The following is a 56275-nucleotide window of genomic DNA, read 5'->3' on the forward strand; positions in this document are numbered from 1 at the left end:
AGCACATGTTGAGATCCGAGAACCTGATCGCGGTCGGCCTGATGGGCCTGTCCGGTTATTTCATGCTCCATGCCACGGCCCTGCCGATCGGCTGGGTCGAGGGCAGCGGCCCCGGCGGCGGCGCGTTTCCGTTCTGGCTGTCGGCGATCATGCTGGCGGCCGCCACGGGCATCCTGGTGCGCAACCTGCGCAGCCCCCGCGACGCGGACGCAGCCCCCTTCTTCGACCCCGAGACCGTGCGCGCGGTCGCAAGCGTCTGCGTGGTGCTGCTCATCACCATCGCGCTGATGCCGGTCGTGGGCGCCTATGTCGCGCTGCCGCTGATGTTGTTGTGGTATCTGCGCATCTTCGGCGGCCATGGCTGGCGCGTGGTGGTGCCGCTGGTCACGATCACGCCGGTGGCGCTGTTCTTCTTCTTCGAGGTCACGCTGCGGATCCTGCTGCCAAAGGGCATCACCGAGCCGCTGTTCTTCCCGCTTTACGCCGCCTTCTTCTGACAACCGGAGCCTAACATGGACGTTCTCGCCCTACTGGCGGACGGTTTCGCCACATCCCTCTCGCCGCTCAACCTGCTGATCGTCGTCCTTGGCGTCACCGCGGGGCTGTTCATCGGCGCGATGCCCGGCCTCGGTTCGGTCAACGGGGTCGCGATCGTGCTGCCGCTGACCTTCATCGTGCCGCCCGCATCCGCCATCATCCTGCTTGCGGCCATTTACTACGGCGCGATGTACGGAGGTGCTGTCAGTTCGATCCTGCTGGGGATCCCCGGCGCGTCGACCGCCGTGGCCACCACCTTCGACGGGCGGCCCATGGCGCAGCAGGGACGCGCGGGGCTTGCGCTGATCGCGGCCGCCGTCGCATCCTTCGTGGGCGGGACCATCTCGGTCGTGCTGTTCACGCTTTTCGCGTCCCCCCTAGCGGATCTGGCGCTGGCCTTCGGCCCGGCCGAGGAATTCGCCCTTGTGCTGCTTGCATTCACCACGTTCGTGGGGCTGGGCGGCGACGACGTGCTCAAGACCGTCGTGATGATCTGCCTCGGGCTGGTGCTGGCCACCGTTGGGCTCGACCTGATCTCGGGCCAGCCGCGGCTGGTCTTCGGCGACCTGCCCGGCTTTTATTCCGGGATCAGCTTCCTCGTGCTCGCCATCGGCGTATATGGCATCGGCGAGGTGCTGCACACGATCGAGACGTCCAAGACCGCGCCGATGGTCACGCCCGCGAAGCTGACCTTCCGTGAACTGGGCGCCGGCCTGCGCGAGATGAACCGCCTGTGGAAGAGCATGAGCATCGGCTCGTTCCTGGGCTTCTTCGTGGGCATGTTGCCTGCGGCGGGCGCGACGCCTGCCTCGCTGATGGCCTACGGGATCGCGCGCAGCACCTCGAAGCGGCCCGAGACTTTCGGCAAGGGCAACATCGAGGGGGTGGCCGCGCCCGAGACGGCGAACAACGCCGCCTCTACGGGATCGCTGCTGCCGATGCTGACGCTGGGCATCCCCGGCTCTCCCACCACGGCGCTGCTGCTGGGCGGGATGGTGATGTGGGGGCTGACCCCCGGCCCGATGCTGTTCATCGAGCAGCCGGATTTCGTCTGGGGGCTGATCTCTTCGCTCTACACCGCGAATGTGGCGGCGGTGGTGATCAACCTGGCGCTGATCCCGCTCTTCGTCTGGGCGCTGCGCATGCCCTTCACCGTGCTCTGCGCCATGGTGCTGGTGCTGTGCATCGTGGGCGGCTTCGCGCCCAGCCAGAAGATGCACGACGTGTGGCTGATCGCGGGTTTCGGCATCGCGGGCTACATCCTGCGCAAGGCCGACTACCCGCTGGCGCCGCTGGTTCTGGCGCTGGTGCTGGGGCCGCTGATGGAAACCAGCTTCCGCCAGACCATGATCGCCGAGCAGGGCAATCTTCTGGCCTTTGTGCAGCGTCCGCTGTCGGGCAGCTTCATCGCCGTGGCGGCGCTGTTCTTCCTGCTGCCGCTGCTGAAACACCTGCGCCGCCCGGCGCGGCGGCTGGAACCGGCGGAATAACGCCCGGCTTCCTGCGATGAAGAAAGCCCCGGCCATGTGCCGGGGCTTTCGCGTTCAGCCGGGGCTGAGCCCGCGCAGGCGTTCCGATCGGCGTCGCAGCAGTTCCACTACCGTCAGAAGGCAGATCGACACCGCCACAAGGATCGTGGCGACCGCCAGGATGGTCGGGCTGATCTGCTCGCGCAGGCCGGTGAACATCTGCCAGGGCAGCGTCTTCTGGCCGGCAGAGCCGACGAAGAGCACGACCACCACCTCGTCGAAGGAGGTGATGAAGGCGAACAGCCCGCCCGAGATGACGCCCGGCAGGATCAGCGGCATCTGCACCTTGAAGAAGGTGCGCACGGGCCCCGCGCCCAGGTTGGCGGCGGCGCGCGTCAGCGACTTGTCGAAGCCCACCAGCGTCGCGGTCACGGTGATGATGACAAAGGGCACCCCCAGCGCGGCATGCGCCAGCACCACGCCGAAATAGCTGCCCTGAAGCCCGATGCGGGAATAGAAGAAGTACATCCCCGCCGCCGAGATGATCAGCGGCACGATCATCGGCGAGATCAGCACCGCCATGATCGCCCTGCGGAACGGAACATGGCTTTGCGACAGCCCCACCGCGGCAAGCGTTCCCAGCCCCACCGACAGCAGCGTCGCGGCCGGCGCGATCTTCAGCGAGTTCGACAGCGCAAGCTGCCAGTCCGTGTTCGTGAAGAAGTCCTGGTAGTGTTTCAGCGAATAGCCGGCGGGATCGAGCGCCAGCATCGCCGGGGTGAAGGTGAAGAAATCCTCGGCGTTGAAGCTGAGCGGGATGATCACCAGGATCGGCGCGATCAGGAAGAAGAAGATCAGGCCGCAGATCGCGAAATACGTGTAGTGCCAGATCTTCTGACCCGTGGTGGCATAGCCGGGCAGTTTCATGTCCTTGTCCCCCTCTCAGCCCAGCGACACGTTGTCGATTCCGACAAGCCGGTCGTAGATCCAGTAAAGCGCGAGAACGACCACCAGCAGGATGCTGCCCAGTGCCGCCGCCAGTCCCCAGTTGAGCGAGCTGGAGATGTGATACGCGATCCGGTTCGAGATGAAGGTACCGCTGGTGCCGCCCACCAGTTCCGGCGTGATGTAGTAGCCGATCGACAGGATGAACACCAGGATGCAGCCCGCGCCGATCCCCGGCACCGATTGCGGGAAGTAGACCCGCCAGAAGGCGGTCCAGTTCGTGGCCCCCAGCGACTTGGCCGCGCGCACATAGGATGGCGGGATCGTCTTCATCACCGAATAGAGCGGCAGGATCATGAAGGGCAGCAGGATATGCGTCATAGCGACGATGGTGCCGAACTGGTTGTTGATCATCTGCAACCGCGCATCGTCGGCGACCAGCCCCATCCAGACCAGCGTGTCGTTGATGACGCCCTGCTGCTGGAGAAGTACCTTCCAGGACGATGTCCGCACCAGAAGCGACGTCCAGAACGGCAGCAGCACCAGGATCAGCAGCACATTCGCCTGGCGCATGGGCAGGCTGGCCAGCAGATAGGCGATGGGATAGCCCAGCAGCACGCAGCTTCCCATGATGACGAGCGACATGAAGAGCGTGCGCTCGAAGAGAAGGACGTAGATGCTTTCGTCCTGCGGCTTCGCCTCGACGCCCGAGGGGGTCAGCTGAAGATCCGCGGCGGCCATGAAATAGCCCGGCGTGTAGGCCGGCGAAAAGGCCTTGATCGTGCCCCAGATTTCGGGGTCGGCCCAGTCCTCGTCGGACTCGAGGAACTGGTCGCGGATCGAGACCTGCTCGAAGCCGGGCACCGCGCGGGCGGCCTCCACCACCATCGGACCCAGCGGCTCGACGGCCGACGCATCGGTGGCGGACAGGTCGCGATAAAGCATGGCATGGAGGAAATCCGCAGGCTCCTCTTCGGTTACGTCGTCGCCGTCCTCGGCCAGGATGCGCAGCCAGCCCTGCCAGGCCGACGCGGTTTCGGGCAGAAGCGCCGCCGTCTCGTCCTGCCGCATCAGCGCGATCCAGGTCGCCGGCGTCTCCCATGCGGGGTCCAGCGCGATCAGCTGGTCGGCGTAGATGTCGGTATCGAAGCGCCCCACGTCGCGGCCCGTCCGGCGGAACAGGGACGAGATGCCGGTCTGCTCGTAGTTCAGCCGGCTGCCCAGCCGGGTGTGGATGCGCAGCTCCTCGGCCACGGAAAGATCGACGTAGAAGGCGGCGAACACGTCCTCCGAAGGCGGCTCCCCGCTTTCGTAGTTCCAGTCCTGCAAGGCCACGGTGGTGCGCGGCAGCGTGTCCGGCACGATCTGGTTCTCGACCGAGCGGAACAGCATGTCCGCGATCGGCGCGACAAAGGTCAGCAACACGAAAAGCAGCAATGGCGCGATCAGTGCCAGCGCCCGCAGCTTCTGGGCGCGGAGCGCACGCCGAAGGCTTTTCTTCAGCGGCGTGCCGTCGGCGGCCAGCATCTCGCCCGGCGCGGCGTCATCGCTCGCGGTGTGGTCGTGCCGGGACTGCGATGTCCCCAGGGTCGCGTCGGTCATGGATGGTCTCTCCCTGCCTCTGCCGGTTGCAGGAAGGGGCCTGCGCGGCCCCTTCCCTCTTTCTGGTCAAGGCCTCAGCGCGCCAGCCAGGACTGGAACTTGGCGTCGATGTCGTCGCGGTAGTCCGCCCACCATTCGTAGTTCTGCACGAAGGCGTTCGACGCGTTGGCCGGGTTGGTCGGCATGTGCGGCGCCATCTCGATGCCCAGTTCGGCATGGGTCGAGACCAGCGGCGCCGAGGATGCACGGGCCGGGCCGTAGGAGATGTACTTGGCCTGATCGGCCAGGCGCTGCGTGTCGGTCGCGAAATACAGGAAGTCCTGCACGCGGGCCAGACGCTCTTCGGGCAGACCCTCGGGGATGATCCAGCCGTCGATGTCATAGACCTGGGTATCCCAGAGCATCTCGATCGGCTGGTCCTGCTCGACGATGGCCGAGAAGAAGCGGCCGTTGTAGGACGAGCCGATCACCGCCTCGCCGTCGGCCATGGCCTGGATCGCCTCGGCGGCCGAGCTCCACCAGATCGTGTCGTCCTTGATCGTGTCGAGCTTGGCCAGCGCGCGGTCCTGCCCCTCGGAGGTCTCGAGCAGGTCGTAGACATCCTCGAAGGCCACCCCGTCGCAGATCAGCGCCCATTCCATGTTGTTGATCGGCCGGCGCTCCAGCGTGCGGGTGCCGGGGAAGTTCTCGGTGTCGAACAGCGCGCAGATGTCCTCGGGCTCGCGGCCTTCCCACTCCGACACGTCGGTGCGGTAGGCGTTGGTGATCGAATAGGCGATCTGCGGGATGAAGCACTCGCTGACGATCATGTCGCCGAAATCCTCGGAGGCCGGCGTGCCGTCGGGCGCGGGGGCAAGGATCTCGTCGTGATCCACCTCCATCGCGAGGCCCTCGTCGCAAAGGCGCATGGCGTCCGCGGCGGTCACGTCGACCAGATCCCAGGTCAGGTTGCCCGCCTCTTCCATCGCGCGCAGCTTTGCGACCGCCTCGGGCGAGCTTTCGTCCCAGACGATCGAGACCTGGGGGTTGTCCTCGAGATAGGGCTCGACATAGGCGTTCTGCTGGCTGGACTGGTAGGCCCCGCCCCAGGACACGAAGGTCAGGTCATCGGCCATGTGGCCGTCTGCCACCGCGGCACCGGCCAAGCCGATGGCGCCTGCGGTGGACAGAAGAAGGGTTCTGGTCCTCATCACGATATCACTCCTTGTTGTGGTTCGCCTGCTTTCCCGGTGTCCCGCGGACAGGACACGACAGTCCACGCGTGGTCAGGCGTCCAGCGCGCGGCAATCCTGCGGCAGCCAGCCGATCTCGATGGTCTCGCCGGGCTTCAGCCGGCGCTGATCGGGGGCGTTTCGCGTCTTGATGATGAAATTGTCGTTGCCCGCAACCTTCAGCCGGGTGCGGAAGATGTCGCCCATGTAGATGAACTCGAGCACCTCGGCCTTGAGCGTGTGCGCGTCGGACGACAGACGTTCGCGGTTGTACTCGACCCGCTCGGGCCGGATCGAGACGCGGGTCCGCTCGCCCACTTCCGAGACGTTCACGGGGATCGTGTCGATGATCTCGCCATCATCCAGCCGGACGGTCGCGATCCCGTTCGAAAGCTCGGCGATGGTGCCTTCCATGGTGTTGTTCTCGCCGATGAACTGCGCGACGAAGCTGTTCTCGGGCGCCTCGTACAGCTGGTCGGGCGGGGCAAGCTGCTGGATCCGCCCGTCGTTGAACACGGCCACGCGGTCCGACATGGTCAGCGCCTCGGTCTGGTCGTGCGTCACATAGACCACGGTGATCCCAAGGCGTTCATGCAGGTGCTTGATCTCGAACTGCATGTGCTCGCGCAGCTGCTTGTCGAGCGCGCCCAGCGGCTCGTCCATCAGCACCAGTTCCGGCTCGAAGACCAGCGCGCGGGCAAGGGCGATGCGCTGCTGCTGGCCGCCCGAAAGCTGCGCCGGACGGCGGCCGCCGAATTCGCCCATCTGCACCATGTCGAGCGCGCGAAGAACCTTCTGCTCGCGCTCGGCCTTGCCCAGCTTCCGCACTTCCAGCGGAAAGGCCAGGTTCTCGGCCACGGTCATGTGCGGAAAGAGGGCGTAGTTCTGGAACACCATCCCGATGCCGCGCTTGTGGGGGGGGATGTTGTTGATCTCGCGCCCGCCGAGCCGGATCTGGCCATTGGTCGCCGTCTCGAAACCGGCCAGCATCATAAGGCAGGTCGTCTTGCCCGAGCCCGACGGCCCCAACATCGTCAGGAACTCGCCTTTCGGCATCGACAGGTTCAGATCCTTTACGACAAGCGTCTCGCCATCGTAGCTTTTCTGGACACGATCAAATTCCACCATCGCCGCGGATGATGCCATGCGCCTCTCCTGTTGTTTCTGCGAAAACTGTGATTTTCGCTGTTGGAGAGAGGGTAAACACCTCGTCCGGAGAATGGAACCCGAAAATTCAAAGCGCTTTCAATAATCCATAAACCCCTGTGCGCATTTCAATTTTCACGATTCTGGCGACAATCAGATGGGAGTCAGTCCTCCTGCTTCTTCAAGGAATGAGACGATTTCGGAAACAGATCGCCCCGATCTGAGCTCGGCAAAGACCACCGGCCGCGCCCCGCGCTGCGCCGCCGCATCCCGGGCCATGACATCGGTGGACACGCCGACATGGGGCGCGAGATCGGTCTTGTTCACGATCAAGAGGTCAGAGCGGGTGATCCCCGGCCCACCCTTGCGCGGGATCTCCTCTCCCATCGCGACATCGATCATGTAAAGCGTCAGGTCCGCCAGTTCCGGGCTGAAGGTGGCGGCCAGGTTGTCGCCGCCCGACTCGATGAAGATGACATCCAGGTCCGGGAACCGCGCCGTCAGATCGGCCACCGCCGCAAGGTTGATCGACGCATCCTCGCGGATCGCGGTATGCGGGCAGCCGCCGGTTTCCACCCCCACGATCCGGTCCGAGGGCAGCGCCTGGCTGCGCACCAGCGCGTCCGCATCCTCGCGGGTGTAGATGTCGTTGGTGATGACCGCGACCGAATAACGCTCGCGCATCGCCTTGCACAGCCGGTCGGTCAGGGTCGTCTTGCCGGCGCCCACCGGGCCGCCGATGCCCACGCGCAGCGGGCCGTTGGGTCGGGTCATGGATCAGCTCCTGAAGATGCGGGTGGGAAGGGTCTCGTGCCCGATCGCGGCCAGATCGGCGCCGGGCACGCAGCTGCCGATATCGTCGAGCGTGGCCTGGCCTGCCTCGGCCGCGACCGCGTCGATGGTCCCGAACAGGCCGGCAAGCACGCGCTGCCCCTCGGTCTGGCCCAGCGGCACGAAGCGCACGGCGACCGACACCAGGTTCGCGGCAAAGCCATGCAGGTAGAGCCGCAGCAGCGGGTCGAGCGCCAGCCCCGCCCGCGCGCCCGCCCGCCCCACGGCAGCCGGATAGGGCAAGGGATCGGCGCCCGTCCCCTGCACCGCGTCCGAGGTCAGGGCAAAGGCGCGGCCCATGCCCGTGGTTTCCAGCGCCCGCTCCTCGGAGGGTGCGAGCGCGAGCGCCAGGTCGGCAAGCTCGGTGATATCGCCCTCGGGCGCGCGCCATGCATGGGCCAGCAGGATCGCATCGGTCCGCCCGGCACCGAACCGCAGCACCGCCGCGATCCAGGCCGAAAGCTGCGCGCCGTCGGTGACGGTGCCGCTTGCGATCTCGTACTCCAGCCCGTGCGAATAGGCGAAGGCACCCACCGGATAGGCGGGCGAGAACCAGGCGAAAAGCTGGTGCAGCCCGTCAGTGGTCATGGTCGTGGGGGTGCTGATGGGGGTGCCCGTGGTCATGGTGGTGGTCATGCCCGTGCCCGTGGTGGTGCCCGTGGTCGTGACCCTGGGTCCGCCCCTCGCCATAGGCGCCGCCCTCGGGCGTGAACGGCCCCCGCAGGCGCGTGACGGTGCAGCCCAGCCCTTCGAGCATGTGGGCGATCACATGGTCCCAGCGCAGCACCAGCCGGTCGGCATGGATTGCGCAGGGCAGATGCCGGTTGCCGACATGCCAGGCGGTGCGGATCAGGTGGTGCGGGTCAAGCGCGCGGGCTTCCATCAGGTCTTCGTCGGCTGCGCGCACGCCGATCACGCGGCCGTCTTCCAGCGCGATGCCTTGGCCTGCCCCGAGTTCGGCCGCCTTGGGAAGATCGAGAAGGAAACGGGTACCCGCATCCCCGGTCATCGCCATGCGGCGGCGGAAGCGGTCGTCATGAGACAGGGTGACGGTATCGCAATGCCCGTCGTCGCTGTCGAGGACATGGGTGCCGCGGATCATGCCGCGGCCCCATTGTGCAGTGCGGTGGCTTCAGCGCCGCCGCGGGTCCGGCTCAGGCGCGCCGGCCGAACAGGTGGGTGACGATGTCCTCGCGCTTCAGGCCGATCTGGGCCAGTTCGGCGTCGGTCATCGACACGAGGCGCTGCGCCTCGCGGGCCTGGGCGGCAGCGTGCTGCAGGCTGCTCAGGATTTCCACCGGGTAGGCCAGCGCCTTGAGCAGGCTGTGGCCGATACCGCGGAAGTCGGGCTTGCCCTGGGATGCTTGCGGGTTGGCGTAGTTGCTCTGCATGGTCGGTCTCGCTTTCCTGTCGTTCAGCGTCAATGTCTTGACCGCCATATGGTCCGTTGTGCAGCTGCGAACAACGGAGGATCGTGCAATTCCGCGTTGCACTGCATGCAAGGGTATTCATGCCACCACCTCAGAACAGGAAATAGCGCTGCGCCATCGGCAGCACCTCGGCCGGGGCGCAGGTGAGCAACTCGCCATCGGCGCGCACCTCATAGGTTTCGGGGTCCACCTCGATGCGCGGCGTGGTCGCGTTCAGCTTCATCGCCGCCTTGCCGATGCCGCCGCGGGTATTCTCGACCGGGGCCGTCGCCTTGCGCAGGCCCAGCCTTTCGCCGATGCCCGCCGCATGGGCCGCCCCCGACACGAACGATACCGACCCCATCTCGAGCGCGCGGCCCAGAGCGCCGAACATGGGGCGCGAATGAACCGGCTGCGGCGTCGGGATCGAGGCGTTGGGATCGCCCATCTGCGCCAGCGCGATGGTGCCGCCCACCAGCACCAGCTCGGGCTTGACCCCGAAGAAGGCCGGCGACCACAGCACCAGGTCGGCGCGCTTGCCCACCTCGATCGAGCCGATATGCCGCGAGATGCCGTGCGCGATGGCCGGATTGATCGTGTATTTCGCGATGTAGCGCTTCACGCGGAAATTGTCGTTCTCGCCGGTCTCCTCGGACAGGCGCCCGCGCTGGCGCTTCATCTTGTCGGCGGTCTGCCAGGTGCGGATGATCACCTCGCCCACGCGGCCCATCGCCTGTGAATCGCTCGCGATGATCGAAAAGGCGCCCATGTCGTGCAGGATGTCCTCGGCGGCGATGGTCTCGCGCCGGATCCGGCTTTCGGCAAAGGCCACATCCTCGGGGATCGACTTGTCGAGGTGGTGGCAGACCATCAGCATGTCGAGATGCTCTTCGATGGTGTTCACCGTGTAGGGCCGCGTCGGGTTGGTGGAGGACGGGATCACGTTGCCCTCGCCACAGACCTTGATGATGTCGGGCGCATGGCCGCCGCCCGCGCCCTCGGTGTGGAAGGCGTGGATCGTGCGGCCCTTCAGCGCGCGGATCGTGTTCTCGACGAAGCCGCTTTCGTTCAGCGTGTCGGTGTGGATCATCACCTGCACGTCCATGTCGTCCGCGACGCCCAGGCAGCAGTCGATGGCGGCGGGGGTGGTGCCCCAATCCTCGTGCAGCTTGAGCGCGCAGGCGCCCCCCTCGACCTGCTCGACCAGCGCGCGGGGGGTGGCCGCGTTGCCCTTGCCCGCCAGCCCGAAATTGATCGGCAGACCGTCCAGCGCCTGGAGCATCCGCCCGATATGCCACGGCCCCGGGGTGCAGGTGGTGGCAAGCGTCCCGTGCGCGGGTCCGGTGCCGCCGCCCAGCATGGTCGTCAGGCCCGAATGCAGCGCATCCTCGACCTGCTGGGGGCAGATGAAGTGGATATGGCTGTCGAAGCCCCCCGCCGTCAGGATCCGGCCCTCGCCGGCGATCACCTCGGTCCCGGGCCCCACGATGATGTCGACGCCGGGCTGGGTATCGGGGTTGCCGGCCTTGCCGATGGCATGGATGCGGCCGTCGCGCAGGCCGACATCGGCCTTGTAGATGCCGGTCCAGTCCACGATCAGCGCATTGGTGACGACGGTGTCCACCGCCCCCTCGGCGCGGCTGGCCTGGGACTGGCCCATCCCGTCGCGGATCACCTTGCCACCGCCGAATTTCACCTCTTCCCCATAGGTTGTGAGGTCTTTTTCAACTTCTATGAACAGCTCTGTATCTGCCAGACGCACCCGGTCCCCGGTCGTGGGCCCGTACATGTCGGCATAGGCGGCGCGGGACATTCTTGTGGGCATTCGCACTATCTCCTGCACATCTTCTTCGAGCGGGCGTCGAAATTGACGTAACCGCGCCGGGCGAGTATTTTTCTACCGCCGGAATTAAAGAAAAAATCCCTCGTTTCGGCCCTGCACCGGCGGCCAACCGAAGAAACGAAGGGGGGGACAAAAGGATCGTTCAGATGAAAAGCATCGTCGCCGGGGGACTGGTCGCCCTTGGCATCTCGGTCGTTCCGGCCCAAGCCGATGCCCTGCTGGAGCGCGGCGAATACCTTGTGCGCGGCATCGCCGGTTGCGGCAACTGCCACACCCCCATGGGGCCGGACGGCTTCGTGATGGAACAGGAACTCGGCGGCCGCCTGGTCGAGGACGGCCCCGCCTTCACTGCCTATGCGCCCAATATCACGCCCGCCGGCCGCATAGCCGGATGGAGCGATGCGGAACTGGCCCGCGCCATCCGCGAAGGGATCCGCCCCGACGGCACCCTCATCGGCCCGCCGATGCCGTTTGCCATGTATCGCGGCCTGTCCGATGACGACCTGTCGGCCATCATAGCCTTCCTGCGCACCATGACCCCGGTCGAGGGCGAGACGCCCCCCTCCGAATACCGCATTCCGCTGCCCCCCGCATACGGCCCGCCCGTCGAAAGCGTGGCCGCGGTGCCCGCGGGCGTGACGGTTGAGTATGGCGCCTATCTTGCCGGTCCCGTCGCGCATTGCATGGAGTGCCATACGCCGATGGGTCCGCAGGGCCCGATGCTGGAGACCGACCTCGGCCGCGGCGGCTTCGAGTTCCACGGCCCCTGGGGCGTGTCGATCGCCGCGAACCTGACCAGCCATGAGGACGGCCTGGCGGACTATACCGACGCGCAGATCGCGGACATGATCACACGGGGCGTGCGCCCGGACGGCAGCCCGATGCTGCCGCCGATGCCCTATGGCTATCTCGCGCGGATGTCGGCGGACGACCTGTCGGCGATCATCCTCTACCTGCGCAGCCTGCCGCCGCTGGCGGACGCAGGGTAGGACCGGATCGGGGGCGCGGTGGCCTGTCACAGCGCCCCCATCACCGCCTGGTTGAAACCATAGACCTTGCGCGCGCCCGCATAGGGGATCAGCCGCACATCGCGGGTCTGGCCGGGCTCGAAACGCACGGCCGTGCCCGACGCGATGTCGAGCCGCATCCCCCGCGCCGCCTGACGGTCGAAATCGAGCGCGGCATTGGCCTCGGCGAAATGGTAGTGGCTGCCGACCTGCGCCGGCCGGTCGCCGGTGTTGGACACGCTCAGCGTGATCGCGGGCCGGCCGGCATTCAGTTCCAGGTCGCCCTCGGCGGGCAGGATTTCCCCGGGGATCATCGGCTTACTTCCGCCGCGCAAGGGCCCAGGCCACCACGCCCCCGGCAAGGAAGGCCGCGACCGCGATCCACAGCGTCTCGACGCCGTGGGGATGGGGATGCGCGACCGCGCCGCCATGGGCAAGGGCGGCACCGGGGAGCAAGCCGGCAAGCAAAGCAAGACGTTTCATTTCGGTATACCTTTCAATGGGTTCAGCGGATCGGGTGATGCACGGTCACAAGCTTGGTGCCGTCGGGGAACGTCGCCTCGACCTGCACCTCGGGGATCATCTCGGGCACGCCCTCCATGCATTGGGCGCGGCTCACGACACTTGCGCCCGCCGCCATCAGCTCGGCCACGCTGCGCCCGTCGCGCGCGCCCTCGACGACGTGATCGGTGATCAGCGCGATCGCCTCGGGGTGGTTCAGCTTCACGCCGCGGGCCAGCCGGTTGCGGGCTACCATCGCGGCCATGGAAACCAGCAGCTTGTCCTTTTCGCGCGGGGTCAGGTTCATCGGCTCACATCCTCACATGGTCCAGACCCGCGGTGGCGGGGTATCGCGGAAGCGGGTCAGAAAATCGATCAGCGCCACGCGCAGCGGCTGGGCCGTGGGGGCAAGCCAGCGCAGCACCAGCCGGCCATCCCAGGCGCTGGCGCCCATCCGCACGCCGGGCGTGGCGGGCCAGGCGCGCACGGATTCCAGCCTGTCGGCGGCATCCGCCCCCAGGTAGACGGCCGTTGCCATCGCGCGGGCATCGCCAAGCGCGGCCGGGCTGTCGCGCAAGGAGGGCAGTGGCGGCGCAAGGCGCAGCGCCTCGGCATGGATCAGCCGCCCGTCACGCCGGATGCGCCAGTCGTCGCGGAAGTTCAGCGCCGCGGGCATCTCGCCCATGGCGGCCCGCCCCAGCACGACCGACTCGAGCACCAGCGCCGTCGCGTCCCCCTCCAGATCCAGATCCAGCCTGCGCGACAGCGCCGATCCCTCGAAAAGGATCGTCTCCTGCGGCAACCAGTCGAGCCGCGCGCCCGGCCCCACCCGCAGCGCCACATCGACGCGCGCGGTATCCGATGCCGCGCGATAGGCCCGCTCGGCGGTCTGGGTCGCCAGGGTCGCCCGCGCGCCGGCGCCAAGCGTCGCCTCGTAGCGGAACCGGTCGCCCCCGGTCAGCCCGCCCGCGGTATTGATGAGAACCGCCACAGGTTCCGTGCCGTAGACCCGCGGCAGCATCGCCTTGGCCGAACCCTGCTGGTACAGGTCGCAAAGCCGCGTCGCGCCACGATCCAGGAAAAACCCGACCCGCACGGCCCCGCGGGCGCGCTGCTGGACTGGATCGGACATGGGGCGCATCAGCATCGGACACCGGCATCAGCTTTCGGATTGCCCCGATCAGTGGCAAGTGCCGCCCGGCCGGTCCAAGGGAAAGCATCCAACGAGCCCTGGAAAGCACCGGAAAGCGGCATTTGCCGATGCCGCGCACAGCATTTGCCGAATTTTGCGGCAGTTTGCGAGAGACCGCTCAGCCCTCGGCAAGCAGGCCGCCGATGCGGGCGACCTCGGTGGCGACCCGTGACGCATCGCCCGCCGACTCGACATTCAGCCGCACCAGCGCCTCGGTGTTGGATCGCCGCAGGTTGAAGCGCCAGTCAGCGAATTCCAGGCTCAGCCCGTCGCTGTCGTCGCGGTGGAGCGCCTGCGCCGCGTAGGCGGCCTCGACCCGCGCCACGGCGGCTGCGGGATCAGCCAGGCGGAAATTCCGCTCGCCCGACACGGGGAACGCCGCGATCCGGTCCGCGACCAGCGCGCCCAGCCCCTGCCCCGTGGCTGAAACTTCCTCGGCCAGCTTCAGCCAGGGGATCATGCCGCTGTCGCAGAACATGAAGTCGCGGAAATAGTGATGGGCCGACATCTCGCCGCCATAGGCCGCGTTCCGTGCCCGCATCACGGCCTTCATGTAGCTGTGCCCGGTGCGCGCCATCACGCCCTGCCCGCCGGCTTCGGCCAGGACCGCGCGGGTGTTCAGCACCGCGCGCGGGTCATAGACGATGCGCGCGCCCGGTTCCCTGCGCAGCACCGCGCGGGCCAGCAGCCCCACCAGGTAGACCCCGTCCACGAAGGCGCCGGCCTGGTCGAAGAAGAAGCAGCGGTCGAAATCCCCGTCCCAGGCGACGCCGAAATCGGCGCCGGCCGCGCGCACGGCATCGCCCGTGGGGGGCTGGTTCTCGGGCAGAAGCGGGTTCGGCACGCCATGCGGGAAATCGGCATCCGGTTCGTGGTGCATGCGGGTGAAACGCAGGGGCGCCCCCGCAGCCGCAATCGCCTCGGCGATCGCATCGAAGGTGGGGCCGGCGGCACCATTGCCGGCATTGACAAGGATGTGCAGCGGCGCCAGCCGCGCGGGGTCCACGAAGGACAGGATGCGGGCCACATAGGCGTCCCGCGGCGCCACCTGCCGCCGCCTGCCCCGCGCCGACCGGGGGCGCAGATCGCCCCCCTCGGCCAGCGCCTGCACGCGGGCAAGCCCGTCCTCGCGGCTGACCGGCCGCGCGCCGCGGCGCACGAGTTTCAGCCCGTTGTCGCCCTTGGGATTGTGCGAGGCGGTCACCATCAGCCCACCCCCCGCACCCAGGTGGTCGGTGGCGAAATAGACCTCCTCGGTGCCGCAGAGCCCGATGTCGAGCGCGTCCGACCCGCCATCGGCAAGCCCCTCGGCCAGCGCGTCGAGCAGCATCGGAGAGCTTTCGCGCATGTCCCGCCCGATCACCACCGGCGCGCCCTCGGCCACCTCTCGCGCAAAGGCGTGCCCCACCCGGCGCATCAGGGCGGCGTCGATGCCCTCGCCCACGCGGCCGCGCAGGTCATAGGCCTTGAACGGGGATGGGGGCATGCTGGCTCTCCGCTGCGTGTCGGGTGGTTGTGGGGGCGCGTGCGGCCCAAGTCAACGGCGGGGCCTCAGCCCTGCCAGACCGCGCGCGCCCCCACCACCGGCAGGTCGCTGCGCCCCTCGTCCAGTGCCCGCGCGGCCAGCCGGGCGACCGCGGGCGCGACACGGTCGGCCGCCTCTCGCGGCGTGTCGCCACCAAGCGCGCAGGCCAGAAGAAGCGCCGCGGTGAAATCGCCCGCCCCATGCAGATGCAGCGGCGCGCGCGGCGCAAGGCAGGCGTGGCTGCCGCCTGCATCGCAGGCCAGGATCCCGATCTGGTGCGGCGTCGGCCCGGGGACCGATGTGGCATGGACCACGTCAGGCCCCAACCCCCGCAGCCGCTGCGCGAAAAGCGCCGCCCCTTCCACGTCCACGGGCGCGGGCGCGCCGATCAGCCAGCCCAGCTCGTCAAGGTTCGGCGTGGCGATGTCGGCCAGCGGCAGCAGCCGGTCGCGGTAGATGCCGATCATCGCCTCGGGCAGGTAGAGCCGCCCGGCATCGCCCAGCACCGGATCGCAGAGATAGACCGCGTCGGGCCTTGCCCGCTTGACCGCCGCGACCAGGTCGGCGACCGCCAGCGCCGCCTCGGGCGTGCCGAGATAGCCGGTCAGCACCGCATCGACCCGCGACAGCGCTCCCGCCGCCCCCAGCCCGCGGGCAAGCGCGGCAATCTCCTCGCCCGGCAGGCGGCGGCCCTCGACGCCCGCCGTCGCGGCATGGCCGCTGAGGATCACGGTCGGCAGCGGCCAGACCTCGACCCCTTCGGCGGCCAGGACGAAGGCCGCGGCCCCCTGGCCGACGGCGCCCGAGACGACCAGCGACTGGACCGACAGGCAGACCGGCATCGCGGCCGGGCCCGGCTCAGGCGGCCTCGACCTTGTCCTTGAACTTCTCGAAGAAGCTGGCCGACAGCTTTTTCGCGGTGCCCTGGATCAGGCGGCTGCCCAGCTGCGCCAGCTTGCCGCCGATCTCGGCCTTGGCGGTGTAGCGCAGGATCGTCGCATCGCCATCGGCCTCAAGCACGACATCCGCGCCGCCCTTGGCGAAACCGGCGGCCCCGCCCGAACCCTCGCCCGAAAGCGAGAAATGCTCCGGCGGGTTGTCGGGGTTGAGCGTGACCTTGCCGCCGAAGCGCGCCTTCACCGGCCCCACCTTCAGCACGACCCTGGCCTCCAGTTCGGTGTCGGAATGCTTGGTCAACTCCTCGCAGCCGGGAATGCACTCCTTCAGGATCTCCGGATCGTTCAGCGCGGCGTAGACCTTTTCGCGCGGGGCTTCGATCCGGATTTCATCGTTGAGTTCCATGCTTGGCCTTCCTCCTGCTGCGGGGGCCATGATACCGGCCGCCTTCCGAACATCACCTCACCGCTTCCCGCCCCGAGGTCAAGTGCGCCGTGCGCCCGCGCCCGCGCTTTCCCGTTGCACATAAGCTGCCGCTTCGCTAACCCGCGCGCAACCGCACCCACCGGGAGACCGCCATGAGCTTCGACCGCCGCATCAAGATAGCCCCCTCGATCCTGTCTGCCGATTTCGCCGATTTCGGCCGCGAGTGCCGCGCGATCGAGGATCAGGGCTGCGACTGGGTCCATGTGGACGTGATGGACGGGCATTTCGTGCCGAACCTGACCTTCGGCCCGGCCATGTGCAAGGCGATCCGCCCCCATGTCCGCACGGTGATGGACGTGCACCTGATGATCGCCCCCGTCGACCCCTATATCGAGGCCTTTGCGGACGCGGGCGCCGACATCCTGACCGCCCATGTCGAGGCGGGGCCGCATATCCACCGCACCCTTCAGGCGATCCGCGCGGCGGGCGTGCGGCCCGGCATCGCGCTGAACCCCGGCACCCCCGCCGAGGCGCTGCGCCCGGTGCTCGACATGGTGGACCTGGTCTGCGTGATGACGGTCAATCCCGGCTTCGGCGGGCAGAAATTCATCGCCAGCCAGATCGAGAAGGTGCGCGAGATCCGCGCCATGATCGGCGACCGCCCCATCCATATCGAGATCGACGGCGGCGTGACGCCCGAAACCGCGCCGCTGGTCGCAGCCGCGGGTGCCGACGTGCTGGTCGCGGGCTCGGCCGTCTTCAAGGGCGGCTCGGTCGCCGACCCTGCGCCCTACGGGGCCAACATCGCGGCGATCCGCAAGGCAGCGGAGGCCGCGGCATGAGCGCGATCGTCTTCGATCTCGACGGCACGCTGATCGACAGCGCGCCCGACATCCGGGCGGCGGCGAACGCGATGCTGTCGGAACTGGGCGCCGAGGATCTGGACCTGCCCATGCTGCGCAGCTTCATCGGCAACGGCACGCTCAAGCTGGTGGAACGCGCGCTGACCGCGCGGGCTCTGCCCACGGATGAGGGGTTCCTGCACGACGCCCATCACCGCTTTACCGCGCATTACAACGCCTCGCCCGCCGCGCTGACGGTGCTCTATCCCGGGGTCGAGGCGGCGCTGGCCGCACTTCTCGATGCGGGCCATGTGCTGGGCATCTGCACCAACAAGCCCGAGGCGCCCGCGCGCGCGATCCTGAAGCATTTCGGCATGGCGGATCTGTTCCCGGTGGTGGTGGGGGGCGACAGCCTGCCGGTGCGCAAGCCCGATCCCGCGCCGCTGCGCACGGCCTATGCGGCACTCGGGGCGGCGCCGATGCTCTATGTGGGCGACAGCGAGGTGGATGCCGACACGGCGGCCGCCGCCGGCCTGCCCTTCGCGCTTTTCACCGAAGGCTACCGCAAGAGCCCCGTCGCGGCGCTGCGCCACGACTTCGCCTTCGACCATTTCGACGCCCTGCCCGCCCATGTGGCGGCACTGCGCGCGGCCTGACCCCTCAGGCCGCGAACAGCGGCAGCGCAACCCCCAGAGCCCAGCCAAGGATCAGCCCCTGGCCCAGCCCCGCGGCCAGCGGGCCGCCCGCGCGCCCCGTCCAGCGGCCCAGGGGGCCGAAGACCAGGAAGAACAGCAGCACCACCGGGGCCGCCATGAACAGCGCGAAAAGCTGCCCGGGGTTCAGCGCGACGGCCACGCCCAGCGACAGGATCAGCGCGAGCCGCCCCGCAAGGTGCAGCGCCATCCCGGCCCCGCGCAGGAGCGCGTCGCCCAGCATGACCGGAACGGCGCCGAGGGCAAGCAGCAGGATGGGCAGGATCCGGCCCTCATGCGGCATGAAGCTTGCCCCGTAACGGTCTAGTGCAAAACCGAAAACCGCGATCCCCCAAAGGGCAGGGGCGAGCCCCGTGAGCACCGCCCGCGACGACATCCCGAGCCCCGCACCCCGCAGCAGCGCCACCTGCATCAGCCCCAGCAGGGCCAGATGCAGCGCCAGATGCGCCACGCCCTGCACCGGCAATAGCGGCGAGCCGACCGGCCACAGGACCAGCGGCGCGACCATCGCAGGCAGGAAGGCCGCCATTGCGCCACGGGCCCGCGGGATTGGCGCGGGCTTCGCCACAGCCGGCAAGAGACCCAGCACCGGCCGCGCCAGCAGCAGGATGCCCGCAAGCAGCAGCAGCAGCCACGGGCCCGGCGCGGTGACGGGTTCCGCGGTCGCGCGCCCGAACGCGGCATCCAGCCAGTCCCGCGCCTCGCGCAGCGCCGTGGGGCTGTGCAGGACACCCACATGCTCGACCCAGGGGGCCACCACCGCGCGCCGGATCACGCCCGGGCCCTGGGCCGTCTCGCCCTCGGTGGCGCTGGGATCGACCTGCCGCAGCGAAGCGAGCGCCGCCTGCCGCAGATGCGGCTCGCCCTGCCCCGAGATCAGCAGAAGCCGCGCGGGCGCCTGCCCCGTGATCGCCTCGGAGTAGGCGGAGACCGCGACCACCGCCTCGACCAGCGGATCGGCCAGCGCCGTGCGGATCACGATGTCCGAGGCCATGGAATGCCCGACCAGCGCCGTGCGCGTCTCGCCCGTCAGCGCCCGCGCCGCCCGCACGACCGCCTGCGTCTCGGCCACCAGCCTTGCGGTGGTGCCCTCGATCACGGTCACGTCCCCCGACATCGGGACCGGGTTGCGGCCATGCCCCTCGAAATCGAAACCCACCACGCGGTAGCCCGATTTCGCCAGCGTCAGCGCATAGCCCTCCATCATCTGGCGCGAGCCGGCAAAGCCATGGGCCACCACGACCAGCGGCCCGTCGGCGCCCGGCATTTCGTAAAGCGTGGCGGGCGTGGTTCCCGCCGCAAGGGCGCTGCGCGTCACGCCCGCGCGCCCCGCCTCGAGTTGCCACAGCGACACGAGGATCGCGGCAACCGCAACAAGCGCAAGGCCGATCCGGGTCACGAACATGTTCCTCTCGCCTTCCTGCGCCATCATGCATAGGTCTCGGTCAGACAAGCACATAGCGGAGCCGACCGTCATGCACAGCCCCCTTCCCCTGACCCGCGACCTGGTTCTCGTGGGTGGCGGTCATGCCCATGCGCTGGTGCTGCGCCGCTGGGGCATGGCACGGGTGCCCGGTGTGCGGCTGACGGTGGTGAACCCGGACCCGACCGCGCCCTATACCGGGATGCTTCCGGGCCATGTCGCGGGCCACTACCCGCGCGCGGCGCTGGAAATCGACATCGTGAAGCTGACTCGCTTCGCGGGGGGGCGGCTGATCCTCGACCGCGCCACGGGCATCGACCGCGACGCGCGGCGCGTGCATCTCGCGGGGCGCCCGCCCATCCGATATGACGTGCTGTCGCTCGATATCGGCATCACCTCGGACATGCCGGGGCTGAAGGGTTTTGCCGAACACGGGGTCGCGGCCAAGCCGCTGCAACGCTTCGCCGACCGCTGGGCCGCCTTCCAGCAAAAGGTCGGGGCGGGCAGGCTTGCCCCGCGCATCGCGGTGATCGGCGGCGGCGTGGCGGGGGCCGAGCTTGCGATGGCGATGGCGCACCGGCTGAAGACCCTCGGCCATGCCGCGCAGGTGACGGTGCTGGAGGCCGGCGACACCCCGCTGCGCGGCGTGGGCCCGCGCGCGGCATCCCGCGTGCTGGGCCGGCTGAAGGACATGGGCATCACCCTGCGCCCTGGCGCCCTGGCCGTCGAGGTGACGGCCGACGGCGTCATCCTGGAGAACGGCGAGACGATCCCAGCCGCACTTGTCGTCGGCGCGGCTGGCGCCCGGCCCCATGACTGGCTGGCGGACACCGGCCTCGAATTGCACGAGGGCTACATAAGCGTGGGCGCGACCCTGCGCAGCCTGTCGGACCCCACGATCCATGCCGCGGGCGATTGCGCGCATCTCTCGCATGCCCCGCGCCCCAAGGCCGGCGTCTACGCGGTGCGCGCGGCGCCGGTGCTGCATCACAACCTGCTGGCCGACCTGACCGGGCGCCAGCGCCGCGAATTCCACCCCCAACGCGATTTCCTGCGGCTGATCTCGCTGGGTGGCAAGGATGCCGTGGCCGACCGCTCGGGGCTGAGCGTCGCGGGCCCGGCGATCTGGCGGCTCAAGGACCGGATCGACCGCGCCTTCATGCGCAAGCTGGACGATCTGCCAGCGATGCGGCGCCCGCCCCTGCCGAAGCTGGTCGCAAGGGGCGTGCGCAAGGAACTCGCGGCCGATCAGGCCCCCTGCGCGGGCTGCGGTGCCAAGGTGGGCGGGGCGCAGATCTCGGCGGTGCTGGCGGCCCTGCCACATCGCACGCGCACCGATATCGAGACCGGCGCCGGCGACGATGCCGCCGTGCTGCGCTTCGGCGACACGCGGGCGGTGCTGTCCACCGACCATCTGCGCGCCTTTACCGAGGATCCCTGGATCATGGGGCGCGTCGCCGCGATCCACGCGCTGGGCGATGTCTGGGCGATGGGGGCAGCGCCTCAGGCCGCGCTGGCAACGCTGGTGCTGCCGCACATGCGCGAGGGCATGCAGGCCGCGACCCTGGCCGAGATCATGGACGCCGCGACCCATGTCTTCACCGCTGCCGGGGCAGAGATCGTGGGCGGGCACACGACGCTCGGGGCGGAACTGACCGTAGGCTTCACCGTAACCGGCATAGCGCCCGCGCGGCCGATCCTGTTGTCGGGCGCGCGCCCCGGCGACCGGCTGATCCTGACCAAGCCGATCGGCACCGGCACGATCCTTGCCGGCGACATGATGCTCAAGGCGCAGGGGCCGGACGTTGCCGCCGCCTGGGCATCGATGTGCCGCCCGCAGGGGGACGCCGCGGCGATCCTGAAGGACGCGCATGCGATGACCGACGTGACCGGCTTCGGGCTTGCGGGGCACCTGCTGGCGATGCTGGACGCGTCCGGGGTGGCCGCGCGCCTGGACCTTGGGGCCGTGCCGGTGCTGCCGGGGGCCGAGGCGCTGGCGGCGAAGGGGGTCCGCTCGACGCTCTATCCCGCCAACGCGGCGGCGGCCTCGCGGATGTTCTGGACCGAGGGGCCGAAGGCGGCGCTGCTGTTCGATCCGCAGACGGCGGGCGGGCTGCTGGCGGCGGTGCCCGCCGACAGGGCCGCGGATATCCTGGGACAGCTGGTCGAGGCGGGCTACGAGGCCGCCCGGATCGGCGAGATCGTCGAAGGCGCCCCGTTCCTTGATGTGACGGGGGCCTGATCCCTCAGCGCGGGACCGCTGCCACTTCTGGCAGCGCCGCCTCGATCCGGTCGAGTGCCGCGTCCATCGCGCCCTCGGCCAGGCTGTCGAGCGCCACATCCACCCCGGGACCGCCGCGGGCGCGCGATTTCGTGTAGCGCGGGTCGTAGTGTTCGACGACCAGCGCCTCGGCCAGCGCGCCGAACTGCCCCGATGCGGCCAGCGCCTGCCAGTGATCGACCTTCTCGGTGCCCTGGATCGGGCGAAGTGCCGCGAGCACGGGCATCAGCGCCGCCGGATCCGCGATCAGATCGGCATAGGCCCGCAGAAGATAGGCGACCCGCTCGGGCACCGGGGCCGACAGGCGGATCCGCGGCGCCGCGCGCATCGCCGACCACAGGCTGGGCGGGATCTGCACCTCGCCGATCTTGCTCGACTCGGCCTCCATCACCACGGGGCGGCCTGGGTCCATCCCCGCCAGCACCATCGCAAGCCGCCCCTCGAACGCCTTCTGCGAGGGCTGGCCTCCCGGCATCGCGCCGAAGACCGAGCCGCGATGCGCGGCAAGTCGTTCCAGGTCCACCACCTGGTGGCCGCGGGTCCGAAGCCCCTCGAGGAGTTCGGTCTTGGCGGTGCCGGTATTCCCGTCGAGCAGGATGACCAGGTGCGGCAGCGCCGCGTCATGCATCGCCTCCGCCACCAGCCGCCGGTAGCTGCGATAGCCCCCCTCCAGCACCGTGACGCGCCAGCCCACCTGCCGCAGGATGGTCGCGAACGACCCGGACCGCTGCCCGCCGCGCCAGCAATAGACCAGCGGATGCCAGCCGCCCGACTTGTCGGCCAGCGGCCCCTCCAGGTGGGTGGCGGCGTTGCGCGCGACCAGCGCCGCGCCGATCTTGCGCGCCTCGAACCGGTCGACGCGGGTGTAGGTGGTGCCGACGCGCGCCCGCTCCTCGTCGTTCAGCACCGGAAGGCTGATGGCGCCAGGCAGGTGATCCTCGGCGTATTCCGCGGGCGCGCGCACGTCGATGATGTCGTCGAACGCGTGCGCGGCCAGGTCATCGAGAGAGGTCAGCGTCAGGATCATGCGCGCTTCTAGCCTGCCGCCCGACCCGCCTCAAGCCGGCTTCAGTTGTTGTAGAGGAAGGCCAGCGTCAGAACGATCCCCATGACCGAGATCAGCACCTTCAGCGGGAAGGGCGGGATCAGCTTCAGAAGCAGCGCACCGGCATAGCCGCCGACGATGCCGCCCGCCGCAACCAGCACCGCCGCACGCCAGTCCACCAGCCCCGACAGGGTCAGCGGCAGGACGGCCGTGGTAGAGGCGACGGTGGCAAGCAGGTTCTTGTGGGCGTTCGCCGCCCTGATGTCGGTCATGCCCGACACCAGCAGCGCCGCGACCAGCATGAAACCCACGCCAGCCCCGAAAAAGCCGCCATAAGCGCCGCAGACGAACAGCAGCACCAGCCCCGGCAACGCGCCCGCCACCGGAAGGCTGCGCACCCAGCGGCCGAGGCGTTCGCCGAACAGGATCGTGCCGACGGCAATGGCCAGGAAGAACGGCACCAGCGAGACGAAGACCTGCTCGCCCACGCTGATCAGCGCATAGACGCCCAGAAGCGCCCCCACGATGACCATGGCCATGTGGCCCAAGAGGATCTTGCGGTCGCGCGGCAGGCTGGCGCGCTGGACCCAGACCGCCGGCATCTGCGCGGGCCAGAGCGCCACGATCGACGTCGCGTTCGCCGCCACCGGCGGAAGGCCAGCCGCCAGAAGCATCGGGAACACGAACAGCTTCGCGCCGCCCGCGGCGGTGTTCACGGCGCCACCCACGACGCCGGCCAGAAGGAATGTCAGGATTTCTGTCATCTCGCCACCGGAGCGGACATTGCCCCGCCCCCGGTCGCCCGAGGGTGTCGCCGCCTGCCCGATCCGTCCTTTCTTGCTCTTGCGGCCCGCTCTCCCCGGACCGTGGCTGCGGGCTATACGAGGCGCGGGCGGCCTGCAAGGGCACAGCCGTGGAAAGCCGCGCCTGTTGCCACATATGCACCGGCTGCACGAAAGACACGCACGAGCGGAAGGCGGACAGCATGGATCAGGCAGGGCCACGGGTGGCGATCATCGGCGCGGGGATTGCGGGGCTGTCCTGCGCGGCACGGTTGCGCGCGGCGGGGATCTGGCCGGTCGTGTTCGAGAAAAGCCGCGGCATCGGCGGGCGCACCGCCACGCGCCGGGCCCAGGCGCTGCGCTTCGATCACGGCGCGCAATACGTCACCGCCAAGGGGCCGGGCTTCGCCATGTATCTCGGCCGGGCGATCACCGCCGGGCACGCCTCGCGCTGGGGGGCGCCGGCGCTTGGCCGCCATGTCGGCCTGCCGGGGATGAGCGGGCTCGCGCAGCCCCTGGCGGACGGGGTGGAGATCCGGTTCGGAACCGAGATCCGGGCCGCCCGGCATGGCCCCGACGGCTGGACCCTGTCCACGGACGACGGGCCGCTCGCGGATCGCTTCGACCGGCTTGTCTGCACCTGCCCCGCACCGCAGGCGCTGCGCCTGTTCCCCGACCTGGGCGGGGCGCTGGCGCATGTGGAAATGGCGCCCTGCTGGGCGCTGATGCTGGCGCTCGACACCCCGATGCCCCATCTGCCCGATGCGGAGAAGCTGTCCGAGGGCCCGCTGTCCTTCGTAGCGCGCAACGCGTCCAAGCCCGCGCGGGATCCAGGGCCCGAGACCTGGGTGATCCATGCCAGCCCCGACTGGAGCCGGGCGCATCTTGAGCTGGAGAAGGAGACGGTGCGCGACCTGCTGGCCCAGGCCTTCGCCGCCCATGCGGGGCAGGCCCCGGCAATCGCCCATGCCACGGCGCATCGCTGGCGTTTCGCGATGGTCACGCGGCCCCTGGGACAGCCATTCCTTTCGGCGCGGGACGGCCACCTGCTGCTGGGCGGCGACTGGGCGCTGGGGCCCCGGGTCGAGGCCGCCTTCGACAGCGGCCACGCCATGGCCAAGGCGCTGATCGGCTGAAGGAACCGGCCCCGCGCGCTGCGGGGCCGGCAATGTCGTCAGCCGTCGTAGCAGCCCGCGACCCGCGCGCGGGCGCTGACCAGCGCCAGCACCGTGTCGATGGTGGGCGTCGGGACATCGACGATCCGGCCGAGTTCCGCCACCGCCGTCACCAGCGCGTCGATCTCCATCGGGCGGCCCCGTTCCAGATCCTGCAACATCGAGGTCTTGTGCGCGCCGACCGCCGCGGCCCCGTCGATGCGCTTGTCCACGTCGATGGCAAAGCGCGCGCCCAGCCGTTCGGCGAGCGTCTGCGCCTCGACCATCATGGCACGCGCGACCGCCCGCAGGTCCGGCCGGGTGGCCAGCACGTCCAGCGTCTCGCCGGTGAGCGCGCTCATCGGGTTGAAGGCCAGGTTGCCCCAGAGCTTGATCCAGATCTCGTCGCGGATGCGCGGGCGGATCGGCGCCTTGAAGCCCGCCGCCCGCAATGCCTCGGACAGCGCCGCCGCACGTTCGGATTTCGAGCCGTCCGGCTCTCCCAGCGTGAAGCGGTCGCCGTCGATCAGGCGCACGACGCCCGGCTCGTCCACCTCGGCGGCCGGGTAGACCACGCAGCCAAGCGCCTTTTCCGGCGGAAGCCCCCGGCTGACCACGCCGCCGGGATCGACCGCCTCGACCCGGCGCCCGGCCCATTCCCCCTCGAGCCCGTGGAAATACCAGTAGGGCACGCCGTTCATGCCCGTCACGATGGTGGTGTCGGGCCCGATCAGCGGCGCGATCCTGTCCACCACCGGCGGGACCGAATGGGCCTTGAGCGTGATGATGACGTAATCCTGCGGACCCAGATCGGCGGCGTTGTCGGACGCCTTGATCCGCGCCACCTCTTCCTGCCCGTCGGCCAGCAGCTTCAGGCCGTTCTCGCGGATGGCGGCCAGATGCGGGCCGCGCGCCACCACCGACACGTCATGCCCGGTATTGGCCAGCCTCACCGCCATGTAACCGCCGATGGCGCCGGCCCCGAAAACACAGATCCTCATGCCGTCAGCCCCAGTTTCTCGGCCAGGCCGATGCGTTGCAACTTGCCGGTGGCCCCTTTCGGAATTTCGTCGAGGATCAGCACCTTGCGCGGCACCTTGAACGCGGCAAGCGAACGGCCGGCGAAGTCGCGGATCTCGCGCTCGTCCGCCGACATGCCCTCGCGCAGCACGATCGCGGCGGCCACCTCCTCGCCCAGCTTGTCATGCGGCATGGCAAAGGTGACGACCTGCGCCACGGCCGGATGCTCCATCAGCACGTCATCCACCTCGCGCGGGGAGACCTTTTCGCCGCCGCGGTTGATGATCTCCTTCAGCCGCCCGCGGATCGACAGGTAGCCGTCCGCGTCCAGCTCGCCCTGGTCGCCGGTGCGGAACCAGCCATCGGTCCAGTTCTCGGCATTGGCCTTGGGGTTGTTCTGGTAGCCAGGCGTCACGTTCTCGCCGCGAATGACGATCTCGCCCACATGGCCCCGCGGCAGGATGCTGCCATCCTCGCCCATGATGCCGACCTCGGGGCCCGCGGCCACGCCCACGGTGCCGGGCTTGCGCTGGCCGGGGGGCAGCAGGTTCGACGCCATCTGGTGCGCGGCCTCGGTCATGCCGTAAGCCTCGATCACCGGGCAGCGGAAGGTTTCCTCCAGCGCGGTGAAGACCGGCACCGGCAACGAGGCCGAGGACGAGCGCACGAAGCGCAGGTTTGCCGCCCTGACCGCCTCTTCGTTGCGCGGGGCGCGCGACAGGATCGCCTGGTGCATGGTCGGCACGGCGGTGTACCAGCTGGGCCGCACCTCCGTAAGCCAGCCGAAGAACTTCAGCGCGTCGAAGCCGGGCGTGCAGGTGATCGCAGCCCCTGCATGGACCGAGGACAGCACCGCCGCGATCAGCCCGTGGATGTGGAAAAGCGGCATCACGTTCAGGCAGCGGTCGGCGGGCGTCAGCGCCAGCGTCGCGGCGATGTTGCGGGCCGAGGCGCAGATATTGGCGCTGGTCAGCGGCACGATCTTGGGCCGCGAGGTGGTGCCCGACGTGTGCAGCACCAGCGCCACGTCCCCCTCGGCGTTGCCCTGCGCGTCCGCCTCGGGAAGTGCGTCGCCGCCCGGATCGGCCAGGGTGAAATCGCCGGCCGCGGCACCTGCGACCACCTCGACCATGCGCACGCCAAGCGCCTCGGCCGCGGCTCGGGCGGGCGTGTCCACGCCGCGCATGACGATCAGGAGCTTCGCGTCCAGATCCTCCATGTAAAAGCGGAACTCGTCCTGCGTGTAGGCGGGGTTCAGCGGGGCGGCCGTCGCCTGGGTCGCCACGGCCATGAAGCAGGATGCCATCTCGGGCCCGTTCGGCAGCACGATAGCCACAGCCTTGCCCGGGCCCACGCCCGCGCCCGCAAGCTGGCGCGCTGTCCGGTCGGCCAGCGCGGCAAGCCCCGCATAATCGAGATCGCTGCGGCCGGGCGCGCCGAGCACGGGGCCGGCATGCCGCGCCAGAAGCGCGCGCACCGTCCTTGGGGCATCTGTGGTCATGGGATCCTCCGCTGTTGTGTTGTTGGTATCGTCGAGAACTCGAATATGGCCGCATCGCCGGTCATCGCCGACTGGACCGCCGCCAGATGCGCCCGCATCGCGGCCGCGGCCCCCGGCGCGTCGCGGCGCGCGATGGCATCGACCAGGGCGCGGTGCTGGTCGGTATAGGCGCGCTGCCGCTCGGGGTTCAGCGTGCTCGAACGCAGCGCGCCCCATTCGCCCTGCCGGCGGATCACGTTCGTCGTTTCCAGCACGCCGGTCAGCAGCGGGTTGCGGCTTGCCTGCGCCAGGCGCGCGTGGAACCGGCTGTCCAGATCCTCCCACGCCTCCCAGTCGCGGGCGGCGGCGCCCTCCTCGATCAGGGCGCGCAGCCGGGCGATGTCCTGAACCGTGCCGCGAAGTGCCACCAGCGCGGCGATGGCGGGTTCGATCATCAGGCGCAGTTCCAGGACATCGGCGGGCCCGGGCGGCGGGGTCAGGCGCAGGGTCGCCACCACCTCGCTTTCGGGCGGGACGGCTACGAAGGTGCCCTGCCCCACATGGCGGCGGATGCGGCCCTGCCGCTCAAGCTCGGCCAACGCCTTGCGCAGCGAACTGCGGCCCACGCCCAGCCGGGCCGCCAGCGTCCGCTCGGGCGGCAGGCGTTCGCCCGGCGCCCAGTCGCCCCGGTCGAGCGCCATTTCGAGAATCGCAAGGGTGTTGTCCACGATGGTCATGGCGGGGCCATATAGCCCAATCGGAAACCATGCAAACCAATTTGCGGCTTTGGCGCTTCACGGCGGCATTTTCCCAAGGATTCAGGCACAGATACGCATACCAATGCATGCATTGGTATGCCAAAAGGTACGGAACCGAAGGGAAATGGCCAGCCGGGGGCCTGCGGCGTCAGCCCTTGTCGTCGGGCCGCCAGGCGATCAGCAGCGACCAGGCGGCGAAAAGGCCCGCGGCAAGGAACAGCGCCCCCCAGGCGTTTGCCCCGCGCGAGAATTCTACCGCGGCCCAGCCAAGGCAGACCGCGACGATCACCACCCGCCGCCAGAGCGGCCGGTAGAACGGATTGCCGGGGTCCAGGAATTTCATCGCGGGAACGATCGTTGGCCTTGCGGGAAAAGCAAAGGCCCCCGCCGGAAAGGCGAGGGCCCTGATCTCAGCGCGCCCGGGTCACTCGGGAACCACGAGCACCAGCCCGATGCGCAGCGTGTCCGGGTCGCGAAGCACGTCGCGGTTCGCGTCATAGATCCGGCGATAAAGCAGCGCGTCGCCGTAAAGCGCGCTGGCGATGCGACCCAGCGTGTCGCCCGGCGCGATGGTGATGGTGCGGTTCGCGCCATTGCCGGACAGCCGGGCGAGCATCGCCGCGGTTTCCGGATCCAGCGGCACTTCAGGCTCTGCCGCGACCTCGACCTCGACCTCGGCCACCGGCGGCGCCGAGGCGCTTTCGACGGCCTGCACCTCTTCCTGCTCTTCGCGCTGAAGGCGGGCCAGGCGCTCTTCCCGGGTCTCGGCCCCGGCCGCGCTGATGGCGGCAAGGTAATCGACCTGCTGCGCGGGCGCCTCGCGGCGGGTGCCGTAGTTGGCCACGATCCCGGCGCCGTCCAGGCCCCCGGAGGCCGCCAGCAGCGGCGTCGGCGGCAGGCCCTCGTAGCGCTCGTTGTAGGCGAGCGTCAGCACCTCGCCGGCCTGCTCGTTGCTCAGGCCGCCGGCTTCCGCCGCCTCGACGAAGCGCGCGACATTCTCGCGCAGGCGCACCAGCGTCTGCTCGTCGGTGGCGGCGCCGGTTTCAGCGGCGGCGCGGTCATCCTCGGCCAGTTCGGAGAGGGATTTCAGCACCCGGTCCGCATAGAAGCCGATCCGGCGACGGGCGCTTTCGTCCGTCACCGTCTCGAGTTGCGCGACCTCGACACCGGGGCCGGCTGCGATCCGCAGCGGCGCCGGGTCGGCCACGGCCAGCGCGGCCGCGGTGTGGGCCAGGCCCAGGGCGGTGACCGCGGCCAGCGGCGCGATGAAATGGCAGCTGCGGATCCTCATGGCTCAGCCCTCCGTGCCTTCGTTGGGGATCTCGACGGTCAGGCCAAGCATCAGCCAGGACTGCATGCCGCCGCGGTAGTATTTCAGCTTCTCGGCCGGGTAGCCCGCCGCGATCAGGTTCTCGATCGCCTGCGGGGACTGGTCGCACCACGGACCGTTGCAGAACAGCGCCAGGTGCTTCGCATCGTCGAAGTTCCAGCCCGTGCCGCTGCCGGTGCGCACACCGCCCAGAAGTTGCAGGATACCGTCGCGGAACGGGTTGTCGGCACCCGACTGGAACAGCGTGAAGGGCAGGTTGACCGAGCCCGGAATCGTGCCCGCGGCGTACCAGTCCGACAGCCGCGCATCGACCAGATAGCCGGTGCCGGGTTCGACATGGTCGCGGATGAAGTCGAGCAGCTCCAGCTCGCCATAGGTCTCGACGCCCGGCGCCGCGGACATCGGATGGATGCAGAACGGCGGGCAGGCGCGCGAGGTCTTGGCGAAGCTCGGATCCACGACCGCGTTCTGGTCCTGGTTGCGCTCGATCACCATGAAACGCTTGCCGTTGTCGAATTCGAAATACGGCATGTCCTGCGTGATGTTGACATCCTGCGCCGCGGCGACCGTGGCGACAGAGGCGAAAATGGTCGATACACAGACCGTACGCGCCAGACTTACAAATGAATTGAACATGACGGCACCCTTCGTCGGTTGGTATTCCGTTGCGCCCCGAACGGACGCATCCTTTCGGATGTTCCGCCACGAGATGGACGACAATGCGGCGAACAGGATCAGACCTGCCGCAACAAGAAGTAGGCGGAATATGAAGAGATTCCAAAGATTAACTCATGTGAGGGCAAAGAGTCGAAACAGGCTGTCGCGGCTGCGCCACATTCCCGCCACGGTTGCACGGCTGCCGTCAAACTCCCAGGCGGCGCCGCAGCAGGGCCGGATCGGCCCTGAGCGCCGCGCCATCCAGCACCTCGCGCCCCGTCCCGTTTTCCAGAAGGACCGCCCGGTCCGCCAGCGCCAGCACCGTGTCGAGGCGCTGTTCCACCAGCAGGATGCCCACGCCCTGCTCGCGCAGCCCCAGCACCACGTCACGCAGGTCCGCCACGATCGAGGGCTGCAACCCTTCGGTCGGCTCGTCGAGCAGCAGGAACCGCGGGGCGATGCACAGCGCGCGGCCCATGGCCAGCATCTGCTGCTCGCCGCCCGACAGGGTGTCGGCCCGCTGGCCCATCCGTTCGGCAAGGCGCGGGAAAAGCGCCAGCACACGGGCAAGCGCGTCGGGCGGTCCCGGCCGCGCCATCAGCCCGATCCGCAGGTTTTCGGCCACGCTCAATTCGCCGAACAGCCGCCGTCCCTGCGGCACATAGCCGATGCCGTGGCGCGGCACCTGATGGGCGGGCTGCGCGGAAAGCGTCACGTCGTCCAGCAGCACGCGCCCCGCCATCAGCGGCAGCAGCCCCATGATCGCGCGCAGGCTGGTGGTCTTGCCCGCGCCGTTGCGGCCCATCAGGCAGACGATCTCGCCCGGGGCCACTGCCAGGTCCAGCCGGTGCAGCACCCGCTGGCGGCCATATCCGGCGGCGATACCCTCGGCCCGCAGCATCACTCGGCCCCCAGATAGGCCGCCTGCACGACCGGGTCGCGGCGGATGTCCCCGGGCGCGCCCTCGGCTATGACGCGGCCCGCGTCAAGCACGGTGATGCGGTCGGCCAAGCCCATGACGACGCCCATGTTGTGCTCGATCAGCAGGATCGTCGTGCGCGGGATCAGGCTGCGGATCAGGTCCATGAAGCCCGCCACCTCTGCCTCGGCCAGGCCTTGCGTCGGCTCGTCGAGGATCAGCAGCTTCGGGCGCTGCGCCAGGCCCATCGCCACCTCAAGCAGGCGCTGGTGGCCATAGCTCAGATCGCCCGCCAGCTGATCCCCCTGCCCGTCCAGCCCGACCCGCGCCAGCGCCTCGGCAGCCGCCCGCGCCGCCTCAGGCCCGCGCAGGCCCCGGCGCGCGGCAAGCGCCACGTTCTCGGCCACGGGCAGGCGCGGAAAGACCGATGTCACCTGGAAGGTATAGGCCATGCCAAGGGCGGCCCGCCGGTGCGGTGCAAGCCCGGTGATGTCGTGCCCGTCGAAGCGGATGGTGCCCGCATCCGCGGCGATCCGGCCGATCAGCAGACCCACCAGGGTGGTCTTGCCCGCGCCATTCGGCCCGATCAGGGCCCGGATGGTCCCCGGCTCAAGGTACAGATCCACCCCGTCCACGGCGCGCAAGCCGGCGAAGGCGCGGGTCAGTCCGCGCGCGGACAGAAGCGCGCTCATGGCAGCCCCCGCCAGAGCCGCGCGCGCACCAGCCCCGCCATCCCCTGCGGCGCGAAAAGCGTCAGCAGAACCAGCGCCACGCCCGCGACCAGCATGTAGGCGCTGGTGACGCCCGACGCCCAGTCGATCAGGTAGAACATGAAGAGCGTGCCCAGAAACGGACCCACCACCGTGCCCGCCCCGCCCAGAAGCACCCACAGAAGCGGCAGGATCGAGTATTGCACGGTCGCGAAACTCGCCCCGGCATAGCCGAAGAGCAGCGCGTAAGCGGCGCCGGCCGCGGCCGACAGCGTGCCCGAGATCACCACCGCCCCCAGCTTGTGCGCCCAGGTGTCATAGCCCAGAAGCCGCGTGCGTTCCTCGTTCTCGCGGACGGCGACCAGAACCCGGCCGAAGCGGCTGCGCACCAGCCACAGGCACAGCGCCAGCGTCAGGACGAACAGCGCCAGCGCCGCAAGATAGCGCGCGTCCGACTGGCTCAGGTCGATGCCCCACAGGTTGCGCTGGGCGGGCTGGATGACGAAGCCTTCGTCGCCCCGGGTCCAGCGCCCCGCAAGAAGGATCGTCAGGTGCACCGCCTGCGCGAACATCAGCGTCACGATCATGAAGGCGACGCCAACTGTGCGCAGCGCCAGCAGCCCCACGACCAGCGACAGCGTGGCGCCGGCCGCGATGCCCGCCAGAAGCGCGGGGCCGGGCGTCAGGCCCAGATGCCGGATGCCGAGGGCAAGGCCATACATGCCGGCGGCGAAGAACATCGCATGGCCCAGGCTCAGAAGCCCGGTATAGCCGAAAAGGATGTTGTAGCCGATGGCATAGGCCGCCAGCACCATGATCCGGGCCAGGTTGCCGTGGTGGTACTCGGGCAGCAGGAAATGCCCCAGCACGAGCGCGGCGATCAGCCCGCCATGAAGCGCGATGCTGCGCGCCGTCTCGCCCCTCATCGCGCGCGCGCCCCGAACAGGCCCTGGGGCCGGAACACCAGCACCAGCGCCACCAGAAGCGTCGCGATGATCTTGGCCAGCGTCGGCGAGAAGAAGACCGAGACGATGCCCTCTCCCATCCCGATCAGGATTGCCGCGACGATGGTGCCGCCCAGGCTGCCAAGCCCGCCGATGATGACGACGATGAAGGACAGAAGCAGCGCGTCGCCCCCCATCAGGTAATGCGCCTGGCTGATCGGCACGACCAGCACGCCAGCCAGCGCCGCCAGCCCCGCGCCAAGGCCGAAGACCAGCGCATAGACCCGTTCGACCGGGATGCCGAAGGCAAGCGCCATCTCGCCGTCGATCCGGGTCGCGCGCATCACGAGCCCGATGCGGCTGCGGGTCATCAGAAGCCTGAGGCCAAGCAGGATCACGATGGCGGCGGCGATCACGAACAGCTTGTAGGCCGTGACACTCAGCCCCCAGGGCCAGTAGAGCGCCAGCCCCCCCTGGGCCCATTCCACCCAGGGAAGTGCTATGCGCGTATCGAAAGGGGCTGCGACGGGGCGCGCATCTGCGCCGTAGCCCATCAGCGTCGCCTGCTGGAGGATGTAGAGCAGCCCGATGGTCGCAACGATGGTCCGCTCGGGATCGTAGGAGAGGCGCTTGAGCACGCTCATGTCGATGGCGGCGGCCAGCGTGCCGATGCAGAGCGGGGCCAGGATCAGCGCGGCGGCAAAGGACCAGGCCGGCCCCGCGCCGACAAGGTCCGTCACGACCCAGGCCGCCACCGCGCCCAGCATGTAGAATTCGCCATGGGCGACGTTGACGACCCGCATCACCCCGAACACCAGGCTCAGCCCCGACGCCATCAGCGCAAGGACGGCGGCCATCACCGCCCCCTCGATCATGGCGAGCATCAGGTGGGGTCCGAACTCCATCCGCCCTGCCCGCCCGGCTCAGAGCGGCTGGGCGGTGTAGTCCACCTCGTCGGGGTAGAAGCCATCCTTTATGGCGGTCTGGTGCTGCACGACCAGCCTGCCTTCCGTCACGCGGCTGATGAATTGCGGCCCGAAGACCTGGTGCGTGCGCCCGTTGAAGACCTTGGCGCCCTGCGGATGCTCGGCCGAATGGGGCATGTCGGTCATCGCCTCCACCGCCTCGATCAGCGCGGCGCGGTCCTGCGGGCCCCGGTAGCCGCAGGCCTCCATCCCGGCCTTGATGACGTAGAGCGTCTCCCAGCAGCCGAACATGTGCGCATAGGTGGACACGTCGCGCGGATCGTCCACGGATGCGCCGTTCGCGTCCACGCCGACGGCGGCGCGGAACAGCCTGTCATGCTCGGACTGGTCTGCCTGCGCGTAGCGCGGCGCGCCTTCCCAGAAATAGGTGCCCTCGAGGAATTCCAGCCCCGGGCTTGCAAGGTCCACCGCTTCCAGGCTGTCGATGAAGCCGAAGATCTCGGGCCGCGACGGGCCGAAGAATTCGCCCATCTCCTTGACGAAGGTCAGGACGGCGGGGCCCACCATGACGTGATAGATCACCTCCGTCTCGCGCGGGATGCGGGGGAAGTAGCGGGTGAAGCTGGTCTCGGTCGGCGGGATCGCGACAAGGCCCACCACCTCGCCGCCCTGCGCCTTGACCGCATCGGTGAAGAAATCGCGGTGATCATGGCCGAAGGCATAGTCGGGGAAGATCATCGTGACCTTTTTCCCCAGGTTCTGCGTCACCCAGGGCGCCATCGAGATGACCTGGCTTTTCACGTCGGTGATGCCGGGCTGAAGCGTGTAGCGGTTCAGCATCCCGCTTGCGACGTGATGCCCCTCGGAGACGACGAAATAGGGCAGCTTCAACTCGCCCGCGCGCGGGGCGGACCCCACGACGACATGGCTGAAGAGCGTCCCGAAGGCCACGTCGCAGCGGTGCTGGGTCGCGAATTTCTCGACCAGCTCGGCGCCGCGCTTGGGATCGGTGCCGTCATCCTCGGTGATCAGTTCGACGGGCCGGCCGTTGATGCCGCCCTCTGCATTGATCCGCGCCACCGCCGCCTGGCTGGTGCGGTCGTACCAGCGGCCATAGGCGGCGCCGATCCCCGTCGCGTGCTTCTGAAAGCCGATGCGGATGGGTTCCGCCGTCTGCGCCCCGGCGTGGCGCGCCCAGAGCGGCAGGCTTGCCGCCCCCGCAAGCGTGCCGAGCACGGTGCGGCGATCGAGTTTCGGTGTCCGGGATGTGAGATCCGACATGCAGGTGCCCCTTCCTCGCTGGTGGCCGCTCCGCGCCTGACGCAGGGTTACCTGATACTGGCACGCTTCGGGAAATGTCCAGTGCGGCAGATCATTCAAACGCCCCGCGGCGAGGCGAGCAGCCACAGCCCGAACAGCGTGTAGCCCACCATGAAGCCGGCCAGCGGCGCCTGCGCCAGCACCGCGCGGCGGTTGCAGCCAAGCCGGTGCAGCGCGATGGCATGCGACATCAGGATCGCCAGCACATGCCCGCCCACCACGGCCCCGGCCTGCGAAAGCCAGATCGCGCGCACGCTGCCGATCCGGTTGAAGAAGCCCGTTGTCACATGCACATCGCCCTGCGCCAGCGGATCGCGCAGCGCGGCCAGCAGGTACTGCCCCTCGACCAGCAACGAGGGCAGGTAATGGGCCAGGTGATAGCCAAGGGCGATCGGCAGAAGCGCCGGCGCATAGGCGCGCCAGGCCCCGCCGGTTTCGTCCCGCGCAAGCGCCTGCCCGGCACGGATCGCCAGCGCATAGGCTGCGGGCAGCGCGGCGCAGGTCAGCGCAAGCCCGCCCAGGTTCTGCCACAGAATGGCCGAGCGGCCGGGAAACTCCAGCGGGTTCAAGCCCAGCCGCGCCAGCCACCAGAAGGTCTCGTTCAGCCCGTCGAAACTGCCCACGCCCAGCGCAAGGATCATCAGCGCGGCGACGCCCGCGGGGGGCGCGCGATGCCGGATCCAGCGCCAGCCCGGCAGGCCGAGCCGCATCCGCCCGGCACATGGCCCGATGGGCGCAAGCCGGGCATACAGGGTCATCAGCGCCGTCAGCCCCTCGCCCCGGCGCAGCCAGCGCGGGCCGAAAAGCAGCATCAGGGCCAGGTGGAACGCCCAGTATAGAAGCACCATAAGCGCCAGCGTCCCGGGATCGGCGGGCGCGGGATGGGCCAGAAGCACGGCGGCGAAGGCCAGAAAGCCCAGCACCGCGGGCCAGTGGCCAAGCCCGCCCGGCAGGCGCAGCGGCGCGCGCCATCGGCCAAGGCGCGTCAGGACCGCGTGCGGCCCGCTCCATGGCTCGATCCGGCGCCACAGATCGCCCCAGATCCCCTGCCCCGGCACAAGGATCACCCATAGCAGCGTCCAGATCGTCAGCGGCAGCAGGTTGCGCGTCGGATCATGCGGCCCCCACTGTCCAAGCGCCACGAGCCCCAGCAGCAGAACGGCCGACAGAAGGCTTGCCACCCGGCGCCCCGGCAGGCGCGGGATCGGACAGGGCGCGCGCGGCCGGAACAGCGCAAGCGCCACGCGGCCGGGAAGGACGGCCAGAAGCAGCACGGTTGCCGCGACCGCCGCGGCCCCCCCGGCGATGTAAAGATCGGTCGGCAGCAGCAGGACGAAGCCCTGTTCGGTGGCATGGGCATGGACCGGCCGCGACGGCAGCACGAGAAGGATGAGAACGGCGGCCCGTGGACCGGGCGCCCGCCATCCGCCCCAGATGCCCCGCCCCGCCCGCAGGTTCCCCAACGCGATCAGCCGCCGGCCAGAAGTGCGATCCCCGGGATCTCTTCCGCCAGGGCGGCGCGCTGGCGCAGGACATGCGACAGGTTCGAGGCGGCAAGCCGCGCATGCTCGCGCGCCAGCGCCTCGGCGCGGGTGCCCTCGCGGCGGGCGATCGCCTCGATCATGGCGCGGTGCTGGGCCTGGGCCACGAACAGCGAACGGCGCACCGGCGCAAGCGCGGTCTGCCCCTTGAGGAACGCGCTGGGAGAGGCGAGCGGCATCCGCGCCGCGCGCTCCACCTCGCGGATGATGGTGGGGCTGTTGCAGAGCTGTGCCAGCATCGCGTGGAACTGGATGTTGAGATCGGCATAAAGCTCGAAGTCGATCTCGTGCTCGCCGGCGCCAAGCGCCAAGTCCACCTGGTCCAGGACTTCCCCGCAGGCCTGCAAGGCGGCCGGGTCGGCGCCACGCTGCGCTGCGATACGCACGGCCATGCCCTCGATCAGGCCCCGCAGTTCGATCGCGTCGAGAATGTCCGACAGGCTGAAGCTGCGCACCCGGCAGCCGCCGCTGGGATGGCGTTCGAGGAGTCCTTCCTCGATCAGCCGGCTCATCGCCTCGCGCAGCGGCGTGCGGGAAATGCCGATCCGCTGTGACATCCCGATCTCCGAGACGCGCTCTCCGGGTTCGAGCTCGCCATGGAGGACAAGCTCTCTCAACTCCATAAGCGCCTTGGTGTACTGGCTTTTCCTGTCGGACCGAGACATCGACGCCTCCCTCGACGGAGTGGTTAGCCCGATCCGCCCCCGGGCGTCAAACGCCGTTTGCACCGGCCACAGACATTCCCCGCACCGGACCCTGTCCGGCACGGGGATGCCTCTCTCCCGGCGAATTGAACAACGGCTCCGCGGGGCGCGCAAGCGGTTGCGGATGAATTGCAACCAACGCCCGGATCGCGGGCCGTTTCACCATGTGAACCATTATGCAAAGTTCGGTTGTCTATTGTATAATTCAATTTGACCGATCAGTATTCGATCAAGGCAACGCCGTGAAAATCAGGCGCAAGGCGATCACGGTCAGCAGGCCCATGATGATGCGGTCGAAGGTCTGTCTCGACACCCGGCCCGCCAGCCACGCGCCCACCGGCATGGCCATCGCCTGCACCGCCAGCGCGGCCAGTCCCAGCCCGAAGAGTTCCGCGTTCATCAGGTCGAAATGCATCAGCGCCGGCATCTGCACGGCCGAGACGACGGCGAAGAAGATCGAGATGGTGCTGATGAAGACGGTCCGCTCGAGCCGGAGCGCGTTGAGGAAGGTGATCGACACCGGCGCCGAAATCCCCGAGGCGCCCTGCAGGATGCCCCCCAGGAACCCCGCGGCGCCGCCCACCCTTCTGGCGGCGGCGAAAGGCAGCGACCAGTCCGGGCGCATCAGGCGAAAGGCGAGATAGGCCAGCACCACGAAGGCCACGGTCAGCAGCAGCACCTCGCTGTCGAGCCGCGCGAGCAGGACCGTGCCGACCACGACCCCCGCCCCGCCCCCCAGCGCGAAGATCCACACGAAGCGCCAGGGCAGATGCGTCCCGCGATGCGCCCAGCCCTGCCAGATATTCGCAAGCAGGCTTGGCACGGCGAAGATGGCCACGGCCGTGGGCACGTCGTAGAGCATGGCAAGCACGGGGATGACCACGATCGGCGCGCCGGCCCCGGTGGCGCCCTTCAGCACGCCCCCTGCGGCAAAGGCGATGGCGGCGAAGAAGAGTTCATGCAATTCGAAGGACAATTGGGCATTCCCGAAGCGACTTCTGTACTGTCGCCACAATGAGTTGTCCGAACGCGCCGTCCAGCGCAAGTCTCCTGATCTGCATACAGCATGTGTGCCCGGCGCGCCCCGAGGCCGTCGCGGGAACCCGGCGCGAGCGGTCGGCCGATTCTTGCAACCATGAGGGAAGCCGCGCTTTCCTGCGCGCTGTATTTCGCTTGATGTTCGAAATTCGGCGATCCGCCGATGCTAGCGGTATCATCCCGTTCCGATGAACAGGTTCCGGCGTCACGCGACCCCCGAATTGTACACAATCGGCGGCGTGCAGCGCAATTTGGGCGGCATTGCGCTTGCCATTCGGGCCTGAGAAGCCATTATGCACCCCGCTCTATGAGCCGTTACTGGGAGGACAACATGACAAAATCCGAAAAGCCGCTTTCGCGGCGCTCTTTCCTGCGCACTGGCGCGGCCGTCGGTGGTGCCGCGGCAGGAACTCTCGCTGCGCCCGCCGTGCTGGCGCAGGCGCCGCTCGTGGTGAAGATGCAGACCTCGTGGCCGGCGTCGGATATCTGGATGGATTTCGCGCGCGAGTACACGACCCGCGTCGAAGAGATGTCCGGTGGCCGCCTGCAGTTCGACCTGCTGCCCGCAGGCGCGGTCGTGGGCGCGTTCCAGGTGATGGACGCGGTGAACGACGGCGTTCTGGACGCGGCGCATGACGTGCCGGTGTACTGGTACGGCAAGAACAAGGCCGCCTCGCTGTTCGGCACCGGCCCGGTCTGGGGCGGTTCGGCGACCACGATGCTGAGCTGGTTCTACCAGGGCGGCGGTGCCGAGCTCTACCGCGAGCTGACCCAGGACATCATGGGCCTGAACGTCTATGGCTTCATGGGCTTCCCGATGTTCGCCCAGCCCTTCGGCTGGTTCAAGGGCGAGGTGAACACCGTCGCCGACATCCAGGGCTTCAAGTACCGCACCGTGGGCCTTGCCGCCGACCTTCTGCAGTCGATGGGCATGTCCGTCGCCCAGCTGCCCGGCGGCGAGATCGTCCCCGCGATGGAGCGTGGCGTCATCGACGCGTTCGAGTTCAACAACCCGTCCTCGGACCTTCGCTTCGGCGCGCAGGACGTGGCCAAGAACTACTACCTGTCGTCCTATCACCAGGCGTCGGAATCCTTCGAGTTCCTGTTCAACAAGGACTTCTTCGACGATCTGGAGCCGGATCTTCAGGCCATCCTGAAATACGGCGTGGAAGCGGCCTCGACCTCGAACACCGCGACCGCGATGCGCGAGTACTCCTCCGACCTGCGCCGTCTGCAGGACGAGTTCGGCGTCACCGTGCACCGCACCTCGACCGAGATCCTGGACGCCCAGCTTCAGGCCTGGGATGCGCTGATCGCGGATCTCGAGCAGGACGAGTTCATGAAGCGTTGCATGGACAGCCAGCGCGCCTGGGTCGAGCAGGTCGGCTACTACGAGCTGATGAACGCCCCGGATCTGGCGCTCGCCTACGAGCACTACTTCCCGGGCCGTCTCTCGATCTGAGCCCCGCAAATCCTGACCGCGAAACGAACCCGGCGAGGCAACTCGCCGGGTTTCCATCACAAAGGGAACTCCTGGTGAGATGATCGGTTTCATCCGTTTCGCCGACAGCCTGTCGGCATGGTTCGGCAAGGCCTTCGCCTGGCTGATCGTTCTGATGGCAGTGGGCACTGGCTATGAAGTGTTCGTTCGCTATGTGCTCAACAGCCCGACCCCCTGGGCGCTGGATGTGTCCTTCATCATGTATGGCACGCTGTTCATGATGGGGGGCGCCTACACCCTGTCGCGCGGCGGCCATGTGCGGGGCGACTTCCTCTATCGGCTGTGGCAGCCCCGCACCCAGGCCAAGGTGGACCTGGTGCTCTACATCCTCTTCTTCTTTCCCGGAGTCACCGCGCTGATCTTCGCGGGCTGGAAATACGCCTCCCGCTCCTGGGGTTATGGCGAGGTTTCGGTGAACAGCCCGGCGGGCATCCCGATCTTCCAGTTCAAGACGGTGATCGTGGCGGCCGGCATCCTGCTGTTCATCCAGGGCATCGCCCAGGTGTTCCGCTGCATCCACTGCATCCGCACCAACCAGTGGCTGCAGGCCGATGAAGACGTCTTCGAGACCGAAGACCTGCTGATGAAACAGGCCAACGAGGCCGAGAAGGGCCATAATCCATGACTGACCCTCAAGTCGCCCTGACGATGCTGGGCATCTTCATCTTCATGGTGTTCCTGGGCTTCCCGATCGCCTTCACCCTGATGGCGATGGGGATCGGCTTCGGCTACTACGCCTATTTCGACGCCGGGCGCATGTGGCGCGGATACAACCGGCTGGATCCGGAAACCGCCGGATGGTGGGAGTCGACATCCCTGTGGATAGACGGCTTCCTCAACAACCGCATCTTCGACCTGTTCATCAACCAGACATACACGGTGATGAGCAACGAGGTGCTGACGGCGGTGCCGCTGTTCCTGTTCATGGGCTACATCGTCGAGCGCGCGAACATCGTGGACAAGCTGTTCGCCACGCTCAACATCGCGTCCCGCAACGTGCCCGGCTCGATGGGCGTGGCGGCGCTGATCACCTGCGCGCTGTTCGCGACCGCGACCGGGATCGTGGGCGCGGTGGTGACGCTGATGGGGCTGCTGGCCCTGCCGGCCATGCTGCGCGCGCGCTACGACAACAGCTTCGCGTCCGGCATCATCTGCGCCGGCGGCACGCTGGGCATCCTGATCCCGCCCTCGATCATGCTGATCGTCTATGCGGCGGCCTCGGGCGTGTCGATCGTGCGGCTCTACTCGGCGGCGCTGCTTCCGGGTTTCACGCTGGTGGGCCTGTACCTGATCTACGTCATCGGGCGGTCGATCCTGCAACCGTCCATCGCGCCGAAGCCGACCAGGGAAGAAGTGCCCGAAGTTCCCTTCGCCAAGCTGATGGCGATGATCGCAACTTCGTTCTTCCCGCTGGCCTTCCTGATCTTCGCGGTGCTGGGCTCGATCCTGTTCGGCCTTGCGACCCCGACCGAGGCCGCCTCCATCGGGGCGCTGGGCGGGATCCTGCTGGCCTTTGCCTACCGCGCGATGACCTTCCAGCGGATGCGCGAAAGCGTGTACCTCACGGTGCGCACCACCGCGATGGTCTGCTGGCTCTTCGTCGGTTCCTACACCTTCTCGTCGGTGTTCTCCTATCTCGGGGGCGAGCACATCATCTCGGAGTTCGTGCAGGGTCTCGACATCTCGCCGCTGATGTTCCTGCTGCTGGCGCAGCTGATCATCTTCCTGCTCGGCTGGCCGCTGGAATGGTCCGAGATCATCATCATCTTCGTGCCCATCTTCCTGCCGCTGCTGCCGCTGTTCGGGATCGATCCGCTGTTCTTCGGCGTGCTGGTGGCGCTCAACCTTCAGACCAGCTTCCTGACCCCGCCGATGGCGATGTCGGCCTACTACCTGAAGGGGATCGCACCACCCGAGGTGAAGCTGACGCAGATCTTCGCGGGCTGCTTCCCGTTCCTGATCTGCGTGTTCATCTCGATGTTCCTGATGTACGCCTTCCCGCAGATCGTCTTCTACCTGCCGGAGCTGTTCTATGGCCGGTAAGCCGAAGACGGACGCGCTGCTGGACCTGGACGCCTGCACCCTGCGCGACCGGATCGCATCCGGCGCGCTCAGGGCGGTCCAGCTGGCAGAGGCGTATCTGGAACGGGTGAAGGAGCGCGAGCCGCAGGTGCAGGCCTTTGCTTGGCACGACCCCGAATTCGTCATGCACCAGGCGCGGGAGCTTGACCGCTTCCGCGCCACGGGCCGGGCGATCGGGCCGCTGCACGGCATTCCGGTCGCGCTGAAGGACGTGATCGACACGGTCAGGATCCCCACTGAAAACGGCACCGTGCTGGATCAGGGCCGGATCCCCGTGACGGATGCCTTCGTGGTCGCCCAGCTGAAGAAGGCCGGGGCGATCATCATGGGCAAGACGGTCACGACCGAGCTGGCGTTCCTGAGTCCCGGCAAGACCGTGAACCCGCACGATCCCGCGCATACGCCGGGCGGCTCCAGTTCCGGTTCCGCGGCGGCGGTGGCGGCGGGCATGGTTCCGCTGGCGGTGGGCACGCAGACCGGCGGCTCGGTGATCCGCCCGGCCGCCTTCTGCGGGGTGACGGGGTTCAAGCCCAGCTTCGGGCTGATCCCGCGCACGGGCGTCCTGATGCAGTCGCACACGCTGGACACGCTGGGCGTCTTTGCCCGGACACCGGCGGATGCGGCGCTGCTGGCGGACGCGCTGGCGGGCTATGACGCGCTGGACAAGGCGACCTCCATGGACCCGCATCCGCGGCTTCTGGACACCACGCTGACCGAACCGCCCGTGAAGCCGACGCTTGCCTTCGTGCGCCCGCCCGGCTGGGCCGATGCCGAACCGCAGACCCGCGCCGCGATCGAGGAACTGGCCGAGGCGCTGGGCGAACAGGCCTTCTGGGTCGACCTGCCCCCCGCCTTCAACGAGGCGGCGGCGCTGCGCGAGCGGATCAACTTCGCCGAGATGGCGAAGTACTACTACCGCTACGCGCGCCAGGGGCTGGACAAGCTGGCCCCCGTGACGCGCGAGGCCATCGAGAAGGGCAGCGCGATCACCGCGCGCGACTACCTGGCCGCGCTCGACTGGCGCGAGGTGCTCCATGCGGGCCTGGGCGAGATCTTCGAGCGCTGCGATGCGATCGTGACGCCGGCCGCGCCGGGCCCCGCCCCCGAGGGGCTGGGCAGCACCGGCAATGCCATCTTCAACGGGTTGTGGACCTATGTCGGCACCCCTTCGGTCACCGTTCCCCTGCTTCAGGCAGAGAACGGGTTGCCGATGGGCGTCCAGCTGTGCGGGCCGCGGTCGGGCGATGCCCGGCTGCTGCGGACCGCGCGCTGGCTGGTCGGCTGGGCCGCGCAACAGGACGCGTAAGGGAGACGCTGACATGAACAAGCTGATGGCCCTGCTGGCCTTTGCCGTGCTGACCGGCTTTCTGGCGATCCTCGCCATCTGGGTGCCGCGCGTCGACCTGATCGCGGTGATCGCCCTGACGATCGCGCTGGTCGGCTACGACTTCCTGCGATCGGCCCGCGACAAGGGCTGAGCCGAAGTTCAGGGCGGCGCAGGCTGTGCCGCCCTACCCCACCCGCAGGATCGGCCCGCCGGCGGCCTGCGCATCCTCCAGATCATGCGTGACCATCAGGCAGGGCAGCCGCTGCTGCCGCACATGGTCGAGCACCTGCGCCCGGATCTGCGCCCGGAGCGCCGCATCGAGGCCGGAGAACGGCTCGTCCAGCAGCACCGCCCGCGGTTCCGACAGCAGCATCCGCATCAGGGCGACCCGGGCGCGCTGCCCGCCGGACAGCGTGGCCGGGTCGCGGTCGGCAAAGCCCGCAAGCCCCACCTCGCTCAGCGCCGCCCCGATCCGTGCGGCCCGCGCCGCGCGCCCCTCGATGCGGGGATGCAGCCCGAAGGCCAGGTTCTCGCCCACCGAAAGATGCGGGAAGAGCAGGTGATCCTGGAACAGGATGCCGATGCGCCGCGCCTCGGGCCGCAACCCCGACAGGTCGTGCCCGTCGATGCGCACCTGTCCCGCTGTCTCGAACTCGGGCGCAAGCGTTCCGGTGACAAGCGCCAGCAGGCTCGACTTGCCCGAACCCGACGGCCCCATGACGGTCGTCACCTCTCCCGGCCGGATCAGCGTGTCGAGCGAGATCAGCGCCCGTCCCCGCAGGTTGATCCGCACATGATCCAGCCGCAGACCCGCCTCAGCCATGTCTCAGCCCTCGCCGGTTGCGGAACACCAGCGCCGGTATGGCCAGCGCCAGGCCGAAGGGCAAGAGCGCCAGCAGCGTCTGAAGGATGCCGAAGACACCGATCGCCCGCCGGTCGCCGCCCGCGGCCAGCGCCACCGCCTCGGTCGTCAGCGTACCGACCCGCCCGCCGCCGATCAGCAGCGTGGGCAGGTACTGGCCCACCGACACCGCCATCCCCACCGCCGCCGCCGTCAGCACGGCGCGCAGCAGCATCGGCAGCCGCACGCGCCACAGAACCCCCGCAGGCCCCGCGCCAAGACTGCCCGCGACCACGGCGTAGCGCCGATCCCAGGCCCGCCACGGGTCCGACAGCGACAGGAAGACATACGGCAGCACGAACACCAGATGCGCGGCGATCACCGGCAGGACACCCTCCGCCCCGCCGATCCCCAGCAGGAAGAACTGAAGCCCCGGCAGGAATGCCGCCTGGGGGATCAGCAGCGGCAGGTACAGAAGCAGCAGCGCCCCTTGCCCCGGACGCGCACCGCGCCGCGTCTCGGACTCGAGGCAGCCGATGGTCAGGACCAGCGCCAGCGCGGTTGCGATCACGGCGATCAGGATGGTCTGCGTCCCGGTATCGGCCAGGGTGGAGCCGTGGCGCATCCAGCTGCGCAGGGTGAAGCCCTCCGGCAGAAGGTCGGGATAGGACCAGCGCGCGGCCAGCGACCAGACCCCCAGCGCCACGAGGCCAAGCAGCACGGCAAGCGCCGAGCCGGCGCCAAGCGCGAGCCCCGCGCCGCGCGCCAGCGGATCGATTGACAGGCCCCGCCGCCCGGCCGCGATACGCCGCCGGCCGAACCGGGCAAGCGCCCGCTCGCCCAGCCGCCAGAGCAGAAGAGCGCCCAGCACCAGCGCCAGTTGCAGAAGCGCCGCCGCCGCCGCGCATTGGCGCATGGTCAGGTCCGGGTCGTTCATCCAGCGCAGGATCTGCACCGAAAGCGTGGGCGGCGTGTTGGGGCCCAGGATCATCGCCACGTCCACCACCGACATGGAATAGGCCAGCACCACATAGACCGGCAGCCGGATCTGCGCATAGACCGCCGGGAACACCGCCTTGAGCCAGCCATTGACCCGGCCATAGCCCAGCGAACGGGCAACCGTCAGCCGCGCGTCCGCCTGCGCCTGCGGCAGGGCGGCAAGCGTCATCAGCAGCAGGAACGGCACCTCCTTGGCGACCAGCCCCGCGACCAGGCTCAGACCCCAGGGATCCTGCAGGATCAACAGGTCGGGCGGCTGCTCCCACCCGGTGGCCCAGGGCGAGACGCTGCGCACCAGCCAGCCCGAGGGGGCGATCAGGAAGGCAAGCCCGAAGGCGGCGGCGGCATGCGGCACCGACAGAAGCGGCGACAGCAGCCTCTCGATCAGGCGAAAGGCACGGGTTCCCGCAAGACCCGCGACCAGCAGCACGGTCACCGCCAGCGCAAGCGACGTGGCCAGCAGCCCGGTGGTCACGCTCAGCCTGGCGGCCTGCGGCAGCCCGGGCCAGTCGAACACCATGCCAAAGGGCGCAAGGCCGAGCGTAGTCGCGCCGACCGAGGGCATGTAGCCGATCGCCGGCAGCAGCGTGAACAGAAGGCCCGCGGCCACGGGCCCGAGCATCAGGAAAAGCGTCAGGCCCGGCACCCATGCAAGGCGGGCGGGCCGGCGCGGGCCGCCCCGGGACGCCGTGCGCTCTGCCCCGACCAGCGTCAATCCCGGCTCACTGCACCACGCCGTAGCGGGTGATCCAGTCCTGCTCGATCCGGGTCATCCAGCTCGGATGCGGCTCGGCCTGCGCAGGCCCCAGTTCCGCGGGGCTGAGCGTGGCGATGCCCAGGTCCAGCGCGGCGAAGGCGGCGCGGTCCGCCTGCGCCAGCTTGTCCATCGCCAGCACCGTGCCGTAGCCCAGGATGGCGGGATCCTGCGCGCGCAGCTGCGCCTCGGGCGAGAGAATGAAATCGGCCACCACCATCGCACCGGCCTTCGCGCCGGAATTGTAGGGGATGGCAAGAAAGCTTGCATTGCCCAGCGTGCCCTTGTCGAGAACGAAGGTCCGGGCGGTTTCCGGCAGCTGGAAATTCGCGATGGCCGCCGTCGCCTCGCCCGGGCTGAACGAGATCGCCAGGTCCACCTCGCCGTCCGAGATCAGTTCCAGCTGGCGCGGCCCGGTCTGCGGATAGGCCCGCCCCTCGCGCCACAGAAGCGGCGTCAACGCGTCCATGAACTCCCAGAGCGGCGCGGTCACGCCCTCGTAGTCGGCCTGGTCCACCGGCGCCTGCAACGGTGCGGGATCGTCCATCAGGTCGATCAGCGCCTGCTTGAGAAAGGTCGAGCCAAGGAAATCGGGCGGCTGGGGAAAGGTGAAGCGCCCCGGATTGGCGCGCGCCCAGTCGAGAAGTTCCGCCATGGTGCCAAGCGCATCGGGCATCCGCGCGGTGTCGTGGATGAACACCACCTGCGCCATCGCCCAGGGGCTTTCGTAACCTTCCGTCGGCACGGTGAAGTCGGTCAGCACCGTCTTGCCCTCGACATCGACATATTGCCAGTTGGGCAGCGCCTGGGCGAAGGGGCCGAACAGAAGCCCCGCCTCCTTCATCGAGGCGAAGTTCGCGCCGTTGATCCAGACGAGATCCACCGCCCCGTCGTCGTCCTGGCCGGCCGCGCGTTCGGCCAGCACCCGGCTGACCGCCTCGGCGGTGTCCGAGAGCTTCACATGCGCAAGCGTGACGCCGTATTCGCCGGCCACCCGGTCGCCCACCCAGGCGATGAAATCGTTGGTCGTGGTCGAGCCGCCCCAGGCGTGCCAATAGACGGTCTGGCCGCGCGCCTCTTCCAGCACCGCGTCCCAGTTCGCGGGATCGGGATCGGCCAGCGCCGGCAGCGCCGAAAGCGTCATCAGGGTCGCAAGGATCTTCTTCATTCATCCTACCTGTCGTTGGGGCCGCGCCCCGATTTCATTCCTTCGGTGCCTGGTCGGCAAAGAGCTTGCGCGCCAGCAGCAGCCGCGAGGCGGCGGTCACGAAGCAAAGCGCACCAAAGGCCCAGGCCAGCGGCGCGAACCAGCCCGGAGCGAGGCACAGCGCCACGAAGAACAGGATCGTCTCTGTCCCCTCCAGCAGCCCGCCGGTGAAATAAAGCGATTTCACCCCCCGCGCATCGGTCCGCATCCGCCTTTTCTCCGCCAGCACCGCAAAGCCCAGGAAGCTTGCGCCGTTGAAATAGAAACTGGTCAGAAGAAACGCGCCGGCGGCGGCGTTGGTTTCAGGATCGGCCCAGACAAAGGCCATGGGCACCGCGCCGTAGAACAGGAAATCGCAGGCGATATCCAGGTAGCCGCCGAAATCCGTGCGCCGCGTGGCCCGCGCGATGGCGCCGTCCAGCCCGTCCGCCAGCCGGCCGAGCAGAAGCGGCAGCAGCGCCAGCGTGAACCAGCCCAGCGCGATGAACCCCGCCGACAGAAGCCCCAGCGCCAGCCCCGCCAGCGTTACCGCGTCCGCCCCCACCCCGCGCCGCGCCAGCGCCCGGCCCAGCGCGTCGAGCGGCGGGTCGATCAGGCGGCGTGCGGCGGCATCGAGCATCGGCATTTCCCGGAACGTGGCCCGATGGTTGTCGCGCGGGGCGCGGGAAAAGGCAATTTCCCCTACGCCAAAGTGATGCGGGTTCAGACCGTCTCGGGCGTGTAGATGGCGCGGCTGTCCTCGACGAAGGCGTGCATGTCCAGCGGCCAGCACGCGCGCGGCCAGCGCAGTTCCATCAGCCCTTGCGCGGGGCGGTACACGGCGGTGTAGAGCGTGCCGAACCCCTGCGCGAAGGCCGAGGAATAGAGCGGCGGCTTCAGGAACGCGCCGATGAACTTCTCGACCGGCTCCACATGCAGGGTCAGGCGTTGCAGCAGGTAGCGCTCGCGCTCGACCGTGGCGGTAAAGCGGGCGTGGCTCATCCACTCCACCCGTTCCTGGTGGTTGGTGGCCACCGCGGCATGGGTGATCTGCGCCGGGCGGTCCGGCCCCATCAGCGCCGTCAGGAAGCGGCGCTTCCTGTCCACGACCGTCACGTTGTAGCTCATGTGGGTGGGGATGCGCGCCAGCGCGCGGCCGGCCTCTTCCGCCGTCTCGCAGGTCTGAAGGACATAGCGCAGGATCAGCGGCACGCCGAAGCCGTCGCCCACCACGCGCCGCCCGCCAAAGGTCAGCGACACGGCAAGACCCGCGTCGTTCATGCCGTCGACCAGCCCCCACAGCCCGTCCGAGGTGCCCAGCACCGTGCGCCCCTGCCATTCGGTGCGCATCACGAGGCTGTCGAAGGCGGTGGCGCTGTAGTCGTAGTTGCGCACCAGCACCGGCTCTTCGCCGGGCCAGATCGCCTGGCTGCACCCCGACAGGTAGGGCGGCGGGCAATGGAAACTGAGAAACCGCGCCGCATGGTCCGAGCCGCCCGCAAGCGCGCAAAGCTCTTCATAGAGCGGCAGGATCTCGGGCATGTGGGCGCGCAGGGCCTGAACCCCGTCCCAGTATGTGGGGCGGGCATCCTCGCCCTCGCGCAGCCACCAGCGGTGATAATCGGGCCAGTATTCGTGGAACAGCGCGGCCCATTTCGGGCCGGGCTGCGCCTCGTCCACGGCCCGCCAGTGCATCTTCATTCGGCCCCCATGGGTGGGGCCCGTTCTGCCGGACCCCTTCTTTCCCTACATGATCTTGAATGCGGGATCCGCAAGGGCCGGCCCCGCCTCTGCCACCGGCAGCGGCCTGGCCGAGAAATTGCGCTTGATCCCGTGGATCCATTTCTGCGCCCGGTCGTTCAGCTTGAAGCCGGTGGTCATCGACCGTCCCCGCGTCACCAGGATGCCCAGGTCCGCGCCTTCGTAGCGATAGTCGCCGGGGCGCGAGATGCGCAGGAAGAAGGCCTCGTTCTCCGACTCGACCGCGCGGCGGTGATAGTCGAAACGGTCGAAGATCACGCGCCCATCCTCGAGCATCCGGTAGATGCCGGTCTCGGGCGCCTCGGTGATGATGTCGACGCTGTCATCGGTGTGCTTGATCACCATCTGCGACCAGCTGTCGATCATGTCCGGGTCGGCCCAGCGGGCGTTCAGCTCTTCCACGTCCAGATCGAAGGGCTTCTTCGAGAATTCCAGCAGGTGGAACAGGAACAGCGGTGCGTCGGCATGGGCAAAGGCCGCGTGGTTGGTCATCGAACTGGCCCCGGTGATGCGCGGGTTCAACTCGCCCAGCCACAGGTCGCCGGTCTTCTTGTCGATCAGGAAATCCAGCTCGAAATAGCCGCGATAGCCTTCTTTCCGAAGTTGCTCGCCGAACCTGAAGGTCAGCTCGCGCGCCTGCTGGCGGACCTTGGGCGGAAACGCGGTCGAGAAGATCTCGTTCCCGCACCAGCCGCCGCGGTAGGGGGTCAGTTCCCTGAAGCCCACAAGCTCGGTCATCAGGGGGCCCACGATGGTGCCCTCCTTGGTGGCGCAGGCCTCGATCGCGGAGCCGCGGCAGTCGATCCGCTTCATGATCTTGATCTCGCCCTCGCCCACGATCTCGTGCTCGTGGCGGCGGAAATCGGCCTCGGACTTGATGAAGAAGGTGGTGTGCCCCGAATCCCCGAAGGCCGATTGCAGCACCAGGTCATGGCCCAGCCCCGCCTTCTCGCAGATCTGGGTCAGGTGCTTGTAGTCCTTCACCTCGGCCAGCGTGTTGGGGACGGACGGCACGCCCGCCTTGTTGCCCACGCGCACCGTCTCGATCTTGTTGTCCATCCGGGTGCGCAACTTCGCCTTGGGGAACCAGACCTCTCCGCCCAGTTCCCTGGCCAGCCGCTCGGTTTCCTCGTCGAACATCAGGAAGACGAATTTCGGCTTGCCGCCCCGGCGCTTCACGAGGTCGATCACCTCCTTGTGCTGGAGAAGGTAGTTGTTGATGTCCTCGATCGACTGGAATTCCGCGTGCGGCTGCTCGGACGGGCAGAAGACGTTGGGATGCCGCCCGTCATAGCAGTCGATGTAGCAGATGTACTTGAAGTTCTTGCACCACTCGTCCAGCCCCAGCAGGTTGAAGTTGGTGGCCGAGACGAAATAGACGGGATCCTCGTTCCGATGGAAGAAGCGGCGGATCTCGGAAATGTTCTTCAATACCTTTTTCGGCATCTTTTTCTCCCTGTCATTCTGCTGCGTTCTGTAGTTTCGGGCTGGCGTGGCGCTCCAGCGCCTCCTTGGTGAACACCCGCAGGCCCAGATCGGCGCGGTAGCCGTGGATCTCGTTCACGTCGAGCGCCAGCATGAAGTCGAGGATGTCCTTGCTGACCACCTGCCCCGGCACCAGGATCGGAAAGCCCGGCGGATAGGGGATGATGAAGGACGCGCTCACCACCTCGTCGCCGCGTTCCAGCGCATCGCGCAGGCTGCCGCTCAGTTCCAGGTAGTCGCAGTTGTTCTCGTCATAGCTGAGGAAGAACGCGCCGCGGATGTTCCCCTCGGGCGTCACCTGATCGCTGCGGAAGGCGTCGTGGAAACGGCTGAAATCCGGCAGCGGCGGCAATTCCTCCATCAGGTTGCGCACCCGCCGCTCGAAGCTGAGCTTTTCCATGCGCGAGGCGTCGTCCAGCAGTTCGTCCAGCCCCTTGGCGATCTCGACCAGCACCTCGATCAGGTAGGCGACCGAGGACCGCGTCGTGCCGATATTGGTCATGAACAGCACGGTATTGCGCGAGGTCTTGTTGATCTGGATGCCGTACTTGTCCATCAGGATCTGGGTCTTGAACGTGTCACCGTCCCAGCCGGTGCCGCCCACGGCCAGCGTGACGCGCGTCGCATCCAGCACGAACTCGTCCCGCGCCCAGCATTCCCAGATGTCGGTCCAGCCCTGGTCGGCGTTGTAGTAGCTTTCCACGCCGCTTTCGCGGTGCTCTTCGGGGATCATGTCGCCGGCGGTCAGCACCTTGAAGTATTTCTTCAGCAGCGGGTGCGTCGCGATCGCCCGGCGCATCGACATCGCCGCCTCGACCTGGCGCTGGACGAACTCGAAACCCTCAAGCTCCACCTGCCGCCGGCCCACGTCGAGCGAGGCGATGATCTGGTAGTTGGGCGAGGTGGAGGTGTGGGTCATGTAGGCTTCGTGGAAGCTCTGCTCGACCTCTCCCTTGAAGTCCTGGTCGTTGACATGGATCATCGAGCCCTGCCGCAGGGCCGTCAGCGTCTTGTGGGTGGACTGGGTGGTATAGACCCGCACCCGCGCGTTGGGCGGCGGGATCAGCCTTGTGTCCAGCAGCGTCTGTTCGTCGGCGCCCTCCAGTTCCTTGCGCTGGGCCTCGTAGGCGGTCACATGCTCTGCGGTTTTCAGGCGCTCGCGCAGCACCTTGGCGGCGTTCATGCCGGTGCGCTGGCGATAGGTCGGGCCGAACCGCGCGAATGCGAACCACGCCTCGTCCCACAGGAACACCAGGTCCGGCTTGATCGCGAGGCACTCCTCCATCACCCGCTCGACATTGTAGACGATGCCGTCGAAGGTGCAGTTGGTCAGCAGAAGCATCCGCACCCGGTCAAGCTTTCCGGCCGCCTTCAGCTTCAGAAGCTGGTGCTTGATCTCGCGCAGCGGCACCGCGCCATACATCGAGTATTCGTTGAGCGGATAACTGTCGAGATAGACGACCTGCGCGCCCGCCAGCACCATTCCGTAATGGTGCGACTTGTGGCAATCCCGGTCCACCAGCACGATATCCCCCGGCCTTATGAGGGCCTGCACGACGATCTTGTTGCAGGTCGAGGTGCCGTTGGTGGCAAAGAAGGTCTGCTTGGCCCCGAAGGCGCGGGCGGCAAGTTCCTGCGCCTCCTTGATGGGGCCGTGCGGCTCCAGCAGGCTGTCGAGGCCGCCGCTGGTGGCCGAGGTCTCGGCCAGGAAGATGTTCGGCCCGTAGAAGGCGCCCATGTCCTGGATCCAGTGCGAGCGGCTGATCGACTTGCCGCGGCTGATCGGCATGGCGTGAAAGACGCCGGTCGGCTGCTTGGAATATTCCTTGAGCGCGGTGAAGAAGGGCGTCTTGTAGCGCGACTGCACGCCGCGAAGGATGTTCAGGTGCAGTTCCAGGAAATCCTCCTGGTTGTAGAACACCCTCCGGCAGACGCCCAGGTCCAGCCCCGCGATTTCCTCGACCGAGCGACCCGTGACCAGGTAGGCGTCCAGCTCCGGGCGCACCTTGGCCAGCAGCCGGCACAGCTCGGGGCCGTAATCCTCGGGGTCGAGCGCGTCGATATCCTCGTCCTCGCCCACCCGGTTCAGGTAGCGCTTGAGGATCGGCAGCGCGTTCTTCGAACGCAGCACCAGCCCGGGGCGCACGACGACCGCCTGGATGTTGTGGTTGAACAGCACCCCGATCAGCGCGTCCTCCAGGCTGGGCACGACGACGGGTTCGTAGTGGAACTGGTCCTCGCCCCGGCGCATCCGCGCGATGTTGGACTTCATCCAGCGTTCCTGCTGGTCGGTCAGCTGGTCGACGAACAGCACCTCGAAATAGGGCTTGGACAGCGCCCGCGCCTCGGGCGAAAGCATCGCCTCGTCGTCGTTCTCCTCGGTGTCGGTATCGCCCCGGTCCAGCGGGATCGACCGCCGCCGATAGGCGCCGGAAGTCAGCGCCCGCGTCACCCGCCGGGTCGAAAAGGCCAGGTCGTCCAGGTTGCCATGCTCGAACTGGCGGCGCAGGTGGTCAAAGGCCTGCATGCCGGGAAAGGCCCAGTAGGCCTCGATCGGGGCAAGCTGGTCGAACAGCAGTTCGACCTTGCGCTTGAGCGCCTCGGACCCGCGCCCGGTCTGCTTGCGCGACAGCGCGTCGGTCGTCTCGCGCAGCGCGCTCCAGCGATCCGCGCGCAGCTGGATCGCGGAATAGTAGTCGCTCATAGACTGCATGGCTCAGCCCCCCTGTCCTGTCGGACCGGACCAAGCCACCGGCGATCACCCCGCCGCCCTGTGAGGCGGGGTGATCCGGCGCTCAGCCGATCAGCGTCTTTCCCTGCGGGGGCGCCGTGGGGCGCTGGTCCGCAGGATCGGTTCCGGCCGCAGGTGCAGGGCGCGTGCCCCCCTGCGGCATGTCGTAATGAAGCCCCGCCCGGCTGTTCTTGCCCGGCATGGCAAGCGGGCCGAGCGTGTGCAGGAACGCGTCCGTGCCGCTGGTCCGGTCATAGACCGGGAAATCCACGGGCCGGTCGCGAAAGCTTTTCAGGACCTGGCCCAACCCCTTCATGCCGGTCTCGCGCTGGCGGCGGACCTGGCTCATGTCGATCTCGATGGGGAACATGTCTTCCTGCCCCGCCGACTGGTGCAGCACCGTGGCCGAGGGGTCGATCACGCAGGACCGCCCCACCCCGCCCGCGCCCAGGCCGTTCACGTCGAAGACGTAGCACTGGAACTGCGCGGCCGTGGCGCGCGCGATCGCCAGTTCGGCGTCGCGGTCGGTGGTGCCCGTCAGCACCGGGTGCAGCAGCACCTCGGCCCCCATCGCGGTCAGCTGGCGCGTGGTTTCGGGAAACCAGATGTCGTAGCAGATCGACAGGCCGAAGCGCCCCACCTCGGGCACGTCGAAGACGCAGAACTCGGTGCCGGCATCGACTTCCGACTCGTAGGGCCGGAAGGGAAACATCTTGCGGTAGGAGGCGACGATCTCGCCCTCGGGGTTGATCACCACCGAGGTGTTGTAGATCCGCCCGTGATCGTCCTTCTCGAACATCGAGCCGGGGATCAGCCAGATCCCGTAGCGGCGCGCATCCTCGCAGAACTGGGCGACGGTGTCGTTCAGGAAGGGCTGGGCGTAGCGCGGCAGCGGACCATAGGGCGCAAGCTCGCTGAACAGCACCATCTGCGTCCAGGGAAAGCGCGCCATCAGCACGTCGATGCGGTGGCGCATGGCCTCGACGTTGGAATGAAGGGCCGCCACATGCATCTGGACGCCGGCGATCGCGAAGGGGATCATTTCAGGGTCAACTCCGATCTTGGGATCCCCAAGGTGCTATTCGAGATCGGCGCCGAGGGAAAGACCCCCGCCCCGCGGGCCTGGCCGGGTTGCGATCCGGCCACCGCGTAGGTCCCCGTCCCGCGCACCCCGCCCTCAGGCCGCGGCCCGGCGCGGCAGCGCGGCGGCGCGGCCGCGCTGGAGCAGCACGATCAGCGCCAGAAGCGCCAGCGCCGGAATGAACATCAGGTACTTGCTGGGCTGGTCCAGCGGGCGCAGCACGCGCAGCACCTCCTGGTCCCAGTCAAGGCCCGCATCCTGCGCGGGGCTGCCGAAGGCCACGTCGTCGATGAAAAGCTGCTCGCCCTCGGTGCGGAACACAAGACCCGCCGCCTCCAGCTTTTCCTCGCCGGTGGCCCCTTCGGGCAGCGTCACGAGGGCCACGAACTCGATCGGGTCGCCGATCTCGTTCACGCCCGCGACACGGACCCGCAGCGCCTGCCCCGCGGGCGTGTTGCCCGCCGCTTCCGCGATCGAGGCCGGCGCCTCCTCGGCATAGGGCGGATAGATCATGTCCATCCAGAAGCCGGGCCGGAACAGGGTGAAGGCGATCAGCAGCAGCGCGATCGTCTCGTAGAACCGGTTGCGCGCGAGAAAGAAGCCCTGCGTCGCCGCCGCGAACAGCAGCATGGCAACGGTGGCGACCACGAAGACCAGGATGCCTTGCGCCCATGTCACGTCGATCAGCAGAAGCTGGGTGTTGAAGATGAAGAGGAACGGCAGCGCCGCCGTGCGCAGCGAGTAGAAGAAGGCCACCACCCCGGTGCGGATCGGATCGCCGCCAGAGACGGCCGCGGCCGCAAAGCTTGCAAGCCCCACGGGCGGCGTCACGTCGGCCATGATCCCGAAGTAGAACACGAACAGATGCACCGCGATCAGCGGCACGATCAGCCCGTTCTGCTGGCCGAGCGTCACGATCACCGGCGCCAGCAGCGCCGAGACGACGATGTAGTTGGCCGTGGTCGGCAGCCCCATCCCCAGGATCAGCGACAGGATCGCGGTCAGGAACAGGATGGCAAGGATATTGCCGCCCGACAGCACCTCGACCACGTCGGCCAGCGCCGAGCCGACGCCGGTCTGGCTGACCACGCCCACGATGATCCCGGCGGTCGCGGTGGCGATGCCGATGCCGATCATGTTGCGCGCGCCGGTCACGAGGCCGTCGAGCAGGTCCATGACCCCGCGGCGGATATTGGCCGCCACCTCGCCCTCGCCGCGCAGCAGGGCCATCAGCGGGCGCTGGGTCAGCAGGATGAAGATCATGAAGGCCGCCGCCCAGAAGGCGGACAGGCCGGGGCTCAGGCGGTCCACCATCAGCGCCCACACCAGCACCACCACCGGCAGGATGAAATGCAGCCCCGAACGGATCGTCGGCCCCGGCAGCGGCAGCTTGCTGACCGGCGCGTTCGGATCCTCCATCTTGAGCGGCGCCTCGCGCGAGGCGACCCACAGAAGCCCGACATAGACCGCGGTCAGGGCCGCGAAGATGATGTAGCCCGCCGTTTCCGGGAAGACGGGCCTGATCCAGCCCATGCCGTAATAGACCGCAAAGCTCAGCGCGCAGATCGCGGCGACGGTAAAGGCGATGCCGATCAGGCGCTGGACGATGGGCTTGGGCGTGTAGGCGCGCGGCAGCCCCTCCATCCCGGCCTTCATCGCCTCAAGATGCACGATGTAGACCAGCGCGATGTAGGAAATGGTGGCCGGCAGGAAGGCGTGCTTGACCACCTCGAAATATGAGATGCCGACATATTCGACCATCAGGAAGGCGGCGGCGCCCATGACGGGGGGCATGATCTGGCCGTTGACCGACGAGGCCACCTCGACCGCGCCCGCCTTTTCCGAGGAGAAGCCAACGCGCTTCATCAGCGGGATGGTGAAGGTGCCGGTCGTGACCACGTTTGCGATGGACGAGCCCGAGATCAGGCCCGTCATGGCCGAGGACACGACAGCGGCCTTGGCGGGCCCGCCGCGCATGTGCCCCATCAGCGAGAAAGCCACCTGGATGAAGTAGTTGCCGGCCCCCGCCTTGTCGAGAAGCGAGCCGAACAGCACGAAGAGGAACACGAAGGAGGTGGACACCCCCAGCGCGATGCCGAACACGCCCGATGTCGTGATCCAGTGGTGGTTGACCACCTCGCCCAGCGAGTTGCCCTTGTGCGCGATGATGCCGGGCATGTAGGGGCCGAGGAAGGTGTAGACCAGGAACACCGTCGCCACGATCATCAGCGCCGGACCCAGCGAGCGGCGCGCCGCTTCCAGCAGGATCAGAAGCCCCATCGCCGCGACCACGAAATCGCTCAGGATCGGCGCCCCGACCCGGCTGGAAATCGCGTCGCTGAAGAAGAACAGGTAAAGGCAGGTGCCCGCCCCGATGATTGCCAGCGCCCATTCCCAGG

54 protein-coding genes (1 of these 54 running past the window's edge) are annotated in these 56275 nt (G+C 68.4%); 12 read left to right on the forward strand and 42 right to left on the reverse strand.

The window, feature by feature from the left end:
* The first annotated feature begins 5 nt into the window (after positions 1-5).
* The gene (locus HMH01_RS10270) at positions 6-497 is read left to right on the forward strand and encodes a tripartite tricarboxylate transporter TctB family protein (RefSeq protein ID WP_171324978.1); all 492 of its coding nucleotides are present in this window, start codon (positions 6-8) and stop codon (positions 495-497) included.
* Positions 498-512: 15 nt separating this feature from the next.
* Positions 513-2027: a tripartite tricarboxylate transporter permease gene (locus tag HMH01_RS10275; RefSeq protein ID WP_171324979.1), complete on the forward strand. Its 1515-nt coding sequence runs from the start codon at positions 513-515 to the stop codon at positions 2025-2027.
* A 54-nt stretch (positions 2028-2081) separates the two neighbouring features.
* On the opposite strand, the gene HMH01_RS10280 is transcribed toward HMH01_RS10275, so the two are convergent.
* The 9 genes from HMH01_RS10280 to ureC all read right to left on the reverse strand — a co-directional run bounded on the left by HMH01_RS10280 (position 2082) and on the right by ureC (position 10975).
* On the reverse strand, positions 2082-2933 hold the full coding sequence (locus tag HMH01_RS10280) for an ABC transporter permease (RefSeq protein WP_171324981.1): 852 nt from the start codon (positions 2931-2933) through the stop codon (positions 2082-2084).
* A gap of 15 nt (positions 2934-2948) precedes the next feature.
* On the reverse strand, positions 2949-4553 hold the full coding sequence (locus tag HMH01_RS10285; protein WP_171324983.1) for an ABC transporter permease: 1605 nt from the start codon (positions 4551-4553) through the stop codon (positions 2949-2951).
* A gap of 74 nt (positions 4554-4627) precedes the next feature.
* A complete protein-coding gene (locus HMH01_RS10290; protein WP_171324985.1) occupies positions 4628-5743 on the reverse strand; it encodes an extracellular solute-binding protein in 1116 nt (371 codons plus the stop codon).
* Between the two features lie 75 nt (positions 5744-5818).
* Positions 5819-6910 (reverse strand): ABC transporter ATP-binding protein, encoded by a 1092-nt coding sequence (locus HMH01_RS10295; RefSeq protein WP_171324988.1) that lies wholly within the window; start codon positions 6908-6910, stop codon positions 5819-5821.
* Positions 6911-7063: 153 nt separating this feature from the next.
* Positions 7064-7684: an urease accessory protein UreG gene (gene ureG, locus HMH01_RS10300; protein ID WP_171324991.1), complete on the reverse strand. Its 621-nt coding sequence runs from the start codon at positions 7682-7684 to the stop codon at positions 7064-7066.
* A 3-nt stretch (positions 7685-7687) separates the two neighbouring features.
* Positions 7688-8329 carry an urease accessory protein UreF gene (locus tag HMH01_RS10305; protein ID WP_171325339.1) on the reverse strand — a complete coding sequence of 214 codons (642 nt, stop codon included), beginning with the start codon at positions 8327-8329 and terminating at the stop codon, positions 7688-7690.
* Positions 8319-8843: an urease accessory protein UreE gene (locus HMH01_RS10310; RefSeq protein WP_171324993.1), complete on the reverse strand. Its 525-nt coding sequence runs from the start codon at positions 8841-8843 to the stop codon at positions 8319-8321. The genes HMH01_RS10305 and HMH01_RS10310 overlap by 11 nt, the downstream gene beginning before the upstream one ends.
* A 52-nt stretch (positions 8844-8895) precedes the next feature.
* Entirely contained in the window at positions 8896-9132 is a 237-nt protein-coding gene (locus tag HMH01_RS10315; RefSeq protein WP_171324996.1) for a hypothetical protein, read from the reverse strand.
* A gap of 130 nt (positions 9133-9262) precedes the next feature.
* Positions 9263-10975 (reverse strand): urease subunit alpha, encoded by a 1713-nt coding sequence (ureC, locus tag HMH01_RS10320; RefSeq protein ID WP_171324998.1) that lies wholly within the window; start codon positions 10973-10975, stop codon positions 9263-9265.
* A gap of 164 nt (positions 10976-11139) precedes the next feature.
* On the opposite strand from ureC, the gene HMH01_RS10325 reads away from it, so the two are divergent.
* Positions 11140-11982, forward strand: a complete 843-nt coding sequence (locus HMH01_RS10325; protein ID WP_171325000.1) for a c-type cytochrome — start codon at positions 11140-11142, stop codon at positions 11980-11982.
* Positions 11983-12008: 26 nt separating this feature from the next.
* Here HMH01_RS10325 and HMH01_RS10330 read toward each other — a convergent pair whose 3' ends face one another.
* The 7 genes from HMH01_RS10330 to HMH01_RS10360 all read right to left on the reverse strand — a co-directional run bounded on the left by HMH01_RS10330 (position 12009) and on the right by HMH01_RS10360 (position 16520).
* Entirely contained in the window at positions 12009-12314 is a 306-nt protein-coding gene (locus tag HMH01_RS10330) for an urease subunit beta (protein WP_171325002.1), read from the reverse strand.
* Positions 12315-12318: 4 nt separating this feature from the next.
* Positions 12319-12483: a hypothetical protein gene (locus HMH01_RS10335; protein WP_171325003.1), complete on the reverse strand. Its 165-nt coding sequence runs from the start codon at positions 12481-12483 to the stop codon at positions 12319-12321.
* Positions 12484-12505: 22 nt separating this feature from the next.
* A complete protein-coding gene (locus HMH01_RS10340; protein ID WP_171325005.1) occupies positions 12506-12808 on the reverse strand; it encodes an urease subunit gamma in 303 nt (100 codons plus the stop codon).
* Between the two features lie 12 nt (positions 12809-12820).
* Positions 12821-13633 carry an urease accessory protein UreD gene (locus tag HMH01_RS10345; RefSeq protein ID WP_246237311.1) on the reverse strand — a complete coding sequence of 271 codons (813 nt, stop codon included), beginning with the start codon at positions 13631-13633 and terminating at the stop codon, positions 12821-12823.
* 178 nt (positions 13634-13811) lie between these two features.
* Positions 13812-15179 (reverse strand): phosphohexomutase domain-containing protein, encoded by a 1368-nt coding sequence (locus HMH01_RS10350; protein ID WP_171325008.1) that lies wholly within the window; start codon positions 15177-15179, stop codon positions 13812-13814.
* A 65-nt stretch (positions 15180-15244) separates the two neighbouring features.
* Entirely contained in the window at positions 15245-16060 is an 816-nt protein-coding gene (pdxY, locus tag HMH01_RS10355) for a pyridoxal kinase (RefSeq protein WP_171325010.1), read from the reverse strand.
* 16 nt (positions 16061-16076) lie between these two features.
* Positions 16077-16520: an SRPBCC family protein gene (locus HMH01_RS10360; RefSeq protein WP_171325013.1), complete on the reverse strand. Its 444-nt coding sequence runs from the start codon at positions 16518-16520 to the stop codon at positions 16077-16079.
* A 173-nt stretch (positions 16521-16693) separates the two neighbouring features.
* On the opposite strand from HMH01_RS10360, the gene rpe reads away from it, so the two are divergent.
* Both rpe and gph read left to right on the forward strand, forming a co-directional pair.
* On the forward strand, positions 16694-17383 hold the full coding sequence (gene rpe, locus HMH01_RS10365) for a ribulose-phosphate 3-epimerase (protein ID WP_171325016.1): 690 nt from the start codon (positions 16694-16696) through the stop codon (positions 17381-17383).
* Positions 17380-18039 carry a phosphoglycolate phosphatase gene (gph, locus tag HMH01_RS10370; protein ID WP_171325018.1) on the forward strand — a complete coding sequence of 220 codons (660 nt, stop codon included), beginning with the start codon at positions 17380-17382 and terminating at the stop codon, positions 18037-18039. Before rpe ends, gph begins: the two co-directional genes overlap by 4 nt.
* A 4-nt stretch (positions 18040-18043) precedes the next feature.
* On the opposite strand, the gene HMH01_RS10375 is transcribed toward gph, so the two are convergent.
* Entirely contained in the window at positions 18044-19528 is a 1485-nt protein-coding gene (locus tag HMH01_RS10375) for an alpha/beta hydrolase (RefSeq protein ID WP_246237312.1), read from the reverse strand.
* Between the two features lie 43 nt (positions 19529-19571).
* On the opposite strand from HMH01_RS10375, the gene selD reads away from it, so the two are divergent.
* On the forward strand, positions 19572-21761 hold the full coding sequence (gene selD / locus HMH01_RS10380) for a selenide, water dikinase SelD (protein ID WP_171325021.1): 2190 nt from the start codon (positions 19572-19574) through the stop codon (positions 21759-21761).
* Positions 21762-21765: 4 nt separating this feature from the next.
* On the opposite strand, the gene mnmH is transcribed toward selD, so the two are convergent.
* A complete protein-coding gene (gene mnmH / locus HMH01_RS10385) occupies positions 21766-22827 on the reverse strand; it encodes a tRNA 2-selenouridine(34) synthase MnmH (protein ID WP_171325024.1) in 1062 nt (353 codons plus the stop codon).
* A gap of 41 nt (positions 22828-22868) precedes the next feature.
* The gene (locus HMH01_RS10390) at positions 22869-23609 is read right to left on the reverse strand and encodes a sulfite exporter TauE/SafE family protein (protein WP_171325026.1); all 741 of its coding nucleotides are present in this window, start codon (positions 23607-23609) and stop codon (positions 22869-22871) included.
* Positions 23610-23830: 221 nt separating this feature from the next.
* Here HMH01_RS10390 and HMH01_RS10395 point away from each other — a divergent pair, with 221 nt between their 5' ends.
* Complete coding sequence (locus tag HMH01_RS10395; protein WP_216366784.1) at positions 23831-24763, forward strand: NAD(P)/FAD-dependent oxidoreductase; 933 nt, start codon at positions 23831-23833, stop codon at positions 24761-24763.
* Between the two features lie 38 nt (positions 24764-24801).
* Here the strand turns inward: HMH01_RS10395 and HMH01_RS10400 are convergent, their stop codons facing one another.
* The 14 genes from HMH01_RS10400 to HMH01_RS10465 all read right to left on the reverse strand — a co-directional run bounded on the left by HMH01_RS10400 (position 24802) and on the right by HMH01_RS10465 (position 38054).
* Entirely contained in the window at positions 24802-25782 is a 981-nt protein-coding gene (locus HMH01_RS10400; protein WP_171325032.1) for a 2-dehydropantoate 2-reductase, read from the reverse strand.
* Positions 25779-27302 carry an acyl--CoA ligase gene (locus HMH01_RS10405; protein WP_171325035.1) on the reverse strand — a complete coding sequence of 508 codons (1524 nt, stop codon included), beginning with the start codon at positions 27300-27302 and terminating at the stop codon, positions 25779-25781. Before HMH01_RS10405 ends, HMH01_RS10400 begins: the two co-directional genes overlap by 4 nt.
* A complete protein-coding gene (locus HMH01_RS10410; RefSeq protein ID WP_171325037.1) occupies positions 27299-28018 on the reverse strand; it encodes a FadR/GntR family transcriptional regulator in 720 nt (239 codons plus the stop codon). The genes HMH01_RS10405 and HMH01_RS10410 overlap by 4 nt, the downstream gene beginning before the upstream one ends.
* A 169-nt stretch (positions 28019-28187) precedes the next feature.
* Positions 28188-28382 (reverse strand): DUF3329 domain-containing protein, encoded by a 195-nt coding sequence (locus tag HMH01_RS10415; RefSeq protein WP_171325039.1) that lies wholly within the window; start codon positions 28380-28382, stop codon positions 28188-28190.
* 81 nt (positions 28383-28463) lie between these two features.
* A complete protein-coding gene (locus tag HMH01_RS10420) occupies positions 28464-29330 on the reverse strand; it encodes a LysM peptidoglycan-binding domain-containing protein (RefSeq protein ID WP_171325041.1) in 867 nt (288 codons plus the stop codon).
* Positions 29331-29333: 3 nt separating this feature from the next.
* Complete coding sequence (locus tag HMH01_RS10425; RefSeq protein WP_171325043.1) at positions 29334-30005, reverse strand: rhodanese-like domain-containing protein; 672 nt, start codon at positions 30003-30005, stop codon at positions 29334-29336.
* A 226-nt stretch (positions 30006-30231) separates the two neighbouring features.
* Entirely contained in the window at positions 30232-30927 is a 696-nt protein-coding gene (locus HMH01_RS10430) for an ABC transporter ATP-binding protein (protein ID WP_171325045.1), read from the reverse strand.
* A complete protein-coding gene (locus HMH01_RS10435; protein WP_171325047.1) occupies positions 30927-31637 on the reverse strand; it encodes an ABC transporter ATP-binding protein in 711 nt (236 codons plus the stop codon). Before HMH01_RS10435 ends, HMH01_RS10430 begins: the two co-directional genes overlap by 1 nt.
* On the reverse strand, positions 31634-32581 hold the full coding sequence (locus HMH01_RS10440; protein WP_171325049.1) for a branched-chain amino acid ABC transporter permease: 948 nt from the start codon (positions 32579-32581) through the stop codon (positions 31634-31636). The genes HMH01_RS10435 and HMH01_RS10440 overlap by 4 nt, the downstream gene beginning before the upstream one ends.
* Entirely contained in the window at positions 32578-33504 is a 927-nt protein-coding gene (locus HMH01_RS10445; protein WP_171325051.1) for a branched-chain amino acid ABC transporter permease, read from the reverse strand. Before HMH01_RS10445 ends, HMH01_RS10440 begins: the two co-directional genes overlap by 4 nt.
* Positions 33505-33522: 18 nt before the next feature.
* The gene (locus HMH01_RS10450; protein WP_171325053.1) at positions 33523-34806 is read right to left on the reverse strand and encodes an ABC transporter substrate-binding protein; all 1284 of its coding nucleotides are present in this window, start codon (positions 34804-34806) and stop codon (positions 33523-33525) included.
* A gap of 95 nt (positions 34807-34901) precedes the next feature.
* The gene (locus tag HMH01_RS10455; RefSeq protein ID WP_246237313.1) at positions 34902-36308 is read right to left on the reverse strand and encodes a hypothetical protein; all 1407 of its coding nucleotides are present in this window, start codon (positions 36306-36308) and stop codon (positions 34902-34904) included.
* A gap of 5 nt (positions 36309-36313) precedes the next feature.
* On the reverse strand, positions 36314-37051 hold the full coding sequence (locus HMH01_RS10460) for a GntR family transcriptional regulator (protein ID WP_171325055.1): 738 nt from the start codon (positions 37049-37051) through the stop codon (positions 36314-36316).
* A gap of 268 nt (positions 37052-37319) precedes the next feature.
* Positions 37320-38054, reverse strand: a complete 735-nt coding sequence (locus HMH01_RS10465; protein WP_171325057.1) for a sulfite exporter TauE/SafE family protein — start codon at positions 38052-38054, stop codon at positions 37320-37322.
* A 405-nt stretch (positions 38055-38459) separates the two neighbouring features.
* Here HMH01_RS10465 and HMH01_RS10470 point away from each other — a divergent pair, with 405 nt between their 5' ends.
* From HMH01_RS10470 to HMH01_RS10490, 5 genes are all read left to right on the forward strand, one after another.
* Positions 38460-39590, forward strand: a complete 1131-nt coding sequence (locus HMH01_RS10470; protein WP_171325059.1) for a TRAP transporter substrate-binding protein — start codon at positions 38460-38462, stop codon at positions 39588-39590.
* Positions 39591-39669: 79 nt separating this feature from the next.
* Complete coding sequence (locus HMH01_RS10475) at positions 39670-40254, forward strand: TRAP transporter small permease subunit (RefSeq protein ID WP_171325061.1); 585 nt, start codon at positions 39670-39672, stop codon at positions 40252-40254.
* Positions 40251-41672: a TRAP transporter large permease gene (locus tag HMH01_RS10480; protein WP_171325063.1), complete on the forward strand. Its 1422-nt coding sequence runs from the start codon at positions 40251-40253 to the stop codon at positions 41670-41672. The genes HMH01_RS10475 and HMH01_RS10480 overlap by 4 nt, the downstream gene beginning before the upstream one ends.
* Complete coding sequence (locus tag HMH01_RS10485; protein WP_171325065.1) at positions 41662-43017, forward strand: amidase; 1356 nt, start codon at positions 41662-41664, stop codon at positions 43015-43017. Before HMH01_RS10480 ends, HMH01_RS10485 begins: the two co-directional genes overlap by 11 nt.
* 13 nt (positions 43018-43030) lie before the next feature.
* Positions 43031-43189 carry a hypothetical protein gene (locus HMH01_RS10490; protein ID WP_171325067.1) on the forward strand — a complete coding sequence of 53 codons (159 nt, stop codon included), beginning with the start codon at positions 43031-43033 and terminating at the stop codon, positions 43187-43189.
* Between the two features lie 33 nt (positions 43190-43222).
* Here HMH01_RS10490 and HMH01_RS10495 read toward each other — a convergent pair whose 3' ends face one another.
* The 9 genes from HMH01_RS10495 to HMH01_RS10535 form a co-directional block, all read right to left on the reverse strand.
* The gene (locus HMH01_RS10495) at positions 43223-43861 is read right to left on the reverse strand and encodes an ATP-binding cassette domain-containing protein (RefSeq protein WP_171325069.1); all 639 of its coding nucleotides are present in this window, start codon (positions 43859-43861) and stop codon (positions 43223-43225) included.
* Positions 43854-45500 (reverse strand): ABC transporter permease, encoded by a 1647-nt coding sequence (locus HMH01_RS10500; protein ID WP_171325344.1) that lies wholly within the window; start codon positions 45498-45500, stop codon positions 43854-43856. Before HMH01_RS10500 ends, HMH01_RS10495 begins: the two co-directional genes overlap by 8 nt.
* Before the next feature lie 100 nt (positions 45501-45600).
* Positions 45601-46800, reverse strand: coding sequence for an ABC transporter substrate-binding protein (locus HMH01_RS10505; RefSeq protein WP_171325071.1), 1200 nt, complete (start codon positions 46798-46800; stop codon positions 45601-45603).
* A gap of 34 nt (positions 46801-46834) precedes the next feature.
* On the reverse strand, positions 46835-47458 hold the full coding sequence (locus HMH01_RS10510; protein ID WP_171325073.1) for a CDP-alcohol phosphatidyltransferase family protein: 624 nt from the start codon (positions 47456-47458) through the stop codon (positions 46835-46837).
* 83 nt (positions 47459-47541) lie between these two features.
* Positions 47542-48513 (reverse strand): C45 family autoproteolytic acyltransferase/hydrolase, encoded by a 972-nt coding sequence (locus HMH01_RS10515; protein WP_171325346.1) that lies wholly within the window; start codon positions 48511-48513, stop codon positions 47542-47544.
* 51 nt (positions 48514-48564) lie between these two features.
* A complete protein-coding gene (locus tag HMH01_RS10520; protein WP_171325075.1) occupies positions 48565-50025 on the reverse strand; it encodes a biotin carboxylase in 1461 nt (486 codons plus the stop codon).
* Positions 50026-50038: 13 nt separating this feature from the next.
* Complete coding sequence (locus HMH01_RS10525; RefSeq protein WP_171325077.1) at positions 50039-52777, reverse strand: aminotransferase class I/II-fold pyridoxal phosphate-dependent enzyme; 2739 nt, start codon at positions 52775-52777, stop codon at positions 50039-50041.
* Positions 52778-52859: 82 nt separating this feature from the next.
* On the reverse strand, positions 52860-53837 hold the full coding sequence (locus HMH01_RS10530) for a carbon-nitrogen hydrolase family protein (protein ID WP_171325079.1): 978 nt from the start codon (positions 53835-53837) through the stop codon (positions 52860-52862).
* A gap of 135 nt (positions 53838-53972) precedes the next feature.
* A protein-coding gene (locus HMH01_RS10535) for a TRAP transporter permease (RefSeq protein WP_246237314.1) crosses the window boundary here: on the reverse strand, positions 53973-56275 show its 3' portion. 436 nt of this gene lie beyond the right edge of the window; 2303 of the gene's 2739 nt are visible here — the last part of the coding sequence; its start codon lies beyond the right edge, outside the window; its stop codon occupies positions 53973-53975.

Origin of the sequence: Halovulum dunhuangense (genome assembly GCF_013093415.1) — a bacterium.
Lineage (GTDB): Bacteria > Pseudomonadota > Alphaproteobacteria > Rhodobacterales > Rhodobacteraceae > Halovulum > Halovulum dunhuangense.

Bases quoted from the DNA above. Each gene is read 5' to 3' on its own strand.
- HMH01_RS10270 (WP_171324978.1), top strand. From the start codon at position 6: ATGTTGAGATCCGAGAACCTGATCGCGGTCGGCCTGATGGGCCTGTCC.
- HMH01_RS10275 (WP_171324979.1), top strand. From the start codon at position 513: ATGGACGTTCTCGCCCTACTGGCGGACGGTTTCGCCACATCCCTCTCG.
- HMH01_RS10280 (WP_171324981.1), bottom strand. From the start codon at position 2,933: ATGAAACTGCCCGGCTATGCCACCACGGGTCAGAAGATCTGGCACTAC.
- HMH01_RS10285 (WP_171324983.1), bottom strand. From the start codon at position 4,553: ATGACCGACGCGACCCTGGGGACATCGCAGTCCCGGCACGACCACACC.
- HMH01_RS10290 (WP_171324985.1), bottom strand. From the start codon at position 5,743: ATGAGGACCAGAACCCTTCTTCTGTCCACCGCAGGCGCCATCGGCTTG.
- HMH01_RS10295 (WP_171324988.1), bottom strand. From the start codon at position 6,910: ATGGCATCATCCGCGGCGATGGTGGAATTTGATCGTGTCCAGAAAAGC.
- ureG (WP_171324991.1), bottom strand. From the start codon at position 7,684: ATGACCCGACCCAACGGCCCGCTGCGCGTGGGCATCGGCGGCCCGGTG.
- HMH01_RS10305 (WP_171325339.1), bottom strand. From the start codon at position 8,329: ATGACCACTGACGGGCTGCACCAGCTTTTCGCCTGGTTCTCGCCCGCC.
- HMH01_RS10310 (WP_171324993.1), bottom strand. From the start codon at position 8,843: ATGATCCGCGGCACCCATGTCCTCGACAGCGACGACGGGCATTGCGAT.
- HMH01_RS10315 (WP_171324996.1), bottom strand. From the start codon at position 9,132: ATGCAGAGCAACTACGCCAACCCGCAAGCATCCCAGGGCAAGCCCGAC.
- ureC (WP_171324998.1), bottom strand. From the start codon at position 10,975: ATGCCCACAAGAATGTCCCGCGCCGCCTATGCCGACATGTACGGGCCC.
- HMH01_RS10325 (WP_171325000.1), top strand. From the start codon at position 11,140: ATGAAAAGCATCGTCGCCGGGGGACTGGTCGCCCTTGGCATCTCGGTC.
- HMH01_RS10330 (WP_171325002.1), bottom strand. From the start codon at position 12,314: ATGATCCCCGGGGAAATCCTGCCCGCCGAGGGCGACCTGGAACTGAAT.
- HMH01_RS10335 (WP_171325003.1), bottom strand. From the start codon at position 12,483: ATGAAACGTCTTGCTTTGCTTGCCGGCTTGCTCCCCGGTGCCGCCCTT.
- HMH01_RS10340 (WP_171325005.1), bottom strand. From the start codon at position 12,808: ATGAACCTGACCCCGCGCGAAAAGGACAAGCTGCTGGTTTCCATGGCC.
- HMH01_RS10345 (WP_246237311.1), bottom strand. From the start codon at position 13,633: ATGTCCGATCCAGTCCAGCAGCGCGCCCGCGGGGCCGTGCGGGTCGGG.
- HMH01_RS10350 (WP_171325008.1), bottom strand. From the start codon at position 15,179: ATGCCCCCATCCCCGTTCAAGGCCTATGACCTGCGCGGCCGCGTGGGC.
- pdxY (WP_171325010.1), bottom strand. From the start codon at position 16,060: ATGCCGGTCTGCCTGTCGGTCCAGTCGCTGGTCGTCTCGGGCGCCGTC.
- HMH01_RS10360 (WP_171325013.1), bottom strand. From the start codon at position 16,520: ATGGAACTCAACGATGAAATCCGGATCGAAGCCCCGCGCGAAAAGGTC.
- rpe (WP_171325016.1), top strand. From the start codon at position 16,694: ATGAGCTTCGACCGCCGCATCAAGATAGCCCCCTCGATCCTGTCTGCC.
- gph (WP_171325018.1), top strand. From the start codon at position 17,380: ATGAGCGCGATCGTCTTCGATCTCGACGGCACGCTGATCGACAGCGCG.
- HMH01_RS10375 (WP_246237312.1), bottom strand. From the start codon at position 19,528: ATGATGGCGCAGGAAGGCGAGAGGAACATGTTCGTGACCCGGATCGGC.
- selD (WP_171325021.1), top strand. From the start codon at position 19,572: ATGCACAGCCCCCTTCCCCTGACCCGCGACCTGGTTCTCGTGGGTGGC.
- mnmH (WP_171325024.1), bottom strand. From the start codon at position 22,827: ATGATCCTGACGCTGACCTCTCTCGATGACCTGGCCGCGCACGCGTTC.
- HMH01_RS10390 (WP_171325026.1), bottom strand. From the start codon at position 23,609: ATGACAGAAATCCTGACATTCCTTCTGGCCGGCGTCGTGGGTGGCGCC.
- HMH01_RS10395 (WP_216366784.1), top strand. From the start codon at position 23,831: ATGGATCAGGCAGGGCCACGGGTGGCGATCATCGGCGCGGGGATTGCG.
- HMH01_RS10400 (WP_171325032.1), bottom strand. From the start codon at position 25,782: ATGAGGATCTGTGTTTTCGGGGCCGGCGCCATCGGCGGTTACATGGCG.
- HMH01_RS10405 (WP_171325035.1), bottom strand. From the start codon at position 27,302: ATGACCACAGATGCCCCAAGGACGGTGCGCGCGCTTCTGGCGCGGCAT.
- HMH01_RS10410 (WP_171325037.1), bottom strand. From the start codon at position 28,018: ATGACCATCGTGGACAACACCCTTGCGATTCTCGAAATGGCGCTCGAC.
- HMH01_RS10415 (WP_171325039.1), bottom strand. From the start codon at position 28,382: ATGAAATTCCTGGACCCCGGCAATCCGTTCTACCGGCCGCTCTGGCGG.
- HMH01_RS10420 (WP_171325041.1), bottom strand. From the start codon at position 29,330: ATGAGGATCCGCAGCTGCCATTTCATCGCGCCGCTGGCCGCGGTCACC.
- HMH01_RS10425 (WP_171325043.1), bottom strand. From the start codon at position 30,005: ATGTTCAATTCATTTGTAAGTCTGGCGCGTACGGTCTGTGTATCGACC.
- HMH01_RS10430 (WP_171325045.1), bottom strand. From the start codon at position 30,927: ATGCTGCGGGCCGAGGGTATCGCCGCCGGATATGGCCGCCAGCGGGTG.
- HMH01_RS10435 (WP_171325047.1), bottom strand. From the start codon at position 31,637: ATGAGCGCGCTTCTGTCCGCGCGCGGACTGACCCGCGCCTTCGCCGGC.
- HMH01_RS10440 (WP_171325049.1), bottom strand. From the start codon at position 32,581: ATGAGGGGCGAGACGGCGCGCAGCATCGCGCTTCATGGCGGGCTGATC.
- HMH01_RS10445 (WP_171325051.1), bottom strand. From the start codon at position 33,504: ATGGAGTTCGGACCCCACCTGATGCTCGCCATGATCGAGGGGGCGGTG.
- HMH01_RS10450 (WP_171325053.1), bottom strand. From the start codon at position 34,806: ATGTCGGATCTCACATCCCGGACACCGAAACTCGATCGCCGCACCGTG.
- HMH01_RS10460 (WP_171325055.1), bottom strand. From the start codon at position 37,051: ATGTCTCGGTCCGACAGGAAAAGCCAGTACACCAAGGCGCTTATGGAG.
- HMH01_RS10470 (WP_171325059.1), top strand. From the start codon at position 38,460: ATGACAAAATCCGAAAAGCCGCTTTCGCGGCGCTCTTTCCTGCGCACT.
- HMH01_RS10475 (WP_171325061.1), top strand. From the start codon at position 39,670: ATGATCGGTTTCATCCGTTTCGCCGACAGCCTGTCGGCATGGTTCGGC.
- HMH01_RS10480 (WP_171325063.1), top strand. From the start codon at position 40,251: ATGACTGACCCTCAAGTCGCCCTGACGATGCTGGGCATCTTCATCTTC.
- HMH01_RS10485 (WP_171325065.1), top strand. From the start codon at position 41,662: ATGGCCGGTAAGCCGAAGACGGACGCGCTGCTGGACCTGGACGCCTGC.
- HMH01_RS10490 (WP_171325067.1), top strand. From the start codon at position 43,031: ATGAACAAGCTGATGGCCCTGCTGGCCTTTGCCGTGCTGACCGGCTTT.
- HMH01_RS10495 (WP_171325069.1), bottom strand. From the start codon at position 43,861: ATGGCTGAGGCGGGTCTGCGGCTGGATCATGTGCGGATCAACCTGCGG.
- HMH01_RS10500 (WP_171325344.1), bottom strand. From the start codon at position 45,500: ATGCTCGGGCCCGTGGCCGCGGGCCTTCTGTTCACGCTGCTGCCGGCG.
- HMH01_RS10505 (WP_171325071.1), bottom strand. From the start codon at position 46,800: ATGAAGAAGATCCTTGCGACCCTGATGACGCTTTCGGCGCTGCCGGCG.
- HMH01_RS10510 (WP_171325073.1), bottom strand. From the start codon at position 47,458: ATGCTCGATGCCGCCGCACGCCGCCTGATCGACCCGCCGCTCGACGCG.
- HMH01_RS10515 (WP_171325346.1), bottom strand. From the start codon at position 48,513: ATGCACTGGCGGGCCGTGGACGAGGCGCAGCCCGGCCCGAAATGGGCC.
- HMH01_RS10520 (WP_171325075.1), bottom strand. From the start codon at position 50,025: ATGCCGAAAAAGGTATTGAAGAACATTTCCGAGATCCGCCGCTTCTTC.
- HMH01_RS10525 (WP_171325077.1), bottom strand. From the start codon at position 52,777: ATGCAGTCTATGAGCGACTACTATTCCGCGATCCAGCTGCGCGCGGAT.
- HMH01_RS10530 (WP_171325079.1), bottom strand. From the start codon at position 53,837: ATGATCCCCTTCGCGATCGCCGGCGTCCAGATGCATGTGGCGGCCCTT.